This is a genomic window from Pseudomonas taeanensis MS-3 (genome assembly GCF_000498575.2).
Lineage (GTDB): Bacteria > Pseudomonadota > Gammaproteobacteria > Pseudomonadales > Pseudomonadaceae > Aquipseudomonas > Aquipseudomonas taeanensis.
The window spans coordinates 1-54992 of sequence record NZ_AWSQ01000004.1 but is presented as its reverse complement, the minus strand read 5'-3'; the positions used below and the strand labels follow the sequence as shown (position 1 = coordinate 54992).

57 protein-coding genes, 2 tRNA genes and 1 pseudogene (1 of these 60 running past the window's edge) are annotated in these 54992 nt (G+C 59.3%); 31 read left to right on the top strand and 29 right to left on the bottom strand.

Annotated elements, in window-relative coordinates; all coding sequences use genetic code 11:
* Positions 1-1804, top strand: partial view of a glycosyltransferase gene (locus tag TMS3_RS13955; RefSeq protein WP_025165893.1) — the 3' portion only. It extends 410 nt beyond the left edge of the window; 1804 of the gene's 2214 nt are visible here — the last part of the coding sequence; its start codon lies beyond the left edge, outside the window; it ends in the stop codon at positions 1802-1804.
* Between the two features lie 20 nt (positions 1805-1824).
* Here the strand turns inward: TMS3_RS13955 and TMS3_RS13950 are convergent, their stop codons facing one another.
* The 6 genes from TMS3_RS13950 to crp all read right to left on the bottom strand — a co-directional run bounded on the left by TMS3_RS13950 (position 1825) and on the right by crp (position 6426).
* The gene (locus TMS3_RS13950; protein ID WP_029866354.1) at positions 1825-2181 is read right to left on the bottom strand and encodes a thiol-disulfide oxidoreductase DCC family protein; all 357 of its coding nucleotides are present in this window, start codon (positions 2179-2181) and stop codon (positions 1825-1827) included.
* Positions 2182-2361: 180 nt separating this feature from the next.
* On the bottom strand, positions 2362-3684 hold the full coding sequence (rimO, locus tag TMS3_RS13945; protein WP_025165891.1) for a 30S ribosomal protein S12 methylthiotransferase RimO: 1323 nt from the start codon (positions 3682-3684) through the stop codon (positions 2362-2364).
* A gap of 202 nt (positions 3685-3886) precedes the next feature.
* Complete coding sequence (locus tag TMS3_RS13940) at positions 3887-4435, bottom strand: cytochrome b (RefSeq protein WP_025165890.1); 549 nt, start codon at positions 4433-4435, stop codon at positions 3887-3889.
* Between the two features lie 716 nt (positions 4436-5151).
* A tRNA-Met gene (locus TMS3_RS13935) sits at positions 5152-5228 on the bottom strand.
* A gap of 122 nt (positions 5229-5350) precedes the next feature.
* Positions 5351-5427: transfer RNA gene (locus TMS3_RS13930), tRNA-Met, on the bottom strand.
* A gap of 339 nt (positions 5428-5766) precedes the next feature.
* Positions 5767-6426 carry a cAMP-activated global transcriptional regulator CRP gene (gene crp / locus TMS3_RS13925; RefSeq protein ID WP_025165889.1) on the bottom strand — a complete coding sequence of 220 codons (660 nt, stop codon included), beginning with the start codon at positions 6424-6426 and terminating at the stop codon, positions 5767-5769.
* Between the two features lie 535 nt (positions 6427-6961).
* On the opposite strand from crp, the gene dinB reads away from it, so the two are divergent.
* Complete coding sequence (dinB, locus tag TMS3_RS13920) at positions 6962-8023, top strand: DNA polymerase IV (RefSeq protein ID WP_025165888.1); 1062 nt, start codon at positions 6962-6964, stop codon at positions 8021-8023.
* Positions 8024-8196: 173 nt separating this feature from the next.
* Here dinB and TMS3_RS13915 read toward each other — a convergent pair whose 3' ends face one another.
* The 3 genes from TMS3_RS13915 to TMS3_RS13905 all read right to left on the bottom strand — a co-directional run bounded on the left by TMS3_RS13915 (position 8197) and on the right by TMS3_RS13905 (position 11938).
* Positions 8197-8604, bottom strand: coding sequence for an META domain-containing protein (locus TMS3_RS13915; protein WP_025165887.1), 408 nt, complete (start codon positions 8602-8604; stop codon positions 8197-8199).
* Positions 8601-9038 carry a hypothetical protein gene (locus TMS3_RS13910; protein ID WP_025165886.1) on the bottom strand — a complete coding sequence of 146 codons (438 nt, stop codon included), beginning with the start codon at positions 9036-9038 and terminating at the stop codon, positions 8601-8603. The genes TMS3_RS13915 and TMS3_RS13910 overlap by 4 nt, the downstream gene beginning before the upstream one ends.
* Positions 9039-9184: 146 nt before the next feature.
* Positions 9185-11938 carry a response regulator gene (locus TMS3_RS13905; RefSeq protein ID WP_025165885.1) on the bottom strand — a complete coding sequence of 918 codons (2754 nt, stop codon included), beginning with the start codon at positions 11936-11938 and terminating at the stop codon, positions 9185-9187.
* 189 nt (positions 11939-12127) lie between these two features.
* Here TMS3_RS13905 and cysM point away from each other — a divergent pair, with 189 nt between their 5' ends.
* From cysM to TMS3_RS13880, 5 genes are all read left to right on the top strand, one after another.
* Positions 12128-13033, top strand: a complete 906-nt coding sequence (gene cysM, locus TMS3_RS13900; RefSeq protein ID WP_025165884.1) for a cysteine synthase CysM — start codon at positions 12128-12130, stop codon at positions 13031-13033.
* Positions 13033-14385: a 23S rRNA (uracil(1939)-C(5))-methyltransferase RlmD gene (rlmD, locus tag TMS3_RS13895; RefSeq protein ID WP_025165883.1), complete on the top strand. Its 1353-nt coding sequence runs from the start codon at positions 13033-13035 to the stop codon at positions 14383-14385. Before cysM ends, rlmD begins: the two co-directional genes overlap by 1 nt.
* A 197-nt stretch (positions 14386-14582) precedes the next feature.
* Positions 14583-16826, top strand: a complete 2244-nt coding sequence (gene relA / locus TMS3_RS13890; RefSeq protein ID WP_025165882.1) for a GTP diphosphokinase — start codon at positions 14583-14585, stop codon at positions 16824-16826.
* A gap of 244 nt (positions 16827-17070) precedes the next feature.
* Positions 17071-17889, top strand: a complete 819-nt coding sequence (mazG, locus tag TMS3_RS13885) for a nucleoside triphosphate pyrophosphohydrolase (protein WP_029866352.1) — start codon at positions 17071-17073, stop codon at positions 17887-17889.
* Positions 17890-18075: 186 nt separating this feature from the next.
* On the top strand, positions 18076-18615 hold the full coding sequence (locus TMS3_RS13880; protein ID WP_025165881.1) for a DUF2058 domain-containing protein: 540 nt from the start codon (positions 18076-18078) through the stop codon (positions 18613-18615).
* Between the two features lie 56 nt (positions 18616-18671).
* Here the strand turns inward: TMS3_RS13880 and TMS3_RS13875 are convergent, their stop codons facing one another.
* The 4 genes from TMS3_RS13875 to purM form a co-directional block, all read right to left on the bottom strand.
* Complete coding sequence (locus TMS3_RS13875) at positions 18672-18947, bottom strand: Rho-binding antiterminator (protein WP_025165880.1); 276 nt, start codon at positions 18945-18947, stop codon at positions 18672-18674.
* Positions 18948-19131: 184 nt separating this feature from the next.
* Positions 19132-19848, bottom strand: a complete 717-nt coding sequence (locus TMS3_RS13870) for a DUF3108 domain-containing protein (protein WP_025165879.1) — start codon at positions 19846-19848, stop codon at positions 19132-19134.
* A gap of 152 nt (positions 19849-20000) precedes the next feature.
* Entirely contained in the window at positions 20001-20651 is a 651-nt protein-coding gene (purN, locus tag TMS3_RS13865; protein WP_025165878.1) for a phosphoribosylglycinamide formyltransferase, read from the bottom strand.
* A complete protein-coding gene (gene purM, locus TMS3_RS13860) occupies positions 20651-21709 on the bottom strand; it encodes a phosphoribosylformylglycinamidine cyclo-ligase (protein ID WP_025165877.1) in 1059 nt (352 codons plus the stop codon). Before purM ends, purN begins: the two co-directional genes overlap by 1 nt.
* Before the next feature lie 360 nt (positions 21710-22069).
* Between purM and TMS3_RS13855 the strand changes: the two genes are divergently transcribed.
* The 3 genes from TMS3_RS13855 (at position 22070) to hda (ending at position 25058) form a co-directional block, all read left to right on the top strand.
* Complete coding sequence (locus TMS3_RS13855) at positions 22070-23104, top strand: DUF2066 domain-containing protein (RefSeq protein ID WP_025165876.1); 1035 nt, start codon at positions 22070-22072, stop codon at positions 23102-23104.
* Between the two features lie 161 nt (positions 23105-23265).
* Positions 23266-24357: an AI-2E family transporter gene (locus TMS3_RS13850; RefSeq protein ID WP_025165875.1), complete on the top strand. Its 1092-nt coding sequence runs from the start codon at positions 23266-23268 to the stop codon at positions 24355-24357.
* Positions 24354-25058: a DnaA regulatory inactivator Hda gene (hda, locus tag TMS3_RS13845; RefSeq protein ID WP_025165874.1), complete on the top strand. Its 705-nt coding sequence runs from the start codon at positions 24354-24356 to the stop codon at positions 25056-25058. Before TMS3_RS13850 ends, hda begins: the two co-directional genes overlap by 4 nt.
* Positions 25059-25067: 9 nt before the next feature.
* On the opposite strand, the gene TMS3_RS13840 is transcribed toward hda, so the two are convergent.
* From TMS3_RS13840 to arsC, 4 genes are read right to left on the bottom strand one after another with little or no spacing between them, the layout of a single operon-like run.
* Entirely contained in the window at positions 25068-25751 is a 684-nt protein-coding gene (locus TMS3_RS13840; RefSeq protein WP_235576640.1) for an alpha/beta fold hydrolase, read from the bottom strand.
* Positions 25751-26161: a DUF2069 domain-containing protein gene (locus TMS3_RS13835; RefSeq protein ID WP_025165872.1), complete on the bottom strand. Its 411-nt coding sequence runs from the start codon at positions 26159-26161 to the stop codon at positions 25751-25753. Before TMS3_RS13835 ends, TMS3_RS13840 begins: the two co-directional genes overlap by 1 nt.
* Positions 26154-26759: an NAD(P)H:quinone oxidoreductase gene (gene wrbA / locus TMS3_RS13830; RefSeq protein ID WP_025165871.1), complete on the bottom strand. Its 606-nt coding sequence runs from the start codon at positions 26757-26759 to the stop codon at positions 26154-26156. Before wrbA ends, TMS3_RS13835 begins: the two co-directional genes overlap by 8 nt.
* On the bottom strand, positions 26756-27109 hold the full coding sequence (gene arsC, locus TMS3_RS13825) for an arsenate reductase (glutaredoxin) (protein ID WP_025165870.1): 354 nt from the start codon (positions 27107-27109) through the stop codon (positions 26756-26758). Before arsC ends, wrbA begins: the two co-directional genes overlap by 4 nt.
* Positions 27110-27358: 249 nt before the next feature.
* On the opposite strand from arsC, the gene TMS3_RS13820 reads away from it, so the two are divergent.
* Positions 27359-28579: a YihY family inner membrane protein gene (locus TMS3_RS13820; RefSeq protein WP_025165869.1), complete on the top strand. Its 1221-nt coding sequence runs from the start codon at positions 27359-27361 to the stop codon at positions 28577-28579.
* A 172-nt stretch (positions 28580-28751) separates the two neighbouring features.
* Positions 28752-28946: a hypothetical protein gene (locus TMS3_RS13815; RefSeq protein ID WP_043301900.1), complete on the top strand. Its 195-nt coding sequence runs from the start codon at positions 28752-28754 to the stop codon at positions 28944-28946.
* Between the two features lie 64 nt (positions 28947-29010).
* On the opposite strand, the gene TMS3_RS13810 is transcribed toward TMS3_RS13815, so the two are convergent.
* Both TMS3_RS13810 and TMS3_RS13805 read right to left on the bottom strand, forming a co-directional pair.
* A complete protein-coding gene (locus TMS3_RS13810) occupies positions 29011-29403 on the bottom strand; it encodes a hypothetical protein (RefSeq protein WP_025165868.1) in 393 nt (130 codons plus the stop codon).
* Positions 29404-29529: 126 nt separating this feature from the next.
* Positions 29530-30939, bottom strand: a complete 1410-nt coding sequence (locus TMS3_RS13805; protein ID WP_025165867.1) for a PilZ domain-containing protein — start codon at positions 30937-30939, stop codon at positions 29530-29532.
* A gap of 30 nt (positions 30940-30969) precedes the next feature.
* Here TMS3_RS13805 and TMS3_RS13800 point away from each other — a divergent pair, with 30 nt between their 5' ends.
* Positions 30970-31449, top strand: coding sequence for a TlpA disulfide reductase family protein (locus TMS3_RS13800; protein ID WP_025165866.1), 480 nt, complete (start codon positions 30970-30972; stop codon positions 31447-31449).
* Between the two features lie 4 nt (positions 31450-31453).
* On the top strand, positions 31454-31729 hold the full coding sequence (locus TMS3_RS13795) for an acylphosphatase (RefSeq protein WP_025165865.1): 276 nt from the start codon (positions 31454-31456) through the stop codon (positions 31727-31729).
* Positions 31730-31805: 76 nt separating this feature from the next.
* Here the strand turns inward: TMS3_RS13795 and TMS3_RS13790 are convergent, their stop codons facing one another.
* Genes TMS3_RS13790 through TMS3_RS13780 form a run of 3 tightly spaced genes read right to left on the bottom strand, consistent with a single transcriptional unit; the run spans position 31806 to position 35079 of the window.
* Positions 31806-32378, bottom strand: coding sequence for a transglycosylase SLT domain-containing protein (locus TMS3_RS13790; protein WP_025165864.1), 573 nt, complete (start codon positions 32376-32378; stop codon positions 31806-31808).
* Between the two features lie 7 nt (positions 32379-32385).
* Complete coding sequence (locus tag TMS3_RS13785; protein ID WP_025165863.1) at positions 32386-33339, bottom strand: hypothetical protein; 954 nt, start codon at positions 33337-33339, stop codon at positions 32386-32388.
* 24 nt (positions 33340-33363) lie between these two features.
* Entirely contained in the window at positions 33364-35079 is a 1716-nt protein-coding gene (locus tag TMS3_RS13780) for a proline--tRNA ligase (RefSeq protein WP_025165862.1), read from the bottom strand.
* Between the two features lie 105 nt (positions 35080-35184).
* Between TMS3_RS13780 and TMS3_RS13775 the strand changes: the two genes are divergently transcribed.
* Positions 35185-35601: a PaaI family thioesterase gene (locus tag TMS3_RS13775; protein WP_025165861.1), complete on the top strand. Its 417-nt coding sequence runs from the start codon at positions 35185-35187 to the stop codon at positions 35599-35601.
* A 96-nt stretch (positions 35602-35697) separates the two neighbouring features.
* Here TMS3_RS13775 and TMS3_RS13770 read toward each other — a convergent pair whose 3' ends face one another.
* Positions 35698-36981 carry an OprD family porin gene (locus TMS3_RS13770; protein ID WP_025165860.1) on the bottom strand — a complete coding sequence of 428 codons (1284 nt, stop codon included), beginning with the start codon at positions 36979-36981 and terminating at the stop codon, positions 35698-35700.
* Between the two features lie 740 nt (positions 36982-37721).
* On the opposite strand from TMS3_RS13770, the gene TMS3_RS13765 reads away from it, so the two are divergent.
* Entirely contained in the window at positions 37722-38147 is a 426-nt protein-coding gene (locus TMS3_RS13765; RefSeq protein ID WP_025165859.1) for an HIT family protein, read from the top strand.
* A gap of 3 nt (positions 38148-38150) precedes the next feature.
* Positions 38151-38357 (top strand): SlyX family protein, encoded by a 207-nt coding sequence (locus TMS3_RS13760; RefSeq protein WP_025165858.1) that lies wholly within the window; start codon positions 38151-38153, stop codon positions 38355-38357.
* A 62-nt stretch (positions 38358-38419) separates the two neighbouring features.
* Here TMS3_RS13760 and TMS3_RS25620 read toward each other — a convergent pair whose 3' ends face one another.
* From TMS3_RS25620 to TMS3_RS13735, 6 genes and pseudogenes are all read right to left on the bottom strand, one after another.
* Positions 38420-38677 carry a cold-shock protein gene (locus tag TMS3_RS25620; RefSeq protein ID WP_235576654.1) on the bottom strand — a complete coding sequence of 86 codons (258 nt, stop codon included), beginning with the start codon at positions 38675-38677 and terminating at the stop codon, positions 38420-38422.
* Between the two features lie 24 nt (positions 38678-38701).
* Positions 38702-39022 (bottom strand): annotated as a pseudogene (locus TMS3_RS25800) (cold shock domain-containing protein membrane protein); the annotation flags it as partial.
* 166 nt (positions 39023-39188) lie between these two features.
* The gene (locus tag TMS3_RS13750; protein ID WP_025165856.1) at positions 39189-40256 is read right to left on the bottom strand and encodes a GGDEF domain-containing protein; all 1068 of its coding nucleotides are present in this window, start codon (positions 40254-40256) and stop codon (positions 39189-39191) included.
* A 109-nt stretch (positions 40257-40365) separates the two neighbouring features.
* The gene (locus tag TMS3_RS13745; protein WP_025165855.1) at positions 40366-40836 is read right to left on the bottom strand and encodes a Dps family protein; all 471 of its coding nucleotides are present in this window, start codon (positions 40834-40836) and stop codon (positions 40366-40368) included.
* A 133-nt stretch (positions 40837-40969) separates the two neighbouring features.
* Positions 40970-41236 (bottom strand): SDR family oxidoreductase, encoded by a 267-nt coding sequence (locus tag TMS3_RS13740; protein WP_025165854.1) that lies wholly within the window; start codon positions 41234-41236, stop codon positions 40970-40972.
* 255 nt (positions 41237-41491) lie between these two features.
* On the bottom strand, positions 41492-42610 hold the full coding sequence (locus TMS3_RS13735) for an HD domain-containing phosphohydrolase (protein WP_025165853.1): 1119 nt from the start codon (positions 42608-42610) through the stop codon (positions 41492-41494).
* 304 nt (positions 42611-42914) lie between these two features.
* On the opposite strand from TMS3_RS13735, the gene aspS reads away from it, so the two are divergent.
* The 14 genes from aspS to queC all read left to right on the top strand — a co-directional run bounded on the left by aspS (position 42915) and on the right by queC (position 54914).
* The gene (gene aspS, locus TMS3_RS13730) at positions 42915-44690 is read left to right on the top strand and encodes an aspartate--tRNA ligase (RefSeq protein ID WP_025165852.1); all 1776 of its coding nucleotides are present in this window, start codon (positions 42915-42917) and stop codon (positions 44688-44690) included.
* Between the two features lie 165 nt (positions 44691-44855).
* Positions 44856-45605: a YebC/PmpR family DNA-binding transcriptional regulator gene (locus TMS3_RS13725; RefSeq protein ID WP_025165851.1), complete on the top strand. Its 750-nt coding sequence runs from the start codon at positions 44856-44858 to the stop codon at positions 45603-45605.
* A gap of 173 nt (positions 45606-45778) precedes the next feature.
* The gene (gene ruvC / locus TMS3_RS13720) at positions 45779-46303 is read left to right on the top strand and encodes a crossover junction endodeoxyribonuclease RuvC (RefSeq protein WP_025165850.1); all 525 of its coding nucleotides are present in this window, start codon (positions 45779-45781) and stop codon (positions 46301-46303) included.
* Positions 46304-46324: 21 nt separating this feature from the next.
* On the top strand, positions 46325-46930 hold the full coding sequence (ruvA, locus tag TMS3_RS13715) for a Holliday junction branch migration protein RuvA (protein WP_025165849.1): 606 nt from the start codon (positions 46325-46327) through the stop codon (positions 46928-46930).
* Positions 46931-46936: 6 nt separating this feature from the next.
* Positions 46937-47989: a Holliday junction branch migration DNA helicase RuvB gene (gene ruvB / locus TMS3_RS13710; protein WP_025165848.1), complete on the top strand. Its 1053-nt coding sequence runs from the start codon at positions 46937-46939 to the stop codon at positions 47987-47989.
* 52 nt (positions 47990-48041) lie between these two features.
* A complete protein-coding gene (gene ybgC, locus TMS3_RS13705) occupies positions 48042-48494 on the top strand; it encodes a tol-pal system-associated acyl-CoA thioesterase (RefSeq protein WP_025165847.1) in 453 nt (150 codons plus the stop codon).
* Positions 48495-48496: 2 nt separating this feature from the next.
* On the top strand, positions 48497-49192 hold the full coding sequence (gene tolQ / locus TMS3_RS13700; RefSeq protein WP_025165846.1) for a protein TolQ: 696 nt from the start codon (positions 48497-48499) through the stop codon (positions 49190-49192).
* A 33-nt stretch (positions 49193-49225) separates the two neighbouring features.
* Positions 49226-49678 carry a protein TolR gene (tolR, locus tag TMS3_RS13695; RefSeq protein WP_025165845.1) on the top strand — a complete coding sequence of 151 codons (453 nt, stop codon included), beginning with the start codon at positions 49226-49228 and terminating at the stop codon, positions 49676-49678.
* On the top strand, positions 49675-50679 hold the full coding sequence (tolA, locus tag TMS3_RS13690; protein ID WP_152985509.1) for a cell envelope integrity protein TolA: 1005 nt from the start codon (positions 49675-49677) through the stop codon (positions 50677-50679). Before tolR ends, tolA begins: the two co-directional genes overlap by 4 nt.
* A gap of 5 nt (positions 50680-50684) precedes the next feature.
* A complete protein-coding gene (gene tolB / locus TMS3_RS13685; RefSeq protein ID WP_025165843.1) occupies positions 50685-51983 on the top strand; it encodes a Tol-Pal system beta propeller repeat protein TolB in 1299 nt (432 codons plus the stop codon).
* Between the two features lie 69 nt (positions 51984-52052).
* Positions 52053-52550: a peptidoglycan-associated lipoprotein Pal gene (pal, locus tag TMS3_RS13680; protein WP_025165842.1), complete on the top strand. Its 498-nt coding sequence runs from the start codon at positions 52053-52055 to the stop codon at positions 52548-52550.
* 6 nt (positions 52551-52556) lie between these two features.
* Entirely contained in the window at positions 52557-53369 is an 813-nt protein-coding gene (ybgF, locus tag TMS3_RS13675; RefSeq protein WP_025165841.1) for a tol-pal system protein YbgF, read from the top strand.
* Between the two features lie 115 nt (positions 53370-53484).
* Positions 53485-54132, top strand: a complete 648-nt coding sequence (gene queE, locus TMS3_RS13670; RefSeq protein ID WP_025165840.1) for a 7-carboxy-7-deazaguanine synthase QueE — start codon at positions 53485-53487, stop codon at positions 54130-54132.
* Between the two features lie 107 nt (positions 54133-54239).
* Positions 54240-54914, top strand: a complete 675-nt coding sequence (gene queC, locus TMS3_RS13665) for a 7-cyano-7-deazaguanine synthase QueC (RefSeq protein WP_025165839.1) — start codon at positions 54240-54242, stop codon at positions 54912-54914.
* Positions 54915-54992 lie beyond the last annotated feature (78 nt).

Here is a 54992-nt window from a genome sequence, read left to right as displayed (position 1 = left end):
CGGCCCGCACTTTTTCAGCTTTCGTGCCGGTAACAGCCGCTTCATCTTTCTGGATAGCACCGGCAAAACCTCCTGGCACTGGCAGATGCTCTGGTTGAAGGATCTGCTGCGGCAGGCGGATACCCAGCAGACCTTCCTGTTTACCGGCAAGCCACTGCTGCAAAGCGAAGACGGTGCCCTGTTTGCCGAAGAGCAGGATTATCTACAGCCTCCGGCATTTCGCGAGGCGTTGATGCAATTGCTCGGTGAGTACCCGGTCGATGCGGTGTTTTCCGCCAACCTGCCGTTGTATGCCGAGCAACAACAGGCCGGCACTCGTTTCATCACCACCGGGGGGGCGGGTGGGCTGGTTCTGAACGACGATGCCAGCTTCTACCATTACGTGACGGTGTCGGTCTCCGGGCAGGGTGTCGGCACGGCTCTGCAGCGTTTGGAAGCTGTGCAGAACCCGTTGTTCAAGCAGCTTGAAAGCCTCTGGTTGTTCATTTACTCGCTGTTTTATGTGGGCTATCTGAACTTCATTCTGCTGATTAGCGCCTTGAGCATCGCGGCGATCAAGCTCTACGCACTGGTGTTTGCCGAGCGAGACTACTACCCCAACTTCGACCTGGACGCGGCGCCCTGGGTAGAAAAGCCCCTGAGAGTCGCCATGTTCACCAACAACTATTTACCCTTTATCGGTGGCGTTCCGGTTTCGGTCGAGCGCTTGCGACGAGGGCTGCAGGCAATAGGCAATCAGGTGCTCGTCGTTGCGCCAAACTACCGAAATCAGCCAGCTGAAGAGAGCGACGTTATCAGGGTGCCGTCAATCCTGGCATTTGGGGCGCAACGGGAGTTCCGCTTGGCCAATATTTTCCTGAAGCGGATTGCCAGGCAGGTCAGAGAATTTCGTCCCGATCTGATTCATGTCCACCATCCCTTCTGGCTGGGTTCTCTGGGAGTGTTTCTGGCGCATCGCCTGCGGGTGCCGAGCGTTTTTACCTATCACACCCGGCTGGAGCACTACGCGCACTTTGTGCCGCTGCCCGGTGTGTTGTTTCGCAACCTGATTTCTCACGCCTTGATCAAACGCTTTGCCAGTAAATGCGATGCGGTGATCGTGCCCACATACTCTGCCGAGGAGTACTTGCGCTTGATCGGGGTAAAAACCCCCGCCTTCGTGCAGCCCACGGGTATCGAATACCAGCGTTTTCAGGAGGTGTCGCAGGCGCAAGTCGCTAGGCTCAGAGCGTCGCTGGGCATTGGCGAGGAGAGTGTCTTGCTCAGTGTTTCCCGACTCTCCAATGAAAAAAACATCGACTTCATGATTGAGGCCATCGCTAGCCTGCGGGGGCGAACCGAGCGTCCATTCCGCTTGCTGATGATTGGTGACGGCCACCAGCGCGAACGCTTGCAGAAGCGCATCGACGATCTGGATCTGGGCCGCCACTTTTTCTTGATCGGCGCGGTGCCGCCCGAGGAGATGGCCCTTTATTACCGGTTGGGCGATCTGTTCCTGTTCGCCTCGAAATCGGAGACCCAGGGCATGGTGATTCTCGAGGCCATGGCCGCGGGGCTGCCGGTGGTGGCGGTGCGTTCGAGTGGTATCGATGATGTGGTCAGGCAGGGCTATAGCGGCTTCAAAACCCCGGAAAAACTCGAGCCGTGGTGTGCTCGGGTGGCGCAGTTGCTGGAGGATGAGCCGTTGCGTGCCGAGATGTCGCGCCATGCGTTGATATTGGCTAAGGAGCACTCCATTGAACAGTTCGCCAGGGATATCAAGGATATCTACGGCACTATCCTGGCGGCCTCGCAGGCCCGCTAGTTCAATGCTGGCCATTCCATTTACAGTCGACCTTCGCGGCGCAGGCGACGCAGTACGGAGCGGCGGTAGCACCAGGCCAGGATGGGTTTGAGGCGGGGCAGGCCGAGTAGCCAGGCCAGGGGCCGTAGGGTTGGGGTGCGCGACATCAGCAGGATATAGGCGTCCAGTTCACGGTGGATGTGGCCTTGGCTGTCCTGCACGTGCAGTTCGGTCAGGGCCCGGTAGGGGTCGATGCCGGCCGCGCGTAGCTGCTCGTCCTTGCCGGTGATGTCTACCCATTCCACGCTGCCGTCGCAGGTGCCGAGTTTTTCGTAGCGGCGGCGGTCGGCCACGCAGCGTGGGCAGGCGCCGTCGTAATAGACCTTGAGTTTGGCCATGGGAGTTGGCCTGGTGATGGGGGTAATTTCAGTTTAGAGGAGAAGGACGCGTGCCCGCATGGCGGACACCTAGCCCCTCTCTGGGGAGAGGCGTAGCCTGGATGCAATCCGGGAGGGATTGGCCGATTTGCCCGGATTACATCCGGGCTACGCGCTGGAGAACCGGCAGAGGTGGCGGGCTTAGATCAAGTCGGCCCAGAGGTCGTACTCGTCGGCATCGACGATGCGCACACGTACCTTGTCGCCGGGCTTGACCTCGGTACTGCCGATAAACACGCTGCCGTCGATTTCCGGGGCGTCGGAGTAGCAGCGGGCGACCGCACCTTGCTCGTCCACTTCGTCGATCAGTACGTCGAGCTCCTGGCCGATCTTCAGTTGCAGGCGCGCGGCGCTGATCGCCTGCTGATGCGCCATGAAGCGATCCCAGCGATCCTGCTTGATCTCGTCCGGCACGTGGTTATCGAGCAGGTTGGCCGTCGCGCCTTCTACCGGCGAGTACTGGAAGCAGCCGACGCGGTCGAGCTGGGCTTCGGTCAGCCAGTCGAGCAGGTACTGGAAGTCTTCTTCGGTTTCGCCGGGGAAGCCGACGATGAAGGTCGAACGGATGGTCAGCTCGGGACAGATTTCGCGCCAGCTCTTGATCCGTGCCAGGGTCTTGTCCTCGAAGGCCGGGCGTTTCATCGCCTTGAGTACTTTCGGGCTGGCGTGCTGGAAGGGGATGTCCAGGTAGGGCAGCAGCTTGCCCGCGGCCATCAAAGGGATCAGCTCGTCGACGTGCGGGTAAGGATAGACGTAGTGCAGGCGCACCCACACGCCCATGCTCGACAGCGCCTCGCACAGTTCGGTCATGCGGGTTTTTACCGGCTGGCCGTTCCAGAAGTCAGTCTTGTACTTGAGGTCGACGCCGTAGGCGCTGGTGTCCTGGCTAATCACCAGCAGTTCCTTGACCCCGGCCTTGACCAGGCGCTCAGCTTCGCCGAGTACCTCGCCGACCGGGCGGCTGACCAGCTTGCCGCGCATCGACGGGATGATGCAGAAGCTACAACTGTGGTTGCAGCCTTCGGAAATCTTCAGGTAGGCGTAGTGGCGCGGGGTGAGCTTTATGCCCTGCGGCGGCACCAGGTCAATCAACGGGTTGTGCGCGGTGTTTGGCGGCACTACTTCGTGCACGGCGTTGAGCACCTGCTCGTACTGCTGCGGGCCGGTCACCGAGAGCACGCTGGGGTGCACACTACGGATCGCGCCTTCTTCCACGCCCATGCAGCCGGTGACGATGACCTTGCCGTTTTCGGCGATGGCTTCACCGATCACTTCCAGCGATTCGGCCTTGGCGCTGTCGATAAAGCCACAGGTGTTGACCACCACCACATCGGCGTCCTGATAGGTCGGTACGACTTCGTAACCTTCCATGCGCAGCTGGGTCAGGATCCGCTCGGAATCGACCAGGGCCTTCGGGCAACCGAGGCTGACGAAACCGACTTTTGGCGTGGCGGGGGTGGACATGGCTAACCTCGAAGGGCGCTTTGGCGGCGCCTTTGATCAAAAAGTGCGCAATTCTAGCGGCAGGCAACGTTCTTGACCAGCCCGCTGGCAAGCTGGTCAATGCGCAGGTTCTGAGTTTGTCTTGGTGATGAGGTTGGCGCGGCATTTGCGCCATTGGCCAGTTGGGATGCTTGCCTTGATGAGGGGTGAGCCGTGCGTTGCTTTAGTTGCGGCCAGGCAACATACGCGTCAGCGTGTTGTCGTGGCTTATAAAGTGGTGAAACAACCCGGCTGCGGCATGCAGACCGATCAGCCAGTAGCCAGCGGTGCCCGCCCACTCGTGCACTTCCTTCATGGTTCTGGCCAGGCCCGGGTTTTTGCCAACCAGGGCGGGCAGCTCCATACCGAAGAAGGGTATGGGTTTGCCAGCGGCGCTGAGGGTCAGCCAGCCGGCCAAGGGGGCGCCGATCATCAGGGCATACAGCGCCCAGTGCATCAGCTTGGCCGACGTTGCCTGCCAGGCGGGTGCGCTGCTGCTGATTTTCGGCGAGGGGCTGACGAGACGCGCCAGCAGGCGTAACCAGACCAGCAGAAAAATACTCATCCCGAGCATGAAGTGCCACTGCTTCAGTAGATCGCGGTATTCACTGCCTTTGGGGAAGTTGCCTTTGAGTTCTATGCACGCATATACGCCGGCAATCAGGATCAGCATCAGCCAGTGCAGGCCTATAGACAGGCTGCCGTAGCGCGCCTCGGAGTTTTTCCAGGTCATCTCAGTTCCTCTAGCTCTATCAGTTGAAGGTTTTGAGGCAACGGTAGCCACGCAACCTTAAGCGAACCTGAACCTGGTTCACTTGTTTGTGAGCGGGCTCTGGCGTTGCTGGACGGTTTGTTGGGGCGGGGCATAACTCGTGGCTAGATGGGGCTTGAGCGGATCCAGGCTGTCTGCACTCAGACTTTCACTCGACTGAGTGGGCGACTGGGGGCTGCGGACTTTTGGTGGGCGGTTGCGCGTGTACAGGCTGAGTTTGCGGCGCCGGGCGGCTCCATAGCAGCAGAATGGCCCCTAGGAACACGACAAGGATGAGCAGCAGAATGTGACGCCAATTACGTTTAGACATGGTGTCCTCAGCGTTTGACTTGGCCGGTGAGTCTGCCGGCAATCAGCGCAGCGGTATGGGTCAGTGCATCCTGAGGGTAGGGGGCGGCGTGTAGGGCACACTCTAAAGTGTAGCGCAGCTCCTCTGTGTCCCAAGGCAAAGTGCTCGGCTCGAAGAGCGGCAAGCCGACGCGGGCTTGAGGCGGGCAGGGAGCGCTCAAGCTTATAAGGTTGAAGGTTGCTTCCTATGAGCCAGGCGCGCTTTGAGTATCTGAAGGGCGTTGCGGCCCGGGGGTAATCGTGAGCGCATCGCAAGAGTTTGCAGAAGACTAGCGTTGCGATGGTTAGAAACGAAAAAGGCCACTCGTTTGAGTGGCCTTTTTGATATTTGGTTGCGGGAGCTGGATTTGAACCAACGACCTTCGGGTTATGAGCCCGACGAGCTACCAGACTGCTCCATCCCGCGCCGGCCATTCTACTCAGGAGCGCGTTGTTGTCAATCGATTATTGCTTTTTAATCAATTACTTAAATGATGGCGGAGCGCAGAAACAAAAAAGGCCACTCGATTGAGTGGCCTTTTTGATATTTGGTTGCGGGAGCTGGATTTGAACCAACGACCTTCGGGTTATGAGCCCGACGAGCTACCAGACTGCTCCATCCCGCGGCGCCTATTCTAGCCTTGTAATCGATTTCGTCAAGCGTTTCCTCCGAAAAACTGTTGTTTGTTCAGATGTTTAGGCTTGGATGGCGAGCTTGTTGGGGGGCTAACCCCTGTGGGATGAGGTGTTGCGGTTGCGGGATAGCAGGGCCGTGAAGAGCGTCGTTTTTTATCGGCGGGGGGCTGTTCGTTGACGTAAGGCGTCAGTCGGCCATTGGGTTGCCTGGATACTTACGGTGCAGTACTCGGGCTGCNNGCAGCCCGAGTACTGCACCGTTGACCGGCTGGTATTGGTGGCTGAAAGAGTGGAGCAGGGGTGTTGAGTGAAGCTCTGCTGGCGCAGATTTATACCCCGGAGGTATCGCGCGTGCCGAACACCACCATGGTTTTGCCTTTGGCGTAGATCAGTTCCTGTTCCTGCAGGGTTTTGAGCACGCGGCCAACGATCTCTCGTGAGCAGCCGGCGATGCGGCCGATTTCCTTGCGGGTTACCTTGATCTGCATGCCATCTGGATGAGTCATCGCGTCGGGTTGCTTGCACAGGTCGAGCAGGGTGCGGGCGACACGTCCGGCGGCATCGTGGAAGGCTAGGTCGCCGAGTTTGCGTGTGATGTTGCGAAGGCTTGCGGCCATCTGGTTGCCCAGAGCATAGAGAATGTCTGGGTCTTGCTGGGTCAGTTCACGGAACTTGGTGTAGCTGATCTCGGCCACTTCGCACTTGGTTTTGGCTCGCACCCAGGCACTGCGTTCTTTTTCCGCGCCTTCTTTTTCAAACAGACCTATTTCGCCGAAGAAGTCCCCGGGATTGAGGTAGGCGATGATCATTTCACGGCCATCTTCGTCTTCGATAAGAATGGTGACTGAGCCTTTGACGATATAAAACAGGCTTTGGGAGCGATCACCTGCAGAAATAATGGTGTTTTTCGCCGTATAGCGGCGGCGGTAGAAATGGGTGAGGAGCTTGTCGAAATTTTTTATTCTAGGTGTGAGGGTAATAGCGACCATGCCGATTCCCGAATATAAAAATGAGCTTTTGACCAGAAGAAAAATGTTTTATTCGCCGTCAAATCGAGTGTGCCACGTATTTGGCGTCAATTTAGTGTGCATGCGCAAGGGGCGGCGAATTTTGAGACTTACCTAACATCTTGCCGGGGAGGTTTCTGTCTAGCAGGTGCATGCCAGGCTAGCGTAATCGGGGGTGTAGCCTAAGCGCTGGTGAGTTACGCGGGTGTCAGGTGTTGGCTGGCTTGAAGGCCACATGGCTGCGTTGTTTGGCTGACCGGCTTACCTCAGTGTTTTCGATTTCTGATCGCTATTGCCGCGACTATATCGTCCGCTCCATGTTCTAGTCGTGCTGGAAGGAGGGAGTCATAGACTTGCTCTGTGGTTATCATGGCTAACTGTCGAGCGCCCACTCGTCGGAATGCTGCGCGGGGCATGTTTCTGAGGGCTGTGCGGCGCTTAATCCAATGGGAGTGCGTCAGTAAGAGTGGGGATAAATCGATTTTTCTTGATTGTCGGTCAGTAAAATCAATTGCTTATGTCTCAAAGAAAAATCATCCACGTTGATTGCGACTGCTTTTACGCCGCCATCGAGATGCGCGACGATCCAAGCCTGGCCGGTAAGCCTCTGGCGGTGGGCGGCGCGGCGGATCGTCGTGGAGTGATTGCCACCTGCAACTATGAAGCCCGTGCCTATGGGGTGCGTTCGGCGATGGCCTCCGGGCATGCGCTGAAGCTGTGCCCGGAGTTGCTGATCGTCAAGCCGCGAATAGATGTCTATAAGGCGGTTTCGCGGGATATTCAGGCAATTTTTCGCGATTACACCGAGGTCATCGAGCCGCTGTCGTTGGACGAGGCCTACTTGGATGTGTCTGACAGCCCGCACTTTGCCGGCAGTGCCACGCGCATCGCCCGGGAGATCCGCCGCAGGGTGTCGCAGGAGCTGCATATCACTGTTTCGGCAGGCGTGGCGCCAAACAAGTTTCTCGCCAAAATTGCCAGTGATTGGAAAAAACCTAACGGTTTATTCGTGATTACTCCGGATCAAGTCGAGGCGTTCGTCGCGGCGTTGCCAGTCAGCAAGTTGCACGGTGTGGGCAAGGTGACTGCGGACAAGCTGGGCCGTTTGGGGATTCGCAGCTGTGATGATCTGCATGGATGGGATCGACTCGCCTTGGTGCGCGAGTTTGGCAGTTTCGGTGAGCGTCTGTGGGGGCTGGCGCGAGGCATTGATGAGCGTCCGGTGCAGACTAATAGTCGTCGCCAGTCGGTCAGTGTTGAAACCACCTATGAGCATGACCTGCCGGATGTGACGGCCTGCTTGGCGCAATTACCCCAGTTGCTGGAAGAGCTCGATAGGCGGATGGCGCGGCTGGATCCGAGTTACCGGCCGGATAAGCCCTTCGTCAAAATAAAGTTCCACGACTTTAGCCAGACCACCCTCGAACAGGCCGGCGCACGCCGCGACCTGGACAGTTACGGGCTGTTGCTCAGCGCGGCGTTTGCCCGTGGCAACAAGCCGGTGCGGTTGTTGGGTGTGGGTGTGCGCCTGCATGATCTGCGTGGCAGACAAGAGCAGCTGGAGCTGTTTGCGCCGTAGGCTGGGAGAGGCGCGCGTGGGTGGTCCAGGCAAGCAGTCGGATCTGGCGCGGCGCAACCTAGCATTGCAGTGTGGCTGCAAGCGCGGTGCTGGGGTACGCGGCGTCCAGAGGCGCCGCCGGCTGCACGGTAGTGGTGCGCGGCGCGGCTCAGGGCTCCCTTTCGCCTCGTGGCTCAGCCTTCTGCCGGCCAGAGGCGTAGCGGTTTGCCGGCAGCGGGCCACAGGCGCAGTTGCTGGATCGGCGAGACGTCCCAGCGCTGCACCTTGGCCAGGTTTGCGAGGAACCGTGCTTCCTGCTCCATCAGTGCAGGAGCGCAGAGCTTGCGGGTGCTGCCAGCGGCGCCGAAGCTGAGTTTGTCACCGGCCAGGGTATAGCTGGCGAACCAGTGGTTACAGCCTGCGTTGCCATAGGCGCGGCCGTCTTCTCCGAGGGTCAGGCTCAAGCGGCTGCGGTCGATCAGCGGACGCTCGCCGATCCATTCCACTTGATAGGTGCGCTCGGTCTCAAGCTGCACCGGGGCGGTGGCGCAACCCAGCAGGCTGGTGGCGAGCAGGCCGAGGGCAATGATGCTGCGGCTCATGGTGCTGCCTTTTTACAGCTGGGGCACAGGTGCTGGCCTTTCTCGTTGCCCCAGCCTAGCTCGTGAATCCGCGTGGCGGCAGCCAGGGTCTGGGCCTGCTTGCCGAGGGTGGCGTCGACGGCGAATTCGAAGTCCAGCAGCTTGGCGCACGCATCGCACTTGACCTGCCAGGTATGGATGGCCAGTTCCTTGAACGCTGGGCCCTTGGTCACCGCCAGCCATTGGCCGGGCGGATTGATCAAATGACGGACCTTTTCCACTTCCAGGCGCATGTGCAGGTCACGGCTGCCTTTGAGGCTGACCAGCAGGCTGTCGCCGTTGTGGATCGAGCCACCATTGCCGGTGACCTGATAGCGGCCTGGCGCCAGAGCGCGGCATTCAATCAGGGTGTGCTCGGGATTGAGCAGGTTGTAGCGAAAGTCGTGTTCGGCCATGGGTCCTCCGGGCGAGGCGGCTATTCTAGCCTAGGCGGAGTCTGGGAGGGTGTGTGGGTTAAGCCCGGTGATCGCTTCGTTTTTGGCGCCGAGCAGGGCGCGGCATGCCCCTCCGTGGGCGGAAATACAGAGGGCGTGCCTGCGCATCAGACGTCAAACCGGGCTTCACTGGCCAGCCGCTCAATGGCCGCGTCCAGCTCATCCAGTGCGCTGTGGACGGCGGGGTCATTCTGCTTGAGCAGGGTCTCGCTGCGCTGGCAGGCCGCGCGCAGATGGGGCACCCCGCAATAGCGGGTGGCGCCGTGCAGGCGGTGGATGCGCTCGATCAGGGCCTTGAGTTCACCGCTCTCGCGCGCCTGGCGGATGGCCTGGCGATCCGCTGCCAGCCCAGCCAGCAGCATGCTCAGCATGTCGGCGGCCAGATCGGCTTTGCCCGCGGCCAGGCGCAAGCCCTCGGCGGCATCCAGGACGCTTAACTCATGGCTTGCAGTCGGGGGCTGGTGGCGGCGCTCGGGTCCCTGGTGGCGCAGTGCTAGTCCGGTCCATTTGAGTACCACCTGGGCCAGTTGCCGCTCACCGATGGGCTTGCTCAGATAATCGTCGAGGCCGCTTTGCAGCAGGGCGCGCTTTTCGTTGGCCAGCGCATGGGCGGTGAGGGCGACAATAGGCACAGGTGACTGACCCTGCTTTGTCTCCCACTGACGAATCGCTTCGGTGGTCTGGCGGCCATCCATGCCCGGCATTTGTACATCCATGAAAATCAGATCGAAAGTTTCCTGCTTGGCTAGTTCCAATGCCTGGTAGCCGTTGTCGGCGGTGCTGACCCTGGCGCCCATATCATCCAGGAGGGTTTGCACCAGCAGCAGGTTGGCCGGGTTGTCATCGACACAGAGCACCCGTGGTGCGCGGCTGGGCGCTGGGGGGTTGGTTTGCGGGTAAGTCTGGCGTGGGCTGATCAGCTCGGCTAGCACGTGTTGCAGCTTGCGGGTGCAGGCGGGTTTGGCTTGCAGTTGGCTGTGGGCGTCGGGCAGGACCTGGTGATAGAGCGCTTGTTCGGTGGTCGGGCACAGCGCCACAGCCTTGCAGCCATGCTGCTCGAGAACGCTTAACCGTTCCCCGAGATGTTCCGGGGGCAGCACCTGGGCGGTAATGCCCAGTACGGCGAGCTGGATCGGCTGGGTGCCATGGCGCGCCGCAGCGACAGCTTCAATCAGTTGACCTAGGTCGGCAAAGACACTGACCTGTAAGCCACAGTCCTCCAGCTGATGCTGCAAGACTTGGCGTGACAGTTCATGACTTTCCAGAATGGCCGCATGACGGCCTAGCAGTGGCGGGCGTGGCAAGTCTTCGGCATCGTCGCGGGCTTTGGGCAGGTTCAGGGTTATCCAGAACTCGGAACCGTGGCCAGGGTTGCTGTGCACGCCAATTTCGCCGCCCATCTGCTCAATCAGGCGTTTGGAAATCACCAGGCCCAGGCCGGTGCCGCCGGCCTGGCGCGATAGCGAGTTGTCGGCTTGGCTGAAGGCCTGAAACAGGGCGCGCAGATCCTCTTCGGACAGGCCGATGCCGGTGTCCTGCACACTGATGCGCAATTGCACGCGGTCGGCGCTTTCGTCTTCGAGCATGGCACGCATGACGATGCTGCCTTCGCGAGTGAACTTGATCGCATTGCTCACCAGATTGGTCAGGATCTGCTTGAGTCGTAGCGAGTCGCCCACCAGGGCCAGGGGCGTGTCGCGATAGACCATGCAGAGCAGCTCCAGCTGTTTTTCGTGGGCGGCCGGGGCGAGAATGGTCAGGGTGTCTTGCAGCAGGTCACGCAGGTTGAACGGGATGCTTTCCAGCACCAGTTTGCCGGCCTCGATCTTGGAGAAGTCGAGGATCTCATTGATGATCGACAGCAGACTGCCGGCGGACTTTTCGATGGTGCTCAGGTAGTCCTGCTGGCGGGGGGTCAGTTGGCTTTTCTGCAGCAGGTTGGTGAAGCCGAGGATGCCGTTGAGCGGCGTGCGAATCTCATGGCTCATGTTGGCGAGGAATTCGGATTTGATCCGGCTGGCCTCCAGGGCTTCCTTGCGCGCGAAGTCCAGTTCGATGTTCTGGATTTCGATGGTTTCGAGGTTCTGCTGCACGTCTTCGGTGGCTTGATCGATGCTGTGCTGCAATTCTTCCTGGGCGTTCTGCAAGACCTCGGCCATGCGGTTGATGCCTGAGGCCAGTTCGTCCAGTTCGTGGCTGCCAAGGGGCGGCAGACGAGTTTCCAGGTGGCCGTCCTTGAGCTTGGCAACGCTGTGTTTGATGCGTCGTAACGGCTCATTGATGCTGCGGCTCATGCGCAGGGCGAGCAGGGCGGTGACGATCAGCCCGGTGGCGATCAGGAGCAGGCTGGTAAGCAGGCTGCGATAACCGCTAAGCAGGGTGTTGTGGTGCGACAGCTCCAGTTCGACCCATCCCAGCAGGCGAGTACTGTCATCTGCTCTCGGTTCACCACTAAGGCTCAGATGGTTTTCGAGCACGGGCAGGAGAAAGTGCGTGACGTCTTGGTTGCTGCGCAGCGCTGGGGGCATGTCATCGCCGCTGGCTATCTGGTTGAGCATGCTCGGTCCGGCGTGCGCCATACGGGTGCGTTCGGCACTGAGGAAGCTGACGGCGCGTACATCCGGTTGTTCCAGGGTCTGGGTGGCAATGCGCTGCAGCAAGAGAGTGTCGCCGCGCAGCAGTGCCGGTGCGGCCAGGGGCGCCAGTTGTTCGCTGATCATCTGCCCGCGCTGGAGCAATTGGGCCTGCAGATCCGACAACTGCACCCAGGTGAAGTAGCCGCCGAGCACCAGGGCCAATAGGCTGGTCGGCAGTAGAGTGAGCATCAGTACGCGGCCTTTGATGCCTAATTCCTTGAACACTCGCTTGCTCCTGCGTCGCTTATTCGATGAACTCAGGCCGGCAGTGTAGCGCCTGGCTTGGGGTGGACAAGAGGGTGAGTGCCGCCCTTATCACCGGCTGCAATAAGAGGTGACCGTGTCGAGTTATGGCCACCGGCGGTTTGCCGCTATCATAGGCACCCCTCTTGCCGTCCGGACTCGATCGACGCCATGACCCTGCACTATCCCACCATCGCCGACTGCGTCGGCAACACCCCGCTGGTGCGTTTGCAGCGCCTGCCTGGTACGACTTCCAATACCTTGCTGGTGAAGCTGGAAGGTAACAATCCGGCGGGTTCGGTAAAAGACCGCCCGGCATTGTCGATGATCACCCGTGCCGAGCTACGCGGTGAGATCCGCCCCGGCGACACCCTGATCGAAGCCACCTCCGGCAACACTGGCATCGCCTTGGCGATGGCGGCGGCGATCAAGGGCTACGAACTGATCCTGATCATGCCGGATAACATGAGCGCCGAGCGCAAGGCGGCGATGACCGCCTACGGTGCCGAGCTGGTTCTGGTGTCGCGCGAAGACGGCATGGAGGGCGCTCGTGATCTAGCCGAGAGCCTGCAGCGTGGCGGTCGCGGCAAGGTGCTCGATCAGTTCGCCAACGGCGACAATCCCGAGGCGCATTACACCGGCACCGGTCCGGAAATCTGGCGTCAGACCCAAGGGCAGATCACCCACTTCATCAGCTCCATGGGCACCACGGGTACCATCATGGGCGTGTCGCGCTACCTCAAGGAGCAGAGTGCAGAAGTGCAGATCGTTGGTCTGCAGCCGATGGAAGGCGCGGCGATTCCTGGTATCCGCCGCTGGCCGCAGGAATACCTGCCGAAGATCTACCAGGCCGAGCGGGTCGACCGGATTATCGACATGGCCCAGCGCGAGGCCGAGGACGTGATGCGTCGTCTGGCCCGTGAGGAAGGCATCTTCTGCGGGGTGTCCTCCGGTGGTTCGGTGGCGGCCATGCTGCGCTTGTCGCAAGAAGTGGAGAATGCCGTGATGGTGGCGATCATCTGCGACCGCGGCGACCGTTACCTGTCCACTGGCGTGTACGACACGCCGGATACCTGATGGCTAAGAAAATCAGCGGTCTGCGCTTTCAGCCCAGTGGCGGCGTGCAGACACAGCAAGTACCCGTGGGCAAGAAGCAGAAGCTCGCGATCGAGCGGCTGGCTAACGACGGTCGTGGCATTGCATTTAGTGAAGGGCGCACCTGGTTCGTCAGCGGCGCTATGCCGGGCGAGCAGGTCGAGGCCCGTGTGCTGGCGGCGCGCAGCAAGGTGGTCGAGGCGCGTGCAGAGCGGATTGTCAGCGCCAGTCCCGAGCGTCGCAGTGAGCCCTGCGCCCATGCGCGCAGCTGTGGTGGCTGCAGCGTGCAGCACCTGACCTATAGCGACCAGTTGGCCCTGAAACAGCGCCTGCTCGTTGAGCAATTCAGTCGCCTGGCCGGTTTGCAGCCTGAGTACTGGGCCCCCCCGTTAGTGGGGCCAGAGTTCGCTTATCGCCGCCGTGCCCGGATTGCCGTGCGTTGGGATGTCAAAGCCAAACGGCTGGATGTCGGCTTTCGCGCCGCAGCCAGTCAGGACATCGTTGCCATTGACGATTGCCCGGTTCTGGTACAGCCCTTGCAGCCGATTCTGCATGCCTTGCCGACATTACTAAGTAGCTTGGACAAGCCGCAGGCCATTGGTCATGTGGAGTTGTTCAATGGCACCGCCAGCAGCGTATTAGTGCGCCATACTTCGGCACTGGGCGAGGCGGATCTGGCCCGCTTGCAGACCTTCTGCGGCGCCCAGGGGGCGCAGTTATGGTTGCATGGCGTCGGTGAGCCGCAGCCGTTCGAGCCAGCGCAGGCCTTGGGGTATCGGTTGGATGCCTGGGACTTGCATCTGGCCTATCGGCCGGGCGATTTCGTTCAGGTCAATGCGCCGGTGAACGAGGCGATGGTGGCCCAGGCGTTAGACTGGTTAGCACCGCAGGCGCATGAGCGGGTGCTGGATTTGTTCTGTGGGCTGGGCAATTTCGCCTTGCCGCTGGCGCGCCAGGTGCGCGAGGTGATCGCGGTGGAAGGGGTGCAGACCATGGTCGAGCGAGCCGAGCAGAATGCCGCAAGCAATGGCCTGGCTAACGCGCGCTTCTTCCAGGCCGACCTCTCCGCTGAGCTGGGCGACGCGCCTTGGGCGCAGGGGGGCTTTGCCGCCGTGCTGCTTGACCCTCCACGTGATGGCGCGTTGCAAGTGGTCAAGCAGATCGGCAGCCTGGCGCCTGAGCGACTGCTCTATGTGTCGTGCAACCCCGCGACTCTGGCCCGCGACAGCGCCGAGCTGGTGCAGCAAGGTTATCGGCTGAAGCGCGCCGGTATGCTCGATATGTTTCCGCAGACTGCGCATGTCGAGGCGATGGCGCTGTTTGAAAGGCAATAGGTCGAAAGCAATAGATTGAAAGACCGCAGATTGAGATGAGTGGCGGGCAAGGCCCCTTGGCTTTGCGCCAATTGACCCTTATCTACGGTCAGCAGGGGTGCACAAGGATTGCACCTTAAGTGGTTAAACCGACCGGCGCGAAGAACGCCGGCGACTATTCGGCGTACGTGGTGTGCGCCGTAGGGAAGGTAGACAAGATGGTTCAGGTGAGAGCACATCAGCCAATCAACGTTGATGGCAGCATCAACCTTGACGCTTGGTTGGCGCATGTAGTGAGTGTCGATCCGGCACTGGATCACGAGGCGTTGCGAGACGCCTGCGACTTCGCCCGCGAGGCCGAGCAGCAAGCCAATGCCGCGCAGAATTTGTGGACCGAAGGCGCCTCCAGCTTTCGCGCCGGTCTGGAAATCGCGGAAATTCTCGCCGATCTCAAACTCGACCAGGAATCGCTGGTCGCCGCGGTTATCTACCGTGGCGTGCGCGAAGGCAAGGTGACCCTGGCTGCAGTCAACCAGCGCTTCGGTCCGGTGGTGACCAAGTTGATTGACGGCGTGCTGCGCATGGCGGCGATCAGTGCCAGCCTCAATCCGCGCGACTCTCTGGTGCTGGGGTCCCAGGCCCAGGTGGAGAACCTGCGCAAGATGCTGGTGGCCATGGTCGATGATGTGCGTGTCGCGCTGATCAAGCTGGCCGAGCGCACCTGCGCGATTCGTGCGGTGAAGGAAGCCGATGAGGAGAAGCGCCACCGGGTCGCGCGCGAAGTGGCGGACATCTACGCACCGCTGGCCCACCGGTTGGGTATTGGCCATATCAAGTGGGAGCTGGAAGACCTGTCCTTCCGCTACCTGGAGCCGGAGCAATACAAGCAGATCGCCAAGCTGCTGCATGAGCGGCGCCTGGACCGCGAGCAGTACATCAACGATGTGATGAGTCATCTGCGTGAGGAACTGCAAGCCACCGGCATCGAGGCGGACATCACCGGGCGGGCCAAACACATCTATTCGATCTGGCGCAAGATGCAGCGCAAGGGCCTGCAGTTCAGCGAGATCTACGATGTGCGGGCTGTGCGTGTGCTGGTGCCGGAAATGCGCGACTGCTACACCGCCCTGGGTATCGTCCACACCTTGTGGCGGCACATCCCCAAGGAGTTCGATGACTACATCGCAAACCCCAAGGAAAACGGCTACCGCTCGCTGCACACCGCGGTGCTCGGCCCGGGGGGCAAGGTGCTGGAGGTGCAGATCCGCACCCATGCCATGCACGAAGAAGCCGAACTGGGCGTCTGTGCACATTGGCGCTACAAGGGTACCGACGTCAAATCCGGCTCCAACCATTACGAGGAGAAAATTTCCTGGTTGCGTCAGGTGCTCGAATGGCATGAAGAGCTCGGCGATATCGGTGGCCTGGCCGAGCAGTTGCGGGTGGATATCGAGCCGGATCGGGTATACGTATTCACCCCGGACGGCCACGCCATCGATCTGCCGAAAGGCTCGACGCCGTTGGATTTTGCCTACCGGGTGCACACCGAGATTGGCCACAACTGCCGTGGCGCCAAGATCAACGGGCGCATCGTGCCGCTCAGCTACAGCCTGCAAACCGGCGAGCAGGTGGAGATCATCACCAGCAAGCACGGTACACCGAGCCGCGATTGGCTGAATGCCAATCTTGGTTATGTCACCACTTCGCGCGCGCGGGCGAAGATCGTTCATTGGTTCAAATTGCAGGATCGCGACCAGAACGTTGCCGCCGGCAAGGCCATGCTCGAGCGGGAATTAGGGCGTATGGCGCTGCCCCCGGTGGATTTCGAGAAACTGGCCGAGATGGCCAACCTGAAAGCTGCCGAAGATCTGTTCGCCTCGCTGGGTGCTGGCGACGTGCGTCTGGCGCACCTGGTCAATCTGGCGCAGCAACTGGTCGAGCCGGAACGCAGCAGCGAGCAGCTTGAGCTGATTCCACGCAAGGCGCTGGGGTTCAAGCCGGGTAAGCGTGGCGATATCCAGATCCAGGGCGTCGGCAACTTGCTGACGCAGATGGCCGGGTGCTGCCAGCCATTGCCGGGCGACCCGATCGTCGGTTACATCACCCTCGGTCGCGGGGTAAGTATTCATCGCCAGGATTGCGCTGCCGTGCTGCAACTGGGCGGGCGAGAGCCGGAGCGGATCATCCAGGTCAGCTGGGGACCAGTGCCGGTGCAAACCTACCCGGTAGACATCATCATTCGTGCCTACGACCGCTCTGGCCTGTTGCGCGATGTGACCCAGCTGTTGCTCAACGAAAAGCTCAACGTGCTGGCGGTGAATACCAGCTCGAACAAAGAGGACAATACCGCGTCGATGGCGCTGACCGTGGAGATTCCCGGTCTGGATGCACTGAGCCGTTTGCTCGGACGCATCTCGCAGTTGCCCAATATCATCGAGGCCCGCCGTCACCGGGCGACCTGAGCTGCTGCGCTCGACCATACGGCGTTGAAGGGAAAGTGAAAAATGCTCATTGGCAAAAGCCAACTGCGCTTTTTAACTTCCCCTTCGCAAACCACAAGGACGTGATGAATGCAGCTAGCCGCCGGGAGCGGCTACTGCCTTGTCTGGCCTTCGCTCGCGTCGCTCAGCGCTTGTGTGAACGTGCTGTTGTGGGAGCGGCCTTGGCCGCGAAGTTTTTTGCTGAGAACTGAAACCGGAATTTTCCATGTACCAACTCGACGACCTGCTGCACCTGATGGCGCGCCTGCGAGACCCGCAGCATGGCTGCCCCTGGGACCTGAAGCAGTCCTACGCGAGCATCGTGCCCTACACAATTGAAGAGGCCTATGAGGTGGCCGACGCCATTGAACGTGGCGACTTCGATCACCTGCCGGGTGAGTTGGGCGATTTGCTGTTCCAGGTGGTGTATTACAGCCAACTGGCCCAGGAGGATGGACATTTCCAGTTCGCTCAAGTGGTCGACGGCATCACTCGCAAGTTGCTGCGGCGGCATCCCCATGTGTTCCCGGATGGTGACCTGTATGGCGCGCCTGATACCGCCAAACTGGCAGAGGCGGCGGTCAAGCAGCGCTGGGAAGAACTGAAGGCCGAGGAGCGGGCGGAGAAGGCTGCTGCTCCTGAACAGTTGTCGCTACTCGACGATGTGCCCAGTGCCTTGCCGGCGCTGACGCGCGCCGTCAAATTGCAGAAACGCACCGCCCAGGTGGGGTTCGACTGGCCCGCAGCCTTGCCGGTGGTGGACAAGGTGCGCGAAGAACTCGACGAAGTGCTCGAGGCCATGAGCGAGAACGATCCGCAGGCCGTAGCCGAGGAAATCGGCGATCTGTTGTTTGTGGTGACCAATCTCGCCCGGCATCTGAAAGTCGATCCGGAGTCGGCCCTGCGCTCCGCCAATACCAAGTTCGAGCGTCGTTTTCGCTTTATCGAGCAGGCGCTGCGTGAAGCAGGACGACCGATCGAGGGATGTGAGCTGGACGAGTTGGATGCGTTGTGGGGGGAAGCCAAAAAGCTGGAGAAGCAGTAGTCTCCGGGTTGTTACGCTAGCGGGATGCAGGGGCTCGTGAACGAGAAATGTCCCGCCTCTCACGGCCCTCGGAGCGCAGGCTCGAGTCATGGCCGGCAGGTGGTGTCGTTAGATCAATAGAAGTGGCCACAATCACTCTGTAGTTGACGGTTGTGGTCATTGAATTTTGTTTTGAATAGGTAAGTTATGGCTATATCACTACGCGATCAGCTGCTCAAAGCCGGGCTGGTCAACGAAAAGCAGGCCAAGCAGGCCAGCAAGCAGAAGCAGAAGCAGGAACGCCTTGAGCATAAAGGCCAGGTCGAGAAAGACCAGTCGCAGCAGCTCGCCGCGCGCCAGGCCATGGCCGAGAAAGCTGCCCGTGACCAGGAGTTGAACCGTCAGCAGAAGGAGAAGGCCGAGCAGAAGGCCCGCGCCGCGCAGATTAAGCAGTTGATCGAGGTCTCCCGCCTGCCCAAGCTGACCACCGAGGATTACTACAACTTCGTCGACGACAAGAAGGTCAAACGCCTGTCGGTGAATACCCTGATGCGTGACAAGCTTAGCCGTGGCTCGCTGGCGATCGTCAAGCATGGTGGTGGCTATGAAGTCATTCCGCGTGAGGCGGCGCTGAAGATCCAGGAGCGCGATCCGCAGCGCGTGATCTTGCTCAATACGCCGACCGAAGCGCCGGATGCCGATGACCCTTATGCCGCCTACCAGGTGCCGGATGATCTGATGTGGTAAGGCGCGCTAAAGCCATACACAAGCCGGGCACTGCCCGGCTTGTGTTTGCCTGCAGCTCAGCAGGCGCTGGGGCTTAGCGACACCCGGGTAAAGCGTGCATTGGCTGTCAGTGGCGTAATCGCGAGCAGGCTATCCAGGCGCAGGCGTTGCTGGCCTTGAGCGCTGTGCACGATCAGGAACTCTTCTTTGCTCGGCGTGGTTTCGGTGGTGAGTGCCTCGGCATCGAGGCTGTCGCCATCGTTCAGCTCGATGTGCAGTCGATAGTGATACAGGCAGGCGATCTCAAGGTAGTCGTGCAGATCACAAGCCAGCGGCTGATAAAGGCTGTCCATCGGCTCTCCTCGCGTATCTCGCCAGGGCAGTAGCTTACAGCCTAGGCTTACCCGCCGACAGCGTCGTAGCCCGGATGCACTCCTGGTGCTTGCTGTGTGCCAGCCATTCTCCGGATTTCATTCAGATTACTTTTCTGCATAAAAAAAGCCGGGCATCGCCCGGCTTCGCTTTCGTTCGCTTGGCTCAGTCGCGGCGACCTTCGACCGGTTTGCCATCGACCGTGCCATCTTTCAGCATGATCTGGTACTCCTTGCCGTCCTTTTCCACCTGGTGCAGGCGAACCAGCAGGTAGCTCCAGTCCTTGGCGAACCAGAGGATGGTCTTGCGGCTGCTTTGCGTCGGGTCGCGTACGCGTTCGACCTTGATTGCATCAATCAGACCGGCCTTGGTGCGTACGGTCTCTTCGCCTAGTACGCGGAAGTCGTAGGTCTCGATTTCGTCGCCGTCGAGTACCTGATAACTCATGCTCTTCTTGCCGGCGGCAACGTCTTGTTGCAGCACCAGCTGGTAGGTCGATTTGTCCTGCAGATTGCGGTTCAGTGGGAAGCGCACCGGATTGCCGCGGTCGCTGCCAATCACTTGCTTTTCGTTCCAGTCGAAGTCGTACTCGATTACTTTGCTCTTGCCCAGTCCGCCGCGTTCGAAGCGGTAGGTCAGCGGCATCAGTGCGCCGTTCTCGACGCGCAGGGTGCTGGTTTCGGTGAGGCTGGCGACCAGCATTGAGGCTTCGAAGTTGAGCTGCCAGCGCCCGTCTTCCTGGCGTTGCAAGCTGCGTTCGGCAGTACCGCTGATGGGGACTTGTTTCCAGTCGGCGGTGTAGCTGGCGGAAAACGGCGTCGGTTCCGCAGCCAGGGCCGGCAGGCTGAGTAGGGCAAGGGCGAACAATAAGGCGCGACGCATGATGTCTCCTAAGAAGCTGTTATCAAATTGGCTGCACTCGGTGATGCGGCGTTAAAAATGGCTTCGGAGTGCTCATTTACAATACGTAAACTCCGCCTCCTCAGCCATTTTTGCCTTGCCTGACCTTCGCTCGTTGAATTTGGAAACACCTTCTACGTTCGGATCAAGTGGCCGGTACTCGGCAAAGGTTGGTCATCCAGCAATGCACCTTGCTCGCCAAGGCGCAAACGCCCTTCGGCAAACCAGCACACGGCCAGTGGGTAAATCTGGTGCTCCTGTTCGTGCACCCGCTGCGCCAGGCTGGTCGGCGAGTCGTGTGACTGTACCGGGACGACTGCCTGTACGACCAGAGGGCCGCCATCGAGTTCCTCAGTGACGAAGTGCACGCTGCAGCCGTGTTCACTGTCGCCTGCTTCCAGGGCTCGCTGATGGGTGTGCAGGCCCTTGTATTTGGGCAGCAGCGAGGGGTGGATATTCAGCAGGCGCCCAGCGTAGTGGCGGACGAAGCCTGGACTGAGGATGCGCATAAAGCCGGCCAATACCACCAGATGCGGTTCAAAGGCATCTATGGCTTCGACCAGCGCCGCGTCAAAGGCTTCGCGACCGTCGAAGGCTTTATGGTCAAGCATCCGCGTGGCGATGCCGACCGTTTTGGCTCGTTCCAGGCCGTAGGCATCGGCGCGGTTGGAGATCACCGCGCACACACGGGCCGGAGTATCGCCGGCCTGGATGCTGTCGAGTAGCGCCTGCAGATTGCTGCCGGAGCCCGAGATCAGCACCACCACATTGCAGGGGCTCGGCATCAGTGGCTTTTCAGGTTGTTCAGCACGACCTGTTCGGCGCCTTCTGCTGCGCTGGCAATCTGGCCGATGACCCACGGCTGCTCGCCGGCATCCTGAAGGGTCTTGAGGGCTGCATCGACCTGATCCTGGGCGACGCAGATGACCATGCCGACGCCGCAGTTGAGCACGCGATGCATCTCGGTCTCGTTGACGTTACCTTGCGCTTGCAGCCAGTCGAATACTGCCGGACGGGTCCAGCTGGCGACGTCGATTATCGCTTGGCTGCCTTTGGGCAGAACCCGCGGAATGTTGTCCAGCAGGCCGCCACCAGTGATGTGGGCCATGGCCTTTACCGCGCCGGTGTCTTTGATCAACTTGAGCAGCGGCTTGACGTAGATGCGCGTGGGCGCCATCAGCAGCTCGGTCAGCGGCTTACCATCGAGCTGGATGGTTTCGATGTCGGCACCGCTGACTTCGATGATCTTGCGGATCAGTGAGTAGCCGTTGGAGTGTGGGCCGGAAGACGGCAGGGCGATCAGCGCGTCGCCAGTTGTTACCTTGGAGCCATCGATGATCTCGGCTTTCTCTACTACGCCGACGCAGAAACCGGCCAGGTCATAGTCTTCGCCTTCGTACATGCCCGGCATCTCGGCGGTCTCGCCGCCAACCAGGGAGCAGCCGGCCAGTTCACAGCCGTCGCCGATGCCGGTGACGACCTGGGTGGCGACGTCGACATTGAGCTTGCCGGTGGCGTAGTAATCGAGGAAGAACAGCGGCTCGGCGCCACATACCACCAGGTCATTGACGCACATGGCCACCAGGTCGATGCCAATGCTGTCGTGTTTGTTCAGGTTCAGTGCCAGACGCAGCTTGGTGCCGACACCGTCGGTGCCGGATACCAATACCGGTTGCTTGTAACCGGCCGGGATCTCGCAGAGGGCGCCGAAACCGCCCAGGCCGCCCATGACTTCCGGACGGGCGGTGCGCTTGGCCACGCCTTTGATGCGTTCGACCAGGGCTTCACCTGCGTCGATGTCGACACCTGCGTCCTTGTAGCTGATGGAGGGTTGCTTGCTCATAGATCCAGGCCTTTAAGGGGGAAGTCGGATGGGCGCCGGTGCTGGGAGTCTGTCGGGTTTGGTGTCCGTAGCGAGAAAGGCTGGGATTGAGGGGCTTTGATCAATCAAACGAGGCGAATAGTCGCCCTATTTAACGAGTTGGAGTGGTAAAAGCCGCCAATATCCAGTCTTTCACAGTAGGACAGTCCTAAGCCTGACAGTCTCCCTTGTGACCGGTCTGCGAAGGCGCGCGATTTTATCAGGCTTGCTGGGCAGCGGCCAGCCGCCCGCGCTGTGGTTGCCGGGGCGCAGGTGGCTGTTTAAGGTATAAGCTTCTACTGCGCCCTATGCGCGGCCTTCCGCCTGTCGAGAGCCTATTCCATGCGCCTGATTGCTCGCTTGCTTGTCTTGTGTCTGCCGTTGCTCAGCCTGCAGAGTCTGGCGGCGACTGTCAGTGACCTGTATCAGGTGCGCGAGCCGGTCGCCAGCCAGCAGCCGGAAGAGCGTGATGCGGCCCTTGGCCGCGCCCTGGACACCCTGGTCCTGCGTTTGACCGGTCGAAGCGAGGCGGCGCAAAGCCCGGCGCTCGCCGAACTGCGCAAGGATCCGCAGCAGGTCGTCAGCCAGTACGGCTATAAAGGTGACAGCCTGGTGGTGGATTTCGATCCCAGTAGCACCGATCGCAGTCTGCGCCAGGCCGGTCTGTCGCTGTGGGGGACCAATCGCCCGGCGATCCTTGCCTGGTGGTTGAATGAAACAGGCGAGGGCGCGAGCTTGATCGGCGATGGCCAGAGCAGCGCCGTGGCCCTGAGTGAGGCTGCGCAACATCGGGGTTTGCCGCTGCGTTTGCCGCTGGCCGATCTGGATGAACAACTGGTCGCAACGCCTGAGAATTTGGCGGCCAGCGAACCGACAGGGTTGCGCGCGGCGTCAGAGCGTTACGCCGCCGATGCCTTGCTGGTCGTACAAGCCCGCGAAGAAAACGGCCAATGGCAAGCCAGGTGGCGTTTATGGTTGGGCGATGCGCGCGAGCAAGGCAAGGCCGAAGGCGCCGACCAGGCAGCGTTGGCCGATGCCGTGATGCTGGCGCTGAACGAGCGACTGGCGCCGCGTTTCGTCATCGCGCCGGGCTCGGCAACCAACCTGACTCTACAAATTGAGGGGGCCGATCTAACGCGTTATGCCGAGTTGCAGCGAATCCTCGAGCCCTTTAATGCGCAGTTGCTCAGCGTGCAAGGGGATCGCCTGACATATCGGGTCAACGCCAGTGCCGAACAGTTGCGCGCGCAACTGGTGCTGGCAAAGCTGCAGGAAGTGCCGCCTGAGGCCGAGCCGGTTGATGCCAACCAACTGCCCACTGACCAGCAGGCGCCGCAAGTGCGACCGCGCGGCGATGTGCTGCGGTTTCGCTGGTAGACTGCCGCGTACTGTAGGCAATGAGCGCCGAGCGACAAACCGCTGCACGCCGCTTTAGCGCTCTGTTTTTATTGATGTGAGTGCTAGAGCCGATAGCGTCGGTGCACTCCACTGCTGAAGACCTGTCCTGGGCAGTCTATTTTGCGAACTGAGGTCTGAGCATGATTGATTCACCGCGCTGGCTATGGATAGCTGGGCTGTTACTGCTCGGCTGGTTGTTGTATCTGCTGCATCCGATTCTCTCGCCATTCCTGATCGGCGTACTGCTGGCCTACCTGGGCGATCCATTGGTGGATCGTCTGGAGCGTTGGAAGCTCTCGCGTACTTGGGGCGTAATCGTGGTATTTGCGCTGTTCAGCCTGATTCTGGCGCTGTTGCTGCTTGTGCTGGTACCGCTGCTGGGTAAGCAGTTGATGCGCCTGTATGAGCTGGCGCCGCAGATGATCGACTGGGCGCAGCACCAGGCGCTGCCTTGGGTTCAGGCTCAGTTGGGGCTGGACGATGGCTTCTGGCGTTTCGACCAGCTGAAAACCGCCTTCTCCGAACATCTGGGCAAAACCGGCGATATTGTCGGCAAGGTGCTAGCCAAGGTCACTTCTTCAGGCCTGGCCCTGCTGGCCTGGTTGGCCAATCTGTTGCTGATCCCGGTAGTGAGCTTTTACCTGATGCGCGACTGGGACCTGATGGTTGCCAAGTTGCGTGGCCTGTTGCCGCGCAATCGCGAAGGCTTTGTCGTGAAGCTGGCTGGCGAGTGCCACGAAGTGCTGGGGGCTTTTCTGCGTGGACAGCTCCTGGTGATGCTGGCATTGGGCATCATGTACGCCGTCGGGTTGATGCTGATCGGTCTGGAACTGGGCTTGTTGATTGGTTTGTTGGCGGGCTTGGCCAGTATCGTGCCGTATCTCGGCGTGGTGGTGGGCATAGGCGCCGCCTTGACGGCCGGGCTGTTCCAGTTCGGCGGCGACTTCTACCCACTGCTGGCGATTGCCGCGGTGTTTGTGGCCGGTCAGATGCTAGAGGGCATGCTGCTGACGCCCTGGCTGGTCGGCGACCGCATCGGCCTGCACCCGGTGGCGGTGATCTTCGCAATCATGGCGGGGGGGCAGCTGTTCGGCTTCAGTGGCGTGCTATTGGCCCTGCCAGTGGCCGCGGTGATCATGGTTTTAGTGCGTCATGCGCATGATTTCTATAAACTTTCCGCTCTTTACGGAGAGTCCTCAAGCGCTTCTGACGAGCCGCCAAGCCCCGCATGACACCCATTCAACTGCCTCTAGGTGTGCGTCTGCGCGATGACGCCACCTTCGCCAACTACTATCCCGGTGCCAATGCTGCGGCGCTCGGCTATGTCGAGCGTCTGTGCGAAGCGGACGCCGGCTGGACGGAAAGTCTGATCTACCTGTGGGGCGGTGGCGGTGTTGGGCGCAGCCACCTGTTGCAGGCGGCTTGCTTGCGTTTCGAGCAGCGCGGCGAGCCGGCCGTGTACCTGCCGCTGGCGGAGATGGTTGAGCGCGGGCCTGAGTTGCTGGACAACCTGGAGCGCTACGAGCTGGTCTGCCTCGACGACCTGGATGCAGTAGTCGGGCGCAGTGATTGGGAAGAGGCCTCGTTCCATCTGTTCAATCGCCTGCGCGACAGTGGCCGGCGTCTACTGCTGGCGGCCAACGCCTCGCCACGGGAACTGCCGGTGCAGCTCGCCGACCTGCAGTCGCGGCTGACCCAGGCCCTGGTCTTTCAGCTGCAATCGCTGTCCGATGAAGACAAGCTGCGCGCCCTGCAACTGCGTGCCTCGCGTCGTGGCCTGCACCTCAGCGATGAAGTCGGGCGGTTTATTCTGACCCGCGGCGAACGCAGCATGAGTGCGTTGTTCGACCTGCTGGAGCGCCTGGACCAGGCCTCCCTGCAAGCCCAGCGCAAGCTGACGATTCCCTTCCTGAAAGAAACCCTGGGCTGGTAAGACGCACATCTAGCCTGCACTTAATCCAGCCAAAAACTGCTGAATAGCCTGTGCACAATCCTGTGGTTTGCTCTGCAGGAGAAAGTGCGGGCCATCAATGGTGACTTGCTGCAATTGGCGGCAATGTTGCCGCAGGGTTGTCGCAGCCAGGTGGGTAATCAAGCGATCCCGCCGTGGTAGCAGGTGCAGTGCAGGTAGGTCGAGTTGCTGGGAGGGTATTTGTAGCTGGTTGAGACTGGTCAGGCGGGCACGTATTAAACGCACTGGAAGGGCTTGGATTTCGTCGCGTAGCAGTTTGACCATTGCAGGGCTGGCCCCGTCGTCCAGGCAGAACTGACGCAGCAGGCTGCTATGCGTCAACAACTTATGTCGCAGTGGCAGGTAACGCTGTAGTGCTAGGAGTGGATGCGGGCGGCGCAGGAAAGTTGCGGCGAAGATGACGCCGCACAAACCTGTCGGTTGGCGCAGGGCCAGGCGATAAGCCAGTGGTCCGGAGAAGGACTCTCCGAGTAGCACAAAGGGACTATCACCGAGACGGTCAACCAGCGCATCGGCAAGGTCGTCATAGTCTTGGCTACCCTGAACGGGGAGACACAGTGCTTCGACTTCAAGTGCTGGATCGAGCTGCGACAGTAGGGGGGTGAACAAGATCCTGTTGCCGTTCAGACCCGGCAGCAGGACCAGACGCAGCATCAGCTTTCCCCAGCCAGCTTACGGTCGTACTGGAAGCGCCAGCGCGTGTACATCAGTGCGGCGCAGAACAGGCTGAGGCTGAGTAGGGCCTCCAGCCAGCCAAACAGCGCTTTGGACGGATCGAAGGCCGCCAGCACGCCCTGAATGAAGTACAGGTTGACCACGAAACAGGTCCAGGCGTGAGCGCGGGCGTTGCCGAGGATCATGCCGGGCGCGAGCAGCAGCAGTGGAGTCAGATTAAAGCCGAGGATGACCCAGAGCAGTTTGCTGGGAAGCGCTGCGAAGTTCAGGTTCCACACTAGTAACAGGGCGGCCAGGGCTGCGAAGCTCAGCAGGCTGATCGCCCGGCTGGCGGCCAGGCGTGGTTGCAGCCAATCGAGAGAGGGTAGCGGCTTGGGGGCTTTAGCCACGGGCTGGCTCCAGTTTCAGGGCGGTGTGTGCCAGGCGTTGGCCGAGTGTGCGGCACAGGGCGATTTCATGTTCGTCGAGGGCACGTTTGCTGTCGGCGCCGGCATGGTGACTGGCGCCATAAGGTGTACCGCCGCCGCGGGTCTCCAGCAGTGCGGATTCGCTGTAGGGCAGGCCGGAGATCAACATGCCGTGGTGCAGTAGCGGCAGCATCATCGACAGCAGGGTGGTTTCCTGGCCGCCGTGCAGGCTGGCAGTAGAGGTGAACACGCCGGCGGGTTTGCCCACCAGGCCTCCGGTCAACCACAGGCTGCTGGTGCCATCGAGGAAGTATTTCAGTGGAGCGGCCATGTTGCCGAAACGTGTCGGACTGCCGAGGGCCAGGCCGGCGCAGTTTTTCAAGTCGTCGATGCTGGCGTACAGCGCGCCTTCGGCCGGAATGTCCGGGGCGACAGCTTCGCATTCGGAGGATATGGCCGGCACCGTGCGCAGGCGCGCCTCCAGGCCACCCTTCTCGACGCCACGAGCTATCTGTCGGGCCATCTCGGTTGTGGCGCCATGGCGGCTGTAATACAGCACCAGAATGTAGGGATCACTCAAGGCAGGATCTCCAGAACTTTCTCTGGAGGCCGGCCAATCACCGCCTGGTCATCCACCACCAGAATCGGGCGCTCGATCAGTTTCGGGTGGGCAACCATGGCCGCAATCAGTTGGGCTTCGCTCAAGCCGAGGTCGACCAGGCCCAGGGCTTGGTATTCATCTTCGCCGGTGCGCAGTAGTTCGCGGGCGTTGAGTCCTAGCTTGCTCAGCAAGTCCTGTAATTGGCTGGCACTGGGCGGGGTTTCCAGATAACGCACGATAGTTGGCGTCAGGCCGCGCGCTTCGAGCAGTTGCAGTGCGCTACGGGATTTCGAACAGCGTGGATTGTGGTAGAGCGTCAAATCGGTCATGTGCAGGTCGCATCTTGCGTCAGGTGGCAGCTATTCTAACCGCGTCGGCACCTGAGTCTGAACAGGGCAGGTTCTTTGCGGTCTGCAATAGGGCCTTTGATAAGCCAGGATCGACCGGGAACGTGGCTGCCTATAAGGCCAGACCAGGCGAACTAACCGTAATTTCCGGTTATGAATGAGGCTTTAATTCGGATCGTCGTGCGGTTTAATCGAGCGCAATAGTTTTTTACGGGCTGCTAAGGAGATGGCATGCGTCAGCGCTTCAATAACCTGGTGGAATTCTGGCGTTTTCTGATCCAGCGGTTTCTCGCTGATCGCGGAGCCAATAATGCGGCTGCTTTGACGTACACCACGCTGTTCGCCGTGGTGCCGATGATGACTGTGACCTTCGCTATGCTCTCTGCCGTGCCGGCCTTTCAAGGTACGGGCGAGCAGATTCAGAGTTTTATTTTCCGCAACTTCATACCCTCTGCCGGTGAAACGTTACAGGAGTACCTGCGTGACTTCACCGAGCAGGCGCGTCAGCTGACGTGGATTGGCGTGGCGGTGTTGGCCGTCACCGCTTTCTGGATGCTGGTGACCATAGAAAAGGCTTTCAATACCATCTGGCGTGTGCGTCAGCCGCGTCGTGGGGTCTCGAGTTTTTTATTGTATTGGGCGATTTTGAGCCTGGGGCCGATCCTTCTGGGTGCTGGTTTCGCGGTCAGCACCTACATCGCCTCGTTGTCGCTGGTTTCTGGGCCCGATGCGTTACTCGGCACTAAAACAGCGTTTAAATTCATGCCGCTGCTATTCAGTGTTGCGGCCTTTACCTTGCTCTATGCGACGGTGCCGAATGCGCGAGTGCCATTGAAACATGCGTTTTTGGGTGGTGTGTTTACCGCGGTTTTATTTGAGGCGGCGAAGGCATTATTCAGCCTGTATGTGCGGTTGTTTCCTGGCTACCAACTGATCTATGGGGCATTTGCCACGGTGCCGTTGTTTCTTTTATGGATTTATTTGTCCTGGTTTCTTGTGCTGTTCGGTGCGGAACTGGTGTGTAATCTAGCCTCGTCGCCTCAGTGGCGTAAGCAGTCTATGCCGCGTCTGCTGGTGGTTTTGGGGATTCTTCGAGTGTTTCATGAGCGCCAGCGGTCAGGTTTGAAGGTGCGTCATCGCGATGTGCAGCGCCAAGGCTGGTTGTTGCCGGAACATGAGTGGGAAGAGGTGCTCGAGTTTCTTGAGCAGCGGCAGCTGGTCGCCCCGACCACCGCTGGCGCCTGGGTACTGAGTCGGGATCTGGGGCAGTACAGCATGGAGCAGTTATTGAGCCACAGCCCCTGGCCGCTGCCGCGTCTCAGTCAGTTGCCGGAACAGCTCGATGAGCCGTGGTACCCGGCGTTGCGCAATGCCTTGGAGCAGTTGCATGCGCAACAGGAGGCGTTGTTTGAAGGGAGCCTGGCGGATTGGTTGCATCCGGTCGCCGAGTGACAAAAAGCGTCAGTTTGCGGCGCGGCATCGGAGCCAGCTGAAGAGTGTTTGCTTGATAGGGCTGGGGAGAGCGGGACAAGGAGGCTGGCACGCTTCTGGCAATGGCCCTAGCCATGAAGATTGCCAACAGACTGCCAGCAGAGCAGGGATTGACTGAGAATAAAGGCGTTTTATGACTGCTACCCGTTTTTTGCCAGCCACGAACCGCAAAGTGATTCACCTCTACCAGCGTGATCCGCAAGAGGCGCTGGAGCGGTTGAACCGGATTACCGGGCTGCGTTTCGCCCACTGGCCCGAATCACTGGCGCAAGAGCAGGAGCAGGAGCGAGGTGAGTCGGTGATTCGGGTTGAGGTGCTATCGGGTTAATCGCATCGCCTCGTAGTTGCACGTGGGCAGCGAAACTAAGTGAAGGGTGAGGCTAGGCGGAGGGTCAGGCGAGTGCTTGGCGGCTGTCGCTGTTCGCCAGTTCGACCGCTTGTACGAATAGCTCTTCGACTACCAGGCTTTTCGTCGGCACAGCGGAGCGCAAGCGCACCTGCATATCTTCGATTTTTTGTTTGACCGGCATCCGGGCGATCCCTGACAGCAGGATCTTGCTGTGAGCGCTGACTTTGCCGTGATCTATCGTGACTTCGCGACGCTTGTCGCCATCACGGTAACTGACCAGCAAAGACACTGGCAGGTTAGCCAGCCCAGGAACCTGCAACCAAGCGGCAATATTGTACTCGGCAACCCTCCCCTCGTAGGGAGTGACCAGTTGGCGAGCGGTATCGACGATGCGCGTCGGCACAGGGCCGATCAGCTTGTCGTGGGCTTGGGTCACGGACGTGTCTCCAGGCTGATAGTGAATTGGGCCAAACAGCAGTGCGGGAATTATAAGCAGTGGTAGGTGGACGAAACTGTGCGCTCAGCCGGCGCTCGGCGTGACTCGTCTCGCAGTTCTTATTGTTTATGCCAGGCGCAGTGGGTGACGTGTGACTGAGGGGGTGCTGAGGTTGGCCGCAGGCAGCTGCAAGATGGTTTGCTTATGCGCGCCGCTGAGTTGTAGCCAGAGCTGTTCCTCTGCGGCGAATTGCCCAGTGGCTAACCACACGCCGTGATGCCAGCTGCTACCGGGGGCTGGTGTGCTCTGCAATACGCCTGGGTGGGTTTTCTCGTTGGGTGCGCGGCGCAGCCAAGCGGGGCGCGGTAGGCCTTTGAGGAAACTCAGACCCAGGTGCAGGCCTTCGGCGTTGAGATGGCGCCAGCGGACTAAGGCCAGTACGGGTGTGCTGATGTCTTTGAGCACCAATACCAGTTGGCCAACGGGTAAATGCACGGCTTGATCCGCGTTGCATAGCAGGCGTGCACCGCCAGGACTGAGGTCGAGCATCTGTGCGCAGCTGTGCTCGGGACGTTGCTCCAAGAGCTGCGCATGGATGGCGAGTAGACCGACTACCAGAGTGCATTCGACATCCTGTTCGGCGCGTTGGTGGCGTCGCTGCTGGTGGCCTAACCAGTGATGCTGGACGCGCTCAAGCAGTTGTCGTTCGGCGCTGCTTTGTAATGGAGCCGGCTCATGTAGGGCTACTAACAGGGCGCCGAGCTCGAAACGGCGTAGGTAGTCACCATTACCCTCGGGTTTCTGTGCGTAACCCAAACAGGGCTGTGATTCTGTCAGGTCGACAATTGGGCCTTCAGCCTCGTCATTTTCATTCCAGGGCAGTAGGCGCGCCAGTCCAGCCAGTGGCGCAAGGGCCCCGAACAATAGCGGACACTCACCTGTGGCGAGATGAGAAGGGTTACTCAGGCCGAGTAACAGCATTTGTTGGTAAAGGCCGCGTAAGCTGCTGGCCGGCGGGGGTTGGAAGGCCGCAGCGACCAGCTCGTCCAGGCACTCCTGGTGTTCGCCGAGCCAATACAGCAGATGGCTGTCACGCCACAGGCTGGGTGGTGGCTCCTGATACAGTTGAATGTGGCGCAGCAAATTTTGTGCGAGAAAGTGCTGGGCCATATAAAGACACCAGGCCAGGTGCGGGCGCGAGGGCTGCCGGCCTTGGAGTATCTGCAGCAGCAAGCGTTTGAAACCTATGGCCAGTTCGCCACACAGGCGTACGAATAGACTGGGTGGAGGCGTGTCAGTCAGATAGGGCGCGCTGTAGTGGCGGAACTCATCGCTGAGACTTTGCAGTGCGCGCTGTCTTTCGAGTAAGGTCATTACGCTGCGGTTAAGCCGAAACAGCAGGCTGAGCACCTGTTGCAATCCCAGGTCATGGGGTTGCTGTCGTGCCTTGGCCAGGTGTTCATTGAGGTCGGCGAGGGAAGTTGCGTTATCTTCGAGTAGATCCGGCACTTCCAGGCGCAAGATATCTAACGTCATTTCAACCCTTCGTGGACGAGGATCGAACGCATGGGAGCGCAACTCCAGGTTGTTATTCGTAGTGTCATAGGCATCTGTGCCTGTCTGATTCTGGCAGGCTGCGGCGAAGACGTCGGTGTCGATCAGTCTGGAAGAAAGGTAACGGCTGGGAGTCTGGAAGGCCAGTGGTTGGTGATTAATTATTGGGCCGAGTGGTGCGCACCGTGTCGTACTGAAATTCCTGAGCTGAATGCCTTGGCCAAACAGTTCAAGGAGCGCTCGGTCACTGTGCTGGGGGTGAACTTCGACGGCTTGCAGGGAGAAGAGCTGCGTAAGGCATCGCAGGCTTTGGGCATCGAATTCACCGTGTTGGAGCAAGACCCTGCGGCGCGCTACGAGCTGCCGCGCAGTGAAGTGCTACCGGTCACTTATATAATCGACAGCCAGGGGCAAGTGCGTGAGCGCTTGCTTGGCGAGCAGACGGCTGCAGGCCTGACGGCTCGGCTGAAAACCTTGCAAGCGGGGGAGTAGTGCGATGTCGCGGGTGTGTTTGCATGGCTATGTCAGCGGGCGGGTGCAGGGTGTGAGTTTTCGCCAGTACACCAGTGAGCAGGCCGAGCGTTTGGATCTGGATGGCTGGGTGCGTAATCTCGACGATGGACGCGTCGAGCTGCTGTTCGAGGGAGAGGAGGCCGCGGTAGATGCCTTGGCCGCCTGGCTGGAGAAGGGGCCGAAGTTGGCCAAGGTCAAGACAGTGGAGTTGGAGGCACAGCCGTTACAAGGAATTGCCGGGTTTGTAGTACGGCGGTGAGGGGTGTGTTTTTCATGCTGCGGCACTCGCCCTGAGGTTTCTGCACAGTCAGGCTTCAGCATATGCCTAGTCCAGGCTACGGTTTGACGTACCAATAGTCATGCCAGAACCCGATCACCTTGGCTGAGTAGGTGTTTCGGCCGAGGCTGCCGTTGTAGCGGGCTAGGGCGCGGCTCAGATTGCCGTTTTCTTTGCGTAAATAAAAACTGAGGATGGTGCAGCCGTAGCGCAGGTTGGTGGCGTTATCGGTCAGGTTGTCGTGTGGGCGGCCGAGTTCGGCTTTCCAGAAAGGCATGATTTGCATCATCCCTTGGGCGCCGGCCGAGGAAATAGCAAAGCGATCGAAGTGGCTTTCCGTGTGGATCAATGCCAGGACCAGATCGGGTCGTAAACGGGCCTTACTGGCTTCCTGATGCACCTGCCTCAGCAGGGTCAGGCGCTCCTCTGCGTCGGGAATGAAGCGTGTCAGACGGGTGGACATATCGAGCAGCCAGACCTGCGCATCGAAACGGTCTTGAAAGCTATCGGCCTCGGCGACGGTGCGCTGCAGTAAGCTGCGCAGTTCTGGGTCGGGTGCCTGGCGCAGACTGGCGCTGCTGTGCATGCACAGCAGCGCCATCAGCAGCGTTAGGCTCAGGCGCAATGCCATATTCGGCTTAGTCGTTGCCGGGGTCGGCGACCAGGCGACCCGCATCCTGCATCAGCGCATGCAAGAAGGTCTCTTGTAGCTCGGGATCGTTACGAGTCAATTCGATCAGGCTCTGCTCGAGCTCGCTGGCTTCTTCTTCCAGGCCCAGTTCAGACAGACGCTTGACCCGATGTACCCATTGCTTGACGTCGTCATTTTCCAGATCGTTGTAGATCAGCGTATGGGCTTCCTGCAGTTTGCCGCGCAACGTGCGGCTAACCAGCAAAGTGGCATCTGCACGGGCTGATCCCTGTGGATCCTCGATGCTCAGCAGTAAGGTGCCGATCCGGCTTATATCCTGTTCGGCGAAGGGGCTGTCGAGCAGGTTGAGACGCAGGATGCCACTGCGGTCGGTCAGTAACTCATGGGTCTGCTCGCCCGCTTTGATCAGTACCGGGCGCTCGGCCCAAGGCAGGCTGGAGTACTCTGATCGAGCGTCCTGGCGTCGTTCGTCGAGGCTGGCGAGGCTTTGCTGTGAGCGGCCGTTGGACTCGACGTTGATCAGTGGGTTGAGGCCAGCGAAGCCGTAACTGATCCAGTCCTTGGTGACGCTGTCCGGCAGGCTGCCGAGCATCACCACGTTGAGCACGTTGGCGCCGATGCCGGCGACTACGGCTACGGCCCCCAGTGGTATCTCGTAAAGTTCTCGCCAGGCTTGATAAGGCGTGTAGCGGTCGTAACGACGGGTAACGTCGAATACCGTGACCTCGAAGGTCTTCTGTTCATGTACGCGCACGCGTCGTTGCGGCAACTCCAGTACGCCAGGTTCGCCGACGTCGATTTGCAGGCTGTGATCCAGCAGTTTTCGCTCGATGCGCTCCTCGTGTTCGCTGCGCTGCGGCAACTGATTGGCGCAGCCGCTGAGAAACAAGGCGCCGCAGAGTGCGGCGCCGACGAGGTGGAAGGTGCTTCGCTTGAACATGTTGGCTCTTGTAAAAGGCTGAAATCAGCGGCGGATACGTGCTTGGATAAAAGCCATGACGTCGGCAACGGGAACCACTTGAGCATCCGTTTCCTGACGGCTCTTGTATTCCAGATTGCCTTCGGCCAGGCCGCGATCGCTGACCACGATGCGATGCGGGATACCGATCAACTCCATGTCAGCGAATTTGATGCCCGGACTGGTCTTTTTGTCACGGTCATCGAGCAATACTTCAAAGCCCGCGGCGGTCAATTCGCCATACAGCTTGTCTGTGGCCTCGCGAACGATGTCGTTGTCATAGCGCAGCGGAACCAGGGCGATCTGGAATGGCGCGAGTACGTCGTTCCAGCGGATACCGCGCTCGTCATGGTTCTGTTCGATGGCGGCAGCTACTACGCGCGATACGCCGATGCCATAGCAGCCCATGCTCAGGGTCGCGGGCTTGCCGTTCTCGCCCATCACTGTGCAGTTCATGGCTTCGCTGTATTTGCTGCCCAGCTGGAAGATGTGCCCGACTTCGATGCCGCGTTTGATTTCCAGCGTACCTTGGCCATCTGGACTTGGGTCGCCGGCGACGACGTTGCGCAGGTCTGCGACCTCGGGTAATGGCAGGTCGCGCTCCCAGTTGACGCCAAAGTAGTGCTTGTCATCGATGTTGGCGCCGATGGCGAAGTCGCTCATCAAGGCGACCGAGCGATCAACGATGCACGGCAGTGGCAGGTTCAGTGGGCCGAGGGAGCCGGCACCGGCACCGATGGCTGCATGCAGCTCGGCTTCCGAGGCCATGACCAGTGGGCTGGCCACCTGGGCGAGGTTGGCGGCCTTGATCTCATTCAGTTCGTGGTCGCCGCGGATGATCAGGGCGATCAGCTGACCTTCTTCTGCGCCATGTACCACCAGGGTTTTGATGGTTTTTTCGATGGCCAGGTTGAAGTTATCGACCAGGGCGGCGATGGTCTTGGTGTTCGGCGTGTCGATCAGGCGCAGTTCTTCGGTCGCGGCGCCGCGTTGTTGTTCGCGCGGAACGGCCTCGGCCTTCTCTATATTGGCGGCATAGTCCGAGCTGTCGCTGAAGGCGATGTCGTCCTCGCCCGACTCGGCCAGCACATGGAATTCATGGGAACCAGTGCCGCCGATCGAGCCGGTATCGGCCTGGACTGGACGGAAGTTCAGACCCAGCCGCGTGAATACATTGCAGTAGGCCTGATGCATGCGGTCATAAGTGGCTTGCAGCGATGCCTGATCCACATGGAAGGAGTAGGCGTCCTTCATGGTGAACTCGCGGCCACGCATCAAACCGAAGCGCGGACGAATTTCATCGCGGAATTTGGTCTGGATCTGGTACAGGTTGAGCGGCAACTGCTTATAGCTGCTCAATTCATTGCGGGCCAGGTCGGTGATCACTTCTTCGTGGGTCGGGCCGACGCAGAACTCACGACCATGGCGATCTTTCAGGCGCAATAGTTCTGGGCCGTATTGCTCCCAGCGGCCGGACTCCTGCCACAGCTCGGCGGGCTGAATCGCCGGCATCAGCACCTCGAGGGCGCCAGCGGCATTCATTTCTTCGCGGACCACCGCCTCGACCTTGCGCAGAATCCGCAGGCCCATCGGTAGCCAGGTATAGAGGCCTGACGCCAGTTTGCGGATCATCCCGGCACGCAGCATCAGCTGATGGCTGATGACCACGGCGTCGGAAGGGGTTTCTTTGAGAGTAGAGAGCAGGAACTGACTGGTACGCATATTTGGCCGTTCTGTCGGTTGCAAGGGCATTCAATTGGCCCGCATTGTACGGTGCCTGTACTGTTGCGTACAGGATGCAGACGGAGTGAGAAGAGGAGGGCGAGGATGTCGGTTTTAACGGCGCAAGAGGTTCAGGCACTGATTCGGGCAGGGCTACCCATGGCTGAAGATATCAGCCTGTGTATCGATCGCTTGGATGTCGATAGCGTGCTGGCGCGGGTGCCGTTCCACAGCAAGCTGGTGCGTCCTGGTGGAACGCTGTCGGGACCGACCATCATGTCGCTGGCGGATGCGGCCATGTATGCGGTGGTGCTGGGGCGGTTGGGCAGGGTTGAGATGGCGGTGACCTCTAACCTGAATATCAATTTTCTGGTCAAGCCCAAGCCGGTGGACTTGTTGGCGGAGGCGCGAATTTTACGTTTAAGTCGGCGTCAGGCCGTGTGCGAGGTCTCGCTGTATTCGGCGGGGAGCGAAGAAGAGCTGGTGGCGCATGTGACGGGTACTTACGCGTTGCCGTTGTGATAGCGCTGGCCTGAGTGCTGATTATTATTGGATCGACTAAATAAAAAAGCCCGGCATAAGCCGGGCTTTTCATGTTGCTCGCTAGCTAATGCTGGATTACAGCACGGACAGCGGGTACTCGACGATCAGGCGGAAGTCATTGACGTCAGCGCTGTAGTGAGCGTTCTGTGCGCCGTTAGCGCGCCAGGTAGCATTGCGGATGCGGAAGGACAGGTCCTTAGCAGCGCCTTCCTGGATCACGTACTTGGCTTCGATATCCAGTTCGTGCTCTTTGCCTTCGCCAGCACCGACAATGCCTGTTTCGATGTTGTCGCCATAGATGTAGCGAGTCATGAAGCTCAGACCCGGTACGCCGTAGGTGGCCATGTTGATATCGTAACGAGCCTGATAAGAGTGCTCATCCTGACGGTCGAAGTCGGAGAACTGGACCGAGTTGGACAGCCAGATAGTGCCGCCGCCGTCAACGCCATAAGCGTAGGCGCTGTCACCAGAGGAGCGCTGGTGAGCCAGGGTGAAGGTGTGGGCGCCCAGGGAGTAGGCAGCAGCCAAGCTCCAGATCTTGTTATCGACAACGCCGGACAGCTTGCGGCCTTGATCGTTAGTTCTGTAAGCGTTGAAGTCGAAGTTCAGGGCCTGATCTTCTGCCAGTGGCAGGTTGAGGTTCAGGTTGACATAAGTCTTCTTGAAGTGATCTTCGACATCGGAGGCGTGAATGGCGCCGCTGAAGTTGTCGGTAAAGCTGTAGCTTGCGCCGACAATGTTGGCTTCGTTCAGGCCGATGGTGTCGCGATCGGTACTGGTTTGGCTGCTGAGGGCGGTGAAGCGACCGGCAGTCAGCTCAAGGCCTTCGATCTCGTTGCTGGTCAGCAGGGTACCGGTAGCAGTTTCCGGCAGGATGCGGCTGTCGTCGGTGGAGAATACCGGGCTGCCAGTGAACTGGTTGCCATACTTCAGTACGGTGTCGGAAACGCGGAACTTGATGGCGCCGCCTACTTCTGTCTGGGTGTCGTCACCGCGACCGTCGTCGGTCTGGTCGAACTGGCCAGTGCCAAAACGGCCGCGGCCGCTGTCGATCTTGATGCTGCTCAGGCTGTGCGCGTCAACGCCCACGCCAACGGTGCCTTGGGTGAAGCCGGACTCAGCCAGCAGGCGGATACCCAGACCGGTTTCTTCGCGGTAGCCAGCAGGGTTGGCGGAAGTGCTGGCGCCGTTGCTGGCACCATTACGGAAGTCGCGGTTCTGGTACAGGATACGGTTGAAAATGTTGAAGGTGCTGTCTTCAAGAAAGCCCTTGGATTCGGACTGGCTAGAGGCGAATGCCATCTGGCTGCTGCCCGCGGCTACTGCGAGGGCGATTACGCTCCACTTCATCACTTGCATCGTGATTGCTCCTTTTGGTTTAGAAGAGTTGCGCTACCCATCTGCATTTTTATATGGATAGCTCTTTCTTTTTGTGTCGGCGCTAACTTATAGCACGAGGCCAAAGTTGGCGATAGTTACAATCTATTCGTTACGGTTTCTTTATGCTCGTGTCGCAAAAGCTAATGAAGCATGTCGCAATTTTGTAGTTTTTCACTTGTATTCATTGGCGGTAACAGGTTCTGCGGCTGTTGTCCTGGTTGCTCACTTTCCGATAGCAGCAGAGCCGTGCTGTGTACATGGTCGTTGCCTAAAGCAAAAGTCGTGCTCAAGTTGCCTGGTTCTCGTGAATTTTTAACATTCAGGCTGGTGGGGGCGTTTCCGGCTGGTGTCGGGATCGCTGGCGGCAGGCAGTGCGGGCGTTTCAGGGGGTTGTGGCAGTCTGTCTGGATGGGTAGGAGTGATGGGGTGTCTGCTTGCTTTATTGTTGGGGTTGTGGTTTTCAGAGGAGGGGTAACATTTATGTGTGGTCATTGTGGTCGCGGGCGGGAGTCTGCCCCAGGTTGGTGCGCGTAGCGTAACGCTGTAATGCTTCAGTCCGTTTGCGGTTGGGCGGGTTGTGCAGCTGCTGCGGTCTATGCCCGTGCAGGGGTGAGTCTCATGCGGCTCTCGCGTATCCTGTTCCCTGTTGTTTGGTCTATCGGCCTCGCGGTTCTTGGCGCCAAGCTTCTTCTATTGATGGGTCGAGCGGGAGGGACGGTATGTTCGCTTTGGATTCGCGTTTGCAGCAGGACACTGTGCCCGTTGGGGACTTCCCGTTGTGTCGTCTGCTGCTGATGAACGACGCGCATTACCCGTGGTTTATTCTGGTGCCGCGGCGCGAAGATGTCAGTGAGCTGTTCCAGCTTGATGCGGACGATCAGCGGGTACTTTGGCAAGAAACCACGCAGTTGGCGGAAGTGCTCAAAGACACCTTTGCTGCCGATAAAATGAATGTTGCGACCCTGGGTAATGTAGTCAGTCAGTTACATATGCATGTGGTGGTTCGTCGCCGGGAGGATGCCGCTTGGCCGGCGCCGGTTTGGGGTAAGCAGCCGGCGCAGCCCTATAGTGATGAGCAGGTGGTGGCGATCAAGGCCAAATTGCGCTTGGTGCTGGCCGAGAATTTTTGTTTTGTCGAGGTGTAAGTGGTGAGTATGGAAGAGCGAGTCACTGAGCTGGAGAGTCGTCTGGCTTTTCAGGATGACACCATTCAAGCGCTCAACGACGAGTTGGTGGTGCAGCAGCGTTTACTTGAGCGCTTGCAGCTTCAGGTCGCAGCCTTGGCTAAGCGTCAGGAGGATATCAGTGGGCAGCTCGAGAGTACTGAGGATGAGGCACCGCCACCTCATTATTAACAGCTAATAACCCGCCGACTAAAAAGCCCGCTTAATGCGGGCTTTTTAGTCGGCGACGAATGTCAGTGGCGGGAAGGTAGGGCGGCAATTACATCTTCCGCTTGCAGGCCTTTGTCGCGCTGCATGACGGAAAATTCGACGCGCTGACCTTCGACCAGTACTCGATGGCCTTCACCGCGAATGGCGCGGAAGTGCACGAAAATATCGTCGCCCGAATCACGGGAAATGAAGCCGAAGCCCTTGGAGGTGTTGAACCACTTGACCGTGCCGGTCTCACGGTTGGTGGTGTTCTGTGTGGGGGCGCGGCTGCGAGTCTGCAGGCGCAGGTTGGTGGCTAGGTGAAGTAGCACGGCTGCGAGTACGGTTAGCAGGCTGAGCAGGGTGGCCGGTTGGTTAGCGATTACGGGCATGGGGGCCAGAAGGATCAGAGCTTGGAGCAGTGTGCCCAGCACCAGTAGAACAGAGACCAGGATTTGCAGTTGATGCCGCAAGCCGGCGTGCCAGATGGGGAGTTGCGGCGCCAGGAGCAAGTTAAGCAGGCCAAATAGAGTAAGGCCCAGGGCGTTTGGTTGTTGTAGAAGTGATGGGGCGTCATTTCCGAGGCTTGGCACAATGGACAGCAGCAGGGCGGCGAGGCCCGTAAGAAGGTGGACGATTTTCAACATTTTTAATCAGCTCACTTATTAAAAGGATCACCAGGACGAGCGGGTTCGCATGCTGTGCCATGAATAGAGGGCGTTGGAGCTGCGCGGAACCAGCCTATGCACTGACCCATAGACTTGGGTCGGATGCACGGGGCGTATTTAACAGCAAAGCGGGGGGCTACTCAAATCAGGCGCTTAGCACGGTCTCGGGGGATTCTGGGTGTACTTGGTTGCGGCCGTTGTGCTTGGCTTGGTAGAGCGCATCATCTGCGCGGGTCAGCAGGCTTTCCAGGTTGTCCCCCGCCTCGGCGAGGGCTATGCCAAAAGAGGCAGTGATACTGTCGAGCACTTTGTCGGTGCGGCGTACCTTGATCCGCAGCGATTGAATTTTCTCACGCAGTTTTTCGGCGTAGGTGTAGGCCATCGAAAGGTCGGGGCAGTCGCGCAGAATGATGCAGAACTCTTCGCCGCCATAGCGAGCGGCCATCGCGCGAGGTGGCAGCAGGTCACGCAGTAGCTGACCCACGTGCTGTAAAACGCGGTCGCCCAGTGGATGACCGTACTGGTCGTTGAATTGCTTGAAGTAATCGATATCCAGCATGACCAGGGCGACACCTTGGTGGTCGTTGCTCAGGGTCTTTTCCAGCAGGCGGGTAAAGGCATGTCGGTTGAATACCTGGGTCAGGCTGTCCAGGGTTGCGGCTGCATGGGCGCGATCGAGCTGGCTGCGTAGGTGTTGAATCTCGCCTTGCGCGGCGCGTAGGCGGTAGAGGAATTTCTCTTGCTGGTCCTGCATCAGCTGAGTGCTCTCCTGCAACTCGCTCAATACGCTGGGCAAGTCATCCATGAGTGGTTCTTGCAGTGCTGCCAGGCCCTGCTCCAGGCTGAGTTGGTAATTGCGACTGCCAACCAGACTGTGGGAAACATCGCCTTCAATGTCGTCAACCAGGTTGATGACTTGCTGTTGCTTGGCCTGTGCCTCCTCCAGTTCGCCGCGAATGATGTACTCGCGAAATAGCTTGGCGGCGGTTTCGGCTGGAAAGCTGTCGAAGTCCTTGACGATTTTGTCCAGGCGACGGTTAAGACCCGGCTCCTGGCCCTTGCTGTAGGTGTACCACAGGGCGTAATGCACCGGATTGGGTGGAATGCTGTGGCGCACCATCAAGGGTACGGCCTGCTTTAACAGGGCGGCCGCATCGCGGGTGTCTTCGGGGTACAGCTCTAGGAGGCTAGGGGCTTTGGTTGCCAGGCTCATGCACGTCACTGTGGCGAGTTGCGAATGGTCAGAGCATAGAACAAGCGCACGTCTACGCCTAGCAAAAGGCCCGAGCGAACGGGCCTTTGTGTATTGGTTACCGTGTGTTTCAAGTGTCGAGCAGGCTGCGCAGCATCCAGGCGGTCTTTTCGTGTACCTGCATGCGCTGGGTCAGTAGGTCGGCAGTGGGTTCGTCGCTGACCTTTTCCAGTAGTGGGAAAATTCCACGGGCAGTACGAACCACCGCTTCCTGACCTTGAACCAGTTGCTTGATCATGTCCGGTGCGCTCGGTACGCCTTCTTCTTCCTTTATGGAGGATAGGCGTGCGTAGGCGGCGTAAGTGCCGGGAGCCGGAAAGCCGAGGGCGCGGATACGTTCGGCGATTTGGTCAACCGCCAGCGCCAGTTCGGTGTACTGCCCTTCGAACATCAGATGCAGGGTGTTGAACATCGGGCCGGTGACGTTCCAGTGGAAGTTATGAGTTTTCAGGTACAGGGTGTAGGTGTCTGCGAGTAAGCGGGACAGGCCTTCGGCGATGGCAGCGCGATCTTGTTCGGCAATACCAATATTGATTTCCATACCGTTTCTCCTTTCAGGTGGCTTGAGTCTGGACGAACTCTTGGATGAACAAAGGCTAGCATGGCTCTTGTCGGAGTTGAGCCTGGCTTGTGTCAATAAATGCCATTGTTAGAAGTTATTGGCTTGCTGGGGTTCAATTCTTGCGCAGGAGTTTGGCCAGGGGCTTGGGGTGGGAAGTCGACAGCCACGCTGAATCCAGTCGAGCATCACTAGCGATCAGGATGCGCCGCCGCTTGGCTTTAATGCCGTCGACAATGACCTTGGCAGTCTGCTCTGGGTTGGTGCGGGTAGGTGCCATGTGCCGCACCCAGGAGTTGATAGTCATCAGCCATTCGAAATCCGTATAGCTAAGCTCTGCGATGGTTTGAGAAACCGCTACGCCGGCATTACTGATGCTCAATTGGGTGCGAGGGTCCACTCATTCGGCCTTGGCTAAGAGCGAGCGCGACGGCTCGGTCGGCGGCATTGAGCTGTTGGCAATCTTCTGTGGTCAATCGTGCGTCGGGGGCTGACCAGTGCCCGAGTTCGCGCCGGTGGCGATAGCTTGCTTGCAAGCGGCTGCATTAAAACTCCTTGGTTTGAACCTGGGCCGATTGTTTGCGGCCAAATGGCAGGCTGGCGAGCCTTGCGAGGCGAGAGTTTTGGGTGCAAAGGCTCAGCGGTGAGCCAGTTCAGGCTGCAGGTGTAGGGTGCGGTTGAACACTTCAACCCAGTGAGGGCTGAACTGACTGCCGGCCAGTCCGTTGATCTCCAGAATGGCGCGTAGCAATGGGCGTTTGCTCAGGGTCTGGTGGGCGCGCTCGTGGGTGCGGGCGTCGAAGGTGTCGACTATGTTGAGAATCAGAGCGCCTGGGCTGATCTCGGCCTCGTGCAGGCCTTTCGGGTAGCCGCTGCCGTCAGCGTGTTCCTGGTGTTGCAGGACGATTTCAGCGGCGGTATGCCAATGAGGTATGCGCTTTAACAGATCGTGAGCCAGGCGCGGGTGTGATTGCATCTGTTGGCGTTCTTCGTTGCTGAGGCTGGCTTCCTTGTGCAGCATTTCCAGGGGCAGAAAGGCCATTCCGAGGTCGTGCAGGCATATGGCCGCCGCCAGCTGTGCAGGTTGTTCCGCTGTGTCGCCGAGTTGGTTGATGGCCAGTGCCAGGTCTAACTGGCGCATGCCGCGTCCATGCCAGTATCGCGAGCGGTGTTCACTGGCCTGCATGAGTTCGATGAAAAACAGCAGGTCCGCATCGGGCTGGATGCCATAGCGCTCAAGCAATTCGGTAGTTTGTGCGTTGTTTGTGAGGGTGGGTTTCGGTAGGTGGGTGTTCGGGTCGAGTTGTTGAAGTAGTGCGCGGCGGATTTCCGTCTGTCGCGCGGGAGGTGTGGAGGCTAGTGTGCTCAGGGCTTGGCTGAGCGCGCTGAGCTGACTGGGGTCGAGGTGCGCGGCGCGGCCGCCGAGGTCTTGCTCGATCAGCTCTTTCAGGTGGTCGAGGCTGAGCAGGAGGATGTCGCCGAGCAGGCTGTCAAAGCGCAGCTGCGTTTCGCGCAGGCAAGCCAGTACGTCCTCGATCGCTTGGGGCAGTGGCATCAGCGTGCTGAGGCCGATATAGCCGAGATTGCCTTTGAGGGTGTGGACTTGGCGAAACAGGTCGTGTAGGCGTTCGCTGTCGTCCGGTGAGTGTTCCAGTTCGATCAGCAGTTGTTCGCTGCGCTGGAACTGCTCGGCGGCTTCTTGGCGAAAATCCTCGAGCAGTTCGCTAGGCAGCTCGACGCAGTGAGGTGTACTCATAACCGCTCTCCATAGGGTTTAGCGCTGAGTATAGGGCTGCCTGTCGAAAGCGGGAGGGGCGGCGGCTGCACGTAGCGGCTTAACCATATATAATCTCGCGCTTTGCCACGGTGCCCGGGTTGGTAGCTGTCAGGCGCAAGCGCCTCGCTACTCGATTGCAGGGCCGTGGGATGGCGCAATTGCCGGAGTGCCGCGCTTGCCTGTTAAGTCGGTGTGTGGGCTGTCGGCGCACCGAGAAGCTGGTCACGAGCGTCGCATTTTTGCGACCCAATGAATTCAAGACTCAAGAGAAGCGATTACCACCATGATGCGCAGCCACTATTGCGGCCAACTGAACGAAAGCCTGGACGGTCAGGAAATCACTCTTTGCGGCTGGGTTCACCGCCGTCGTGACCATGGCGGGGTGATTTTCCTCGATATTCGCGACCGTGAAGGTCTGGCCCAGGTGGTGTTCGATCCGGATCGTGCCGAGACGTTTGCCGCGGCGGATAAAGTACGCAGCGAATACGTGGTCAAAATCACCGGTAAGGTGCGTCTGCGCCCGGCCGGTGCCGGCAACGCCAACATGGCGTCAGGCGCTATCGAAGTGCTGGGTTATGCGCTGGAAGTGTTGAACGAGGCGGAAACTCCGCCATTCCCGCTCAACGAATACACCGACGTCGGCGAAGAGACTCGCCTGCGTTACCGCTTCATTGATCTGCGTCGCCCGGAAATGGCGGCCAAGCTGAAGCTGCGTTCGAGTATCACCACCAGCATTCGTCGCTACCTGGACGAGAATGGCTTCCTCGATGTGGAAACGCCGATTCTGACTCGCGCCACTCCTGAGGGCGCGCGCGACTATCTGGTGCCGAGCCGCACTCACGCTGGCAGCTTCTTTGCCTTGCCGCAGTCGCCGCAGCTGTTCAAGCAGCTGTTGATGGTGGCTGGCTTCGACCGCTACTACCAGATCGCGAAGTGCTTCCGTGACGAAGACCTGCGTGCCGACCGTCAGCCGGAATTCACCCAGATCGACATCGAGACCAGCTTTCTCGATGAAAGCGAGATCATGGGCATTACCGAGAAGATGATTCGTCAGCTGTTCAAGGAAGTGTTGGACGTGGAGTTCGCCGACTTCCCGCACATGGCCTATGAAGAAGCCATGCGCCGCTATGGCTCGGACAAGCCGGACCTGCGCATCCCGCTTGAACTGATCGACGTTGCCGATCAGCTCAAGGATGTTGAGTTCAAGGTCTTCAGTGGCCCGGCCAATGACCCGAAGTCCCGCGTCGCCGCACTGCGCGTGCCGGGTGGCGCGAGCATGCCGCGTAAGCAGATTGATGATTACACCAAGTTCGTCGGTATCTACGGCGCCCGTGGCTTGGCTTATATCAAGGTCAATGAGCGTGCCAATGGCGTCGAGGGCCTGCAGTCGCCGATCGTCAAGAACATCCCGCTGGACAACCTCAATGTAATCCTCGATCGCGTTGGCGCAGTCGATGGCGACATCGTGTTCTTCGGTGCCGACAAGGCCAAGATTGTCAGCGAGGCTTTGGGTGCACTACGCATCAAGCTGGGGCACGACCTCAACTTGCTCACCTGCGAGTGGGCGCCAATGTGGGTCGTCGACTTCCCGATGTTCGAGGAGAGCGATGACGGCAGCTTGAACGCGCTGCACCACCCGTTCACTGCGCCCAAGTGCAGCCCGGAAGAGTTGGCAGCCAATCCAGGCACCGCACTGTCGCGTGCCTACGACATGGTGCTGAACGGCACCGAGCTGGGCGGTGGTTCGATCCGTATCCATCGCAAGGAGATGCAGCAGGCTGTGTTCCGCTTGCTCGGTATCGAGGCGGCGGAGCAAGAAGAGAAGTTCGGCTTCCTGCTCGATGCGTTGAAGTTCGGTGCGCCACCTCATGGGGGCCTGGCATTTGGTCTGGATCGCCTGGTGATGCTGATGACTGGCGCTCAGTCGATCCGTGAAGTGATCGCCTTCCCGAAAACCCAGAGTGCCGCGTGCGTGATGACTCAGGCGCCGGGGGGCGTGGATAACAAGGCGTTGCGCGAGTTGCATATCCGTCTGCGCGAGCAGCCGAAAGCCGAATAAAAACCTACTGCGCTCGGCTATGCGGCGTTGGAAAGAGACTCGAAATGCTCATTTGCTACGGCAAACTCCGCTTTCTCGTCTCCTTTCACCTTGCCTAGCCTTCGCTTGTGACGGTTTTCAGATCGATCTGTGATCGAAATGAATGAGAGGAATACGGAGTGAGTTATGGCTGGTCATTCTAAGTGGGCGAACATCAAGCACCGCAAAGGGCGTCAAGACGCCAAAAAGGGCAAGATTTTCACCAAGCTGATCCGTGAACTGACAGTTGCAGCAGGTCAGGGCGGTGGAATACCAGCGGATAACCCGCGTCTGCGTCTGGCGGTCGACAAGGCGCTGACTGCCAACATGACGCGCGATACCATTGATCGCGCCATTGCCCGTGGGGTGGGTTCGGATGACGGCGACAAGGTCGAAGAGCTCAGCTATGAAGGGTATGCGCCAAGCGGCGTGGCGATTATCGTCGAGGCCATGACCGATAACCGCAATCGCACTGCCGCCGCAGTCCGCCATGCGTTCAGTAAGTGTGGTGGCAATCTCGGTACTGACGGTTCGGTTGCCTACATGTTCGACCGCAAGGGTCAGATCAGCTTCGCCCCGGGCGTGGATGAGGATGCCTTGATGGAGGCGGCGCTGGAAGCCGGCGCCGATGACGTCGTGGTCAATGATGACGGTTCGATAGATGTGTTCAGTTCGTTCGCCGATTTTATTTCGGTAAACGAAGCGCTGACCGCCGCAGGGTTCGAGGGCGATGAGGCCGAGATTGCGATGATTCCATCTATCAGTTCGCCGATCGACGACCTGGATGTTGCGCAGAAAGTCATCAAGCTGATCGATATGCTGGAGGATCTGGATGACGTGCAGAGCGTCTACCACAATGCCGAAATTCCGGACGAAATCATGGAACAGCTAGACTGAGCGAGCGTTGTGAGTAAGCCGGAAGTTGTCGGGCATGTGCTGCCTTGGCGCTTCCGGCTTTTTCATGGCTGTTTTGCGGGTGACGATGTGAAGGGCTGCCCCTATACTGCTGGCTGGATAAATAAACAGTATGGTGGCTGGCTCTGGTCGGCGCCTCGGTCGGATGGCAGGGTATGACACTGATTCTCGGCATCGATCCCGGTTCGCGCATCACCGGTTATGGGGTAGTGCGCGACACCGGACGCAGCTGTGAGTATGTCGCTTCGGGCTGCATCCGTACCGGCAGCGGGTCGATGCCCGAGCGCTTGCAGATCGTGTTTCGGGGTGTGCGTGAGGTCATCGAAACCTATGGGCCGGTGACCATGGGCATCGAGCAGGTGTTTATGGCGCGTAACCCGGACTCCGCATTGAAGCTCGGTCAGGCCCGGGGCGTCGCAATTGTAGCGGGTGTCGAAGCGGGGCTGGATGTGTCCGAGTACACCGCCACCCAGGTCAAGCAGGCTATTGCCGGTACCGGCGGGGCGGATAAAGAACAGGTACAGATGATGGTCATGCATCTGCTCAAGCTGGTGCAGAAGCCACAGATCGACGCGTCGGATGCCCTGGCCATTGCCCTGTGCCACGCCCATCATCGGCAAAGTCTGATTCCCCATGGTCTGGCAGGCGCCAAGCGGCGCAGTGGCCGCCTTCGTTTGTAATGTTATTTAAGGAACACAGCGGTGATCGGACGTTTGCGCGGCACCTTGGCGGAAAAACAACCGCCGCATTTGATTGTGGATGTGCATGGGCTCGGCTATGAGCTGGAAGTGCCGATGACCACCCTGTACCGGTTGCCCGCAGTCGGCGAGCCGGTGACCCTGCACACTCATTTGGTGGTGCGTGAGGATGCTCATCTGCTCTATGGCTTCTTCGAGAAGCGCGAGCGTCAACTGTTTCGCGAGCTGATCCGTCTCAATGGCGTTGGTCCGAAGCTGGCGCTGGCATTGATGTCCGGCCTGGAAGTCGATGAGCTGGTGCGTTGCGTGCAAGTCCAGGATGCCTCGGTGCTGGTGAAAATTCCCGGCGTTGGCAAGAAAACTGCCGAGCGTCTGCTGGTTGAACTGAAAGATCGTTTCAAGGCCTGGGAGGCCGTGCCGGGTATGGCGACCCTGGTCGTTGAACCTCGCGCCGGTGGTGCAGTCTCAAGCGCGGAGGATGATGCAGTCAGTGCACTTATTTCTCTAGGTTATAAACCACAAGAAGCCAGTCGCGCCGTCTCCGCTATTAAGGAAGATGGTTTGAGCAGTGAAGATATGATTCGTCGTGCCCTGAAGGGAATGGTGTAACTCCAGATGCTAGAAGCAGATCGCCTGATTACCGCCACACCCCGCGACCGCGATGAGCAGGTGGATCGAGCCATTCGGCCGTTAAAGCTGGCCGAATACATCGGCCAGCCGAGTGTGCGCGAACAGATGGAGCTGTTCATTCAGGCCGCGAAAGGTCGTAGCGAGGCATTGGATCACACCCTGATCTTCGGCCCGCCAGGTCTCGGTAAGACCACTCTGGCCAATATCATTGCCCAGGAAATGGGGGTGTCGATCAAGAGCACCTCGGGTCCGGTGCTGGAGCGGCCGGGTGATCTGGCTGCGCTGCTGACCAATCTTGAGCCGGGCGACGTGCTGTTCGTCGATGAAATCCATCGTCTGTCGCCGATTGTCGAGGAAGTCCTGTACCCGGCGATGGAGGATTTTCAGCTCGATATCATGATTGGCGAGGGGCCCGCCGCGCGCTCGATCAAGCTGGATTTGCCACCTTTTACCTTGGTCGGCGCCACTACCCGCGCGGGCATGCTGACCAATCCGTTGCGTGATCGCTTCGGTATCGTCCAGCGTCTGGAGTTTTACAGTGTCGAGGATCTGGCAACCATCGTCACACGTTCGGCAGGTATTCTCGGCTTGCCAATTGAGGCCCAGGGGGCGTTTGAAATCGCCCGGCGTGCGCGGGGGACGCCGCGTATCGCCAATCGACTGCTGCGCCGCGTGCGCGACTTCGCCGAGGTGCGTGGTCAGGGTGACATCACCCGAGAGATCGCCGATCGGGCGCTGAATCTGTTGAATGTCGATGAGCGTGGTTTCGATCACCAGGATCGCCGGCTGTTACTGACCATGATGGAGAAATTCGACGGCGGCCCGGTGGGGGTCGATAGCTTGGCCGCGGCGATCAGTGAGGAACGCCATACCATCGAAGATGTGTTGGAGCCTTACCTGATTCAACAGGGCTTTATCATGCGCACCCCGCGAGGGCGGGTGGTGACACGGCATGCTTACCTGCATTTCGGCCTGAATGTGCCAAAGCGCATGGGCGAATTACCGACCGCCGACCTGTTCGACAGCAGTGGCGAGTAAGAAAAAATACTTGCTGTAGCCAATTGGCAAGTTCAGGAGCTAGCACTACAGTATGCACGCGCAAAACGGAGTTCAGCCTTTCGCTCATCGTTGTCGAGTTTATTACGAAGACACCGATGCCGGCGGCATCGTCTACTACGTCAACTACCTCAAATTTATGGAGCGGGCTCGCACCGAGTGCCTACGCGACCTGGGCTTTGCCCAGTCAACGCTGGCGGGTGAGGGCCTGTTGTTCGTCGTGCATTCAGCGGAGGCGCGCTATCACGCACCGGCCCGTCTCGACGATGAGTTGCTGGTCAGTGCGCAAGTAATCGAATTAAACCGTGCCAGCCTGCGTTTTCGTCAACAGGTCAGGCGGGCTGCGGATGACGTGCTGCTCTGTGAGGGGCAGTTTTTGGTGGCCTGTGTGCGCGCCGACAATTTGAAACCCCGGGCTATTCCCCAAGCTTTGCGTACGGCCTTTGCCGTCCTGAGCAGCCCGGGTACATCCAAAGCAGGAGAGTAAGCGTGGAAGCCAACGCCGTTGACCACATGTCGATGTGGAGTTTGATTAGCAACGCCAGCCTGGTGGTGCAGCTGGTGATGCTGACGCTGGTGGCCGCTTCGGTCACTTCGTGGGTCATGATCTTCCAGCGCAGCACACTGCTGCGCGCCGCCAAGCGCGCCCTGGATAACTTCGAGGAGCGTTTCTGGTCCGGTATCGACCTGTCCAAGTTATATCGTCAGGCGGGTAGCAATCCGGATCCGGACTCTGGTCTGGAGCAGATCTTCCGCGCCGGCTTCAAGGAATTCTCCCGCTTGCGTCAGCAACAAGGTGTCGATCCAGATGCGGTGATGGACGGCGTGGCCCGTGGCATGCGCGTAGCCATCTCGCGTGAAGAGGAGAAGCTCGAGCAAAGCCTGCCGTTTCTCGCCACAGTCGGCTCCACCAGCCCCTACATTGGTCTGTTCGGTACCGTGTGGGGCATCATGAACTCCTTCCGTGGCTTGGCCCAGGTGCAGCAAGCGACCCTGGCCACCGTGGCGCCGGGTATCGCCGAGGCCCTGATCGCTACCGCTATCGGCCTGTTCGCAGCCATTCCAGCGGTGATCGCCTACAACCGCTTCTCCTCCCGTGGCGAGATGCTGATCGGCCGCTACTACACCTTCGCCGATGAGTTCCAGGCGATCCTGCACCGTAAAGTGCACACCCGCGACGACTAAGCCTTAGGCATTCTCAATACAGGTTTTCAAGCCATGGCCAGAATTCGCAACAGACGCAAGCCCGTCGCCGAGATGAACGTGGTGCCCTACATCGATGTGATGTTGGTGCTGCTGGTGATCTTTATGGTGACCGCGCCAATGCTCAATCAGGGGGTCAAGGTCGACCTGCCGAAAGTCAGCAGCGAAGTGCTGCCACAAGACAATAACGCCCAGGTACTGACCATTTCGATCAAGGCCGACAAATCCTATTACTGGAACATGGGCACCGAGGTCGATGTCGATACCGTGCAGGATCAGGCCATGACTCTGGATGAGATGACGCGTGCGGTGACCGGCATCCTGGCTGAGAGCCGTCGCCAGGGTAAGCAAGTACAAGTGTTCGTGCGTGGAGACAGGGCGGTCGATTACGGTACGGTGATGTTAGCCATGAGTGGCTTGCAGCAGGCTGACGTGGGTAACGTCGGGCTGATTACCGAGGCGCCCTGATGCAACAGCGTGAGCGCTCTTCTTCGGAAAGCCTGTTCTGGCCGGTGGTGTGGGCGGTGGCGCTGCACACCCTGATGTTTGCGATGCTGTTCGTCAGTTTTGCCTTTGCCCCGGATTTACCGCCGGCAAGGCCCGTCGTGCAGGCAACCTTGTATCAATTGAAGTCGCAAAGCCAGGCGACCACTCAGACCAACCAGAAAATTGCTGGCGAGGCGAAGAAAACCGCTGCGCCGCAGTACGAAACCGAACAGCTGGAACAGAAAAAAGCCGAGCAGCAGAAGCAGGCAGCGGCGAAGGCTGCGGAACAAAAGAAAGCCGATGAGGTTCGAAAGGCCGAAGCGGCTAAAAAAGCGGATGCGGCGAAGGCCGACGCTGCGGAAAAACAAGCTGAGGCGGCGAAGAAAGCCGCCGAGCAAAAGAAGAAGGCCGATATCGCCAAGAAACAAGCGGCGGACGAAGCGGCGAAGAAGAAAGCCGCCGAAGATGCCAAGAAAAAGGCGGCGGAAGAGGCCAAGAAGAAGGCAGCAGAAGAGGCCAAGAAAAAGGCCGCTGCTGAGGCTGCTAAGAAAAAAGCCGCCGATGATGCCAAGAAAAAAGCTGCTCAAGAGGCCAGCCGCAAAGCGGCTGAGGATAAGAAGGCTGCTGCATTGGCCGAGCTGCTGTCTGACGAAGTCGGTCATCAGCAGGCGTTAGCCGAAACCTTGGGTGATCAGGTGGCCGGTAATCTTGATGACTTGATCATTAAGCTGATCACCGAAAGCTGGCAAAGACCTATGTCGGCCCGTAGCGGGATGAGCGTTGCGTTACTGATTCAGATGTTGCCCGATGGCACCATTACCAATGCCAGTGTCACCCGCTCCAGTGGTGATGCGGCTTTCGATAGTTCGGCGGTACAAGCGGTGCGCAACGTTGGGCGTATCGCGGAAATGCAACAATTGGATCGCGCTACCTTTGATCGCTTATATAGGCAGCGCGCTGTCTTATTCAAACCGGAGAATTGAACTCAGTGAATACCCTGATGCGTATTGTCCTGGTGGGGCTGGCCATGTTGGTCGGCAATGTTCAGGCGGCTGACCCCCTGGTGATCAGTAGCGGTAGTGATCGTGCGACACCGATTGCCGTGGTGCCGTTTGGTTGGCAGGGCGGTAGCGTGCTGCCAGAGGATATGGCCGACATTATTGGCAAGGATCTGCGCAATACGGGGGTTTTCGAGCCGATCCCGAAGCAGAACATGATCAGCCTGCCGACTCAGGCCAGTGAACTCATCTATCGCGATTGGAAGGCTCTTGGCGCCCAATATGTCCTGGTTGGCAGTATGGTTCCCAGTGGCGGCCGTTTGCAGGTTCAGTACGCGTTGTTCAACGTGGCCACCGAACAGCAGGTGATGACGGGTAGCGTGGGTGGGGGAGTCGATCAACTGCGCGACATGGCCCATCATATTGCCGATCAGTCGTTCGAGAAGCTCACTGGAACCAAGGGCGCGTTTTCCACGCGCATGCTCTATGTCACCGCCGAGCGCTTCTCGGTAAACAATACGCGCTATACCTTGCAGCGCTCCGATTACGACGGCGCTCGTGCAGTGACCCTGCTGCAATCGCGTGAGCCAATTCTGTCGCCGTCGTTTGCTCCTGATGGCCGGCGCATCGCCTATGTGTCATTCGAGCAGAAGCGTCCGCGTATCTTCGTACAGCACATCGATACCGGCCGGCGTGAGCAGATCACCAATTTCGAAGGTCTGAATGGCGCGCCGGCCTGGTCGCCGGACGGCAGTCGCCTGGCCTTCGTGCTGTCGCGTGATGGCAACCCGGAAATCTATGTGATGGACATGGGCTCGCGGCAACTGCGTCGCGTGACCAATCAGGGCTCGATTGATACCGAACCCTTCTGGGGTAAAGATGGCCAGACCATCTACTTCACCTCGGATCGTTCGGGTAAGCCACAAATCTACAAAACCAACATCGCCAGTGGTGCGGTTGAGCGTGTGACCTTCGTTGGTAACTACAACGCCAACCCGAAACTCTCTGCGGATGAAAAGACCCTGGTGATGATTCACCGCCAGGATGGTTATACCGTGTTCAAAGTAGCGGCACAGGATCTTCAGCGGGGTAATTTGCGCATTCTTTCTGATACCAGTTTGGATGAGTCACCCACTGTTGCACCTAACGGCACCATGATAATCTACGCCACCCGCCAGCAGGGTCGGGGAGTCTTGATGTTAGCGTCCACCAATGGTCGCGTTAGGCTCCCTCTTCCTACCGCTCAAGGCGAAGTTCGAGAGCCTTCCTGGTCCCCCTACCTGAACTGATGCGGCGCTACACCTTTGCTACTGCTTGAAATACTGCTTAACACACTGGGGTTCATTAGGAGTTACATGATGGAAATGCTGAAATTCGGTAAATTTGCTGCACTGAGCTTGGCTCTCGCCGTGGCTGTTGGTTGTTCCTCCAAGGGCGGCGATGCTGCAGGCGAAGGCGCTATTGATCCGAATGCTGGTTACGGTTCCGACACTGGTTCTGTTGACGGCAGCCTGAGTGAAGAAGCGGCTCTGCGCGCTATCACCACTTTCTACTTCGAATACGACAGCTCCGACCTGAAGCCGGAAGCCATGCGCGCTCTCGACGTTCACGCCAAGGACCTGAAAGGCAACGGCGCTCGCGTCGTTCTGGAAGGCCATGCTGACGAGCGCGGCACCCGTGAATACAACATGGCACTGGGTGAGCGTCGTTCCAAGGCCGTGCAGCGCTACCTGGTACTGCAGGGTGTTTCCCCTGCTCAGCTGGAGCTGGTTTCCTACGGTGAAGAGCGTGCGATTGCTACCGGTAACGATGAGCAGTCCTGGGCTCAGAACCGTCGCGTCGAACTGCGTAAGTAATTCGCCATGCGTATGTGCCGTCGTGCTTTAACCGTTTTGGTGCTCAGCCTGCCGCTTGCGGCTTGGGCTGAGGTTCCTGTGGTGGATAACGATGCCGGTTACGGCAGTAGTTACCCATCGCCTGGTTATGACACGTCCGGCGCCTACGCCGGGGGAGGGGCTGAGGCCCCTGCCTCGGCGCAGGGCATGCTGTTCAATCAGCTGCAACAGATGCAGCAGGAGATCGCGCAGCTGCGCGGTATGCTTGAAGAGCAGCAGAATGAAATTGAGCGATTGAAGCAACAAGGCCTGGAGCGTTACCAGGATCTTGATCGACGCTTGAGCAGTGGTGCAGCAGGTGCTGCGGCCACCCAGAATTCCTCGGGTGAGGGTGCGAGCAGTGCTTCACCAACACCTACTGTGGGTCAGACTCAGTCGCCCGCCAGCAATGGGCCCGCCGATCCGGAGAAGGAGAAGCTGTTTTATGACGCTGCCTTCGATCTGATCAAGGTCAAAGATTTCGACAAGGCCAGCCAGGCTTTTTCGGCGTTTCTGCGCAAATACCCTGACAGCCAATATGCCGGCAATGCTCAGTATTGGTTGGGTGAAGTGAACCTGGCGAAGGGCGATCTGCAGGGTGCGGGCCAGGCTTTTGCCAGGGTCAGTCAGGCGTATCCGCAGCATGCAAAAGTGCCTGACTCATTGTTCAAGCTGGCGGATGTTGAAATGCGCCTGGGTAACGTGGACAAGGCCAAAGGCATTCTGCAGCAAGTGATTGCCCAGTACCCGGGGTCGTCGGCGGCGCAATTGGCGCAGCGTGATTTACAGCGCTTACCCTAAAGCTGAATATGCGATCAAGAAAACCCGCGCCTGTCGCGGGTTTTTTCGTTAGAATCTTCGCCCTTTTCCCGCAACGGAGGCGGATGGCCTGTTTAGCCGTCACGCCCGTGGCTATATGCAAAAAAACCTGCGAATTACCGAGATTTTCTACTCGCTGCAGGGTGAGACGCGCACTGCCGGCTTGCCGACTGTATTCGTTCGCCTGACCGGCTGTCCCCTGCGCTGCCAATATTGCGACACCGCCTACGCCTTCAGTGGGGGGGAGGTCATGTCCCTTGACGCCATTGTCGAGCAGATCGCCGGCTATAAGCCGCGTTATATCTGCGTGACCGGTGGTGAGCCGTTGGCGCAACCCAATTGCATTCCTTTGCTCGAGCGGCTGTGTGATGCCGGCTATGAGGTCTCGCTGGAAACCAGTGGTGCCCTGGATGTTTCGGCGGTCGATCCGCGGGTGAGCAAGGTGCTCGACCTGAAGACACCGGGCTCGGCGGAAGTGGCGCGCAATCGTTATGAAAATATCGAGCTGCTAACGCCGAATGACCAGGTCAAGTTTGTCATCTGCTCGCGCGAAGACTATGACTGGGCGGTGTCCAAGCTGATCCAGTACCGGTTGGATCAGCGTGCCGGTGAGGTGTGGTTCTCGCCGAGTCATCAGCAGTTGAATGCACGCGCGCTGGCCGACTGGATAGTGGCCGACAACCTGCCGGTGCGTTTGCAGATGCAGTTGCACAAAATTCTCTGGAATGACGAGCCGGGTCACTGAGTTGGCTGAGCTGTTGTCTTGTGGACTCCGCTGTCCCAGATGGCTGTTCAAGCTGTTCGGCGCGCCTATAACAAGTCTGGCGGGTCGGTAATAAAGAGGAACACCCCATGAGTGAAAAAAAAGCAGTCATCCTGCTGTCCGGCGGTCTCGATTCGGCCACTGTGGTTGCCCTGGCAAAAGCCGAGGGTTATGCCTGCTACAGCATGAGTTTCGATTATGGGCAGCGTCATCGTTCAGAGCTGCAGGCGGCCGAGCGAGTGGCCAGGCAGCTGGGCGTGGTCGAGCACAAAGTGATCGGGCTTAACCTGAATGGCATCGGCGGCTCGGCGCTGACCGACAGCAGCATTGAGGTGCCGGAAGGGCCGAGTGAGGGCATTCCGGTGACTTATGTGCCAGCGCGCAATACCGTGTTCCTCTCCTTGGCCTTGGGGTGGGCTGAGGTGCTGGGGGCGCGCGATGTATTTATCGGGGTTAATGCCGTGGATTATTCGGGGTACCCGGATTGCCGGCCGGAGTTCGTAGAGGCGTTCCAGCGCATGGCTAATCTGGCGACGAAAGCCGGCGTCGAAGGGCAGGGCTTTCGCATTCGGGCGCCGTTGCAGAGCATGAGCAAGGCTGAGATTGTCCAGGCTGGTATGCAGCATGGTGTGGATTATGCCCTGACGGTGTCCTGCTATCAGGCCGATGATCAGGGCCGCGCCTGCGGTAAATGCGACAGCTGTCGCCTGCGTGCTGAGGGCTTTGTGGCGGCGGGTCTGGCCGATCCCACGCGTTACGCTTAAAAATATTTCGCGAAGTGTTGAATTCCTGAATTAAATCAGTATCATGCGCCTCGCGTCGGGTCGTTAGCTCAGTTGGTA

What these genes read in the sequence shown, in the direction of transcription:
- TMS3_RS13950 (WP_029866354.1), bottom strand. Translation starts at nt 2,181, where the DNA reads ATGGCCAAACTCAAGGTCTATTACGACGGCGCCTGCCCACGCTGCGTG.
- rimO (WP_025165891.1), bottom strand. Translation starts at nt 3,684, where the DNA reads ATGTCCACCCCCGCCACGCCAAAAGTCGGTTTCGTCAGCCTCGGTTGC.
- TMS3_RS13940 (WP_025165890.1), bottom strand. Translation starts at nt 4,435, where the DNA reads ATGACCTGGAAAAACTCCGAGGCGCGCTACGGCAGCCTGTCTATAGGC.
- crp (WP_025165889.1), bottom strand. Translation starts at nt 6,426, where the DNA reads ATGGTCGCTATTACCCTCACACCTAGAATAAAAAATTTCGACAAGCTC.
- dinB (WP_025165888.1), top strand. Translation starts at nt 6,962, where the DNA reads ATGTCTCAAAGAAAAATCATCCACGTTGATTGCGACTGCTTTTACGCC.
- TMS3_RS13915 (WP_025165887.1), bottom strand. Translation starts at nt 8,604, where the DNA reads ATGAGCCGCAGCATCATTGCCCTCGGCCTGCTCGCCACCAGCCTGCTG.
- TMS3_RS13910 (WP_025165886.1), bottom strand. Translation starts at nt 9,038, where the DNA reads ATGGCCGAACACGACTTTCGCTACAACCTGCTCAATCCCGAGCACACC.
- cysM (WP_025165884.1), top strand. Translation starts at nt 12,128, where the DNA reads ATGACCCTGCACTATCCCACCATCGCCGACTGCGTCGGCAACACCCCG.
- rlmD (WP_025165883.1), top strand. Translation starts at nt 13,033, where the DNA reads ATGGCTAAGAAAATCAGCGGTCTGCGCTTTCAGCCCAGTGGCGGCGTG.
- relA (WP_025165882.1), top strand. Translation starts at nt 14,583, where the DNA reads ATGGTTCAGGTGAGAGCACATCAGCCAATCAACGTTGATGGCAGCATC.
- mazG (WP_029866352.1), top strand. Translation starts at nt 17,071, where the DNA reads ATGTACCAACTCGACGACCTGCTGCACCTGATGGCGCGCCTGCGAGAC.
- TMS3_RS13880 (WP_025165881.1), top strand. Translation starts at nt 18,076, where the DNA reads ATGGCTATATCACTACGCGATCAGCTGCTCAAAGCCGGGCTGGTCAAC.
- TMS3_RS13875 (WP_025165880.1), bottom strand. Translation starts at nt 18,947, where the DNA reads ATGGACAGCCTTTATCAGCCGCTGGCTTGTGATCTGCACGACTACCTT.
- TMS3_RS13870 (WP_025165879.1), bottom strand. Translation starts at nt 19,848, where the DNA reads ATGCGTCGCGCCTTATTGTTCGCCCTTGCCCTACTCAGCCTGCCGGCC.
- purN (WP_025165878.1), bottom strand. Translation starts at nt 20,651, where the DNA reads ATGCCGAGCCCCTGCAATGTGGTGGTGCTGATCTCGGGCTCCGGCAGC.
- purM (WP_025165877.1), bottom strand. Translation starts at nt 21,709, where the DNA reads ATGAGCAAGCAACCCTCCATCAGCTACAAGGACGCAGGTGTCGACATC.
- TMS3_RS13855 (WP_025165876.1), top strand. Translation starts at nt 22,070, where the DNA reads ATGCGCCTGATTGCTCGCTTGCTTGTCTTGTGTCTGCCGTTGCTCAGC.
- TMS3_RS13850 (WP_025165875.1), top strand. Translation starts at nt 23,266, where the DNA reads ATGATTGATTCACCGCGCTGGCTATGGATAGCTGGGCTGTTACTGCTC.
- hda (WP_025165874.1), top strand. Translation starts at nt 24,354, where the DNA reads ATGACACCCATTCAACTGCCTCTAGGTGTGCGTCTGCGCGATGACGCC.
- TMS3_RS13840 (WP_235576640.1), bottom strand. Translation starts at nt 25,751, where the DNA reads ATGCTGCGTCTGGTCCTGCTGCCGGGTCTGAACGGCAACAGGATCTTG.
- arsC (WP_025165870.1), bottom strand. Translation starts at nt 27,109, where the DNA reads ATGACCGATTTGACGCTCTACCACAATCCACGCTGTTCGAAATCCCGT.
- TMS3_RS13820 (WP_025165869.1), top strand. Translation starts at nt 27,359, where the DNA reads ATGCGTCAGCGCTTCAATAACCTGGTGGAATTCTGGCGTTTTCTGATC.
- TMS3_RS13815 (WP_043301900.1), top strand. Translation starts at nt 28,752, where the DNA reads ATGACTGCTACCCGTTTTTTGCCAGCCACGAACCGCAAAGTGATTCAC.
- TMS3_RS13805 (WP_025165867.1), bottom strand. Translation starts at nt 30,939, where the DNA reads ATGACGTTAGATATCTTGCGCCTGGAAGTGCCGGATCTACTCGAAGAT.
- TMS3_RS13800 (WP_025165866.1), top strand. Translation starts at nt 30,970, where the DNA reads ATGGGAGCGCAACTCCAGGTTGTTATTCGTAGTGTCATAGGCATCTGT.
- TMS3_RS13795 (WP_025165865.1), top strand. Translation starts at nt 31,454, where the DNA reads ATGTCGCGGGTGTGTTTGCATGGCTATGTCAGCGGGCGGGTGCAGGGT.
- TMS3_RS13790 (WP_025165864.1), bottom strand. Translation starts at nt 32,378, where the DNA reads ATGGCATTGCGCCTGAGCCTAACGCTGCTGATGGCGCTGCTGTGCATG.
- TMS3_RS13785 (WP_025165863.1), bottom strand. Translation starts at nt 33,339, where the DNA reads ATGTTCAAGCGAAGCACCTTCCACCTCGTCGGCGCCGCACTCTGCGGC.
- TMS3_RS13780 (WP_025165862.1), bottom strand. Translation starts at nt 35,079, where the DNA reads ATGCGTACCAGTCAGTTCCTGCTCTCTACTCTCAAAGAAACCCCTTCC.
- TMS3_RS13775 (WP_025165861.1), top strand. Translation starts at nt 35,185, where the DNA reads ATGTCGGTTTTAACGGCGCAAGAGGTTCAGGCACTGATTCGGGCAGGG.
- TMS3_RS13770 (WP_025165860.1), bottom strand. Translation starts at nt 36,981, where the DNA reads ATGCAAGTGATGAAGTGGAGCGTAATCGCCCTCGCAGTAGCCGCGGGC.
- TMS3_RS13765 (WP_025165859.1), top strand. Translation starts at nt 37,722, where the DNA reads ATGTTCGCTTTGGATTCGCGTTTGCAGCAGGACACTGTGCCCGTTGGG.
- TMS3_RS13750 (WP_025165856.1), bottom strand. Translation starts at nt 40,256, where the DNA reads ATGAGCCTGGCAACCAAAGCCCCTAGCCTCCTAGAGCTGTACCCCGAA.
- TMS3_RS13745 (WP_025165855.1), bottom strand. Translation starts at nt 40,836, where the DNA reads ATGGAAATCAATATTGGTATTGCCGAACAAGATCGCGCTGCCATCGCC.
- TMS3_RS13735 (WP_025165853.1), bottom strand. Translation starts at nt 42,610, where the DNA reads ATGAGTACACCTCACTGCGTCGAGCTGCCTAGCGAACTGCTCGAGGAT.
- aspS (WP_025165852.1), top strand. Translation starts at nt 42,915, where the DNA reads ATGATGCGCAGCCACTATTGCGGCCAACTGAACGAAAGCCTGGACGGT.
- TMS3_RS13725 (WP_025165851.1), top strand. Translation starts at nt 44,856, where the DNA reads ATGGCTGGTCATTCTAAGTGGGCGAACATCAAGCACCGCAAAGGGCGT.
- ruvC (WP_025165850.1), top strand. Translation starts at nt 45,779, where the DNA reads ATGACACTGATTCTCGGCATCGATCCCGGTTCGCGCATCACCGGTTAT.
- ruvB (WP_025165848.1), top strand. Translation starts at nt 46,937, where the DNA reads ATGCTAGAAGCAGATCGCCTGATTACCGCCACACCCCGCGACCGCGAT.
- ybgC (WP_025165847.1), top strand. Translation starts at nt 48,042, where the DNA reads ATGCACGCGCAAAACGGAGTTCAGCCTTTCGCTCATCGTTGTCGAGTT.
- tolR (WP_025165845.1), top strand. Translation starts at nt 49,226, where the DNA reads ATGGCCAGAATTCGCAACAGACGCAAGCCCGTCGCCGAGATGAACGTG.
- pal (WP_025165842.1), top strand. Translation starts at nt 52,053, where the DNA reads ATGGAAATGCTGAAATTCGGTAAATTTGCTGCACTGAGCTTGGCTCTC.
- ybgF (WP_025165841.1), top strand. Translation starts at nt 52,557, where the DNA reads ATGCGTATGTGCCGTCGTGCTTTAACCGTTTTGGTGCTCAGCCTGCCG.
- queE (WP_025165840.1), top strand. Translation starts at nt 53,485, where the DNA reads ATGCAAAAAAACCTGCGAATTACCGAGATTTTCTACTCGCTGCAGGGT.
- queC (WP_025165839.1), top strand. Translation starts at nt 54,240, where the DNA reads ATGAGTGAAAAAAAAGCAGTCATCCTGCTGTCCGGCGGTCTCGATTCG.